Raw genomic sequence first — 49,057 nt, 5'->3', positions numbered from 1 at the left:
TACGCAAACAAGAACTGCCTTTGTTCAACTCCCTTGTACTCTCATTCTCTGGCAACGTGCCTCAGCCTTACTTGGGTGCTGAATAGTTACGGCGAAGCAAAGAAAGGAATTCGGCCGCCGGGCCGAGACCCGGCTTGTATCCACGAAGGGCAATCGTTTTAATAACAACTCAAGCATACAGCAAACGCCACTAGGCTCCAGCCTTCGCTGGAGCGACGTTAATATGATTGCTGTTGATTACCCCAAACCTGGTTTATATCCACGGAGTGAAATTGCTTTAATTAACGACACGGCATACCACGACAGACACTAGGCTCCAGCCTGCGCTGGAGCGACGATAATATGATTGCCGTTAATTGACCGAGATCCGGCTTGTGTCCACGAAGGGCAATCTTGCTGGAGCGACGTTAATATGATTGCTGTTTATTGCAGCTGTTCCGCAAATAATAGAGATCGACATTCCATCCCCTCACCGCACCAAACTCAACCACACCGGCAAAGTCAGCACCGACAACACGGTGCTTGCTGAAATCAGGAAAGCCACAAACGGCCCGTTGCCCCCCATGCGTGCCGCCAGTACATAAGCACTGGAGGCGGTGGGAAGGGCGCAGAAGACGACGGCGATTTGTAGTTGCAACAGAGGCAGTTCCATCCAGCGGCCCAATAGCAGGGCGATGAACGGCAGGGCCAGCAATTTGATGGCCAGGAAATAACTGGCGATGCCTTTGGCTTGTTTCAGGCCAGACACCTGAATGCCGGCACCCACGGCCAGCAAGCCGAGGGCGATGGAGGCGTTGCCCAGGCGTGACAGGGTGGCAGCGATGCCTTCGGGTAGTTGGATTTGCAAGACACTGAACAGGACGCCGCTGGCAGTGCCAACTACCAGGGGATTGCTGGCAATTTCTTTCAGCAGCCTGCCGCTGTTGTGTGCCAGTGCATACACGGCGGCCATATTGCATAGAGGTACCAGGAAGCCGATCAGCAAGGCCATCAATGCCGTGCCCTGTTCACCGGCCAGGCGTGATGCCAGTGCCAGCGCAATATAAGAATTGAAGCGAAAGGCGGTTTGCACCCCGGATTCAAAAATGCGTGGCGCGGTCTTGAACAGAAATTTTGCACACCAGCCCAGAAACATGCCGCAGGCGGTGGTAAAGACGGCGACTTGCAGCAGGTGTCCAGTGGAATGAAAATCAAACTGGGTGCGTGCTGTGGTGTAAAACAGCAGCGCCGGGAACATGATGAAATAAACGATTTTTTCTATACCAGCCCAGAAATGCCCACCCCAGTGTGCATGACGTGCCAGTAAAAAACCAAGCAGTATCAGGGTGAAATCCGGGAAGAGCAGGGTGAAGATGGACATGCCGGGGTATTTTCTATGCTGTCAGAGCAGTTTTTATTTAAGTATGCCAGCCAGTTCGACAGCAGTTTTCACCTGCATCTTGTCAAAAATATGGGCGCGATGCACTTCAACGGTGCGCATGCTGATGCCTAGCTGATCGGCAATGACCTTGTTCATTTTTCCTTGCAGTATCAGGTCCAGCACTTCTTTTTCACGGCCGGAGAGTGTCGCCAGGCGTTCATGGATGACTGCAGCACTGCCAGCCTGGCGCGATTGTGTCAGTGCTTCCTGCACGCGGTCCATGAGTTTGTTGTCGTTGAAAGGTTTTTCAAAGAAATCAAAGGCACCGCGCTTGAGGGTATCGACTGCCATTGGTACGTCGCCATGGCCAGTCAAAAAAATCACCGGCAGGCGTTTGATCAATTGCCGGGACGCCAGCATTTCAAACAGGCTGGTGCCGCTCAGGCCAGGCATGCGAACGTCCAGCAAGATGCAGTCACCCTGGGTGTCGAAGGCCATCGGACGGTCGAGCGCAGTCAGAAATTTTTCTGCACTTTCATAACTGTGGGCAGCAATCTGCCTGGACCTTGCCAGCCAAGACAAAGCGTCGCGTATGACTTCTTCGTCATCAATAATGTGTAACATGCTGCCTCCCTAACGGTAATCGGCGCTTCATTGGTCTGCGCTCTGCTGTTGTTGATGGATCGGTAATGCAAACTGGAAAATAGTACCACCCACGGGGTTATCCCTGTGTGACAGCTTGCCGCCATGGAATTCCACCGCTGTGCGGCAGATATTCAGGCCCATGCCCATACCCGAAGATTTGGTCGTGAAAAAGGGTGAAAACAGTTGTTCTGCCACTTCAGAGGGAATGCCATGCCCACGGTCTATCACTGCGACGATAACTTGCTGCATGGCTTCGTCGTAACTGGTTTCTATACGCAGGATACGATTTTCTGGTGGTGTTTTTTGCATGGATTCAATCGCATTTCTGGTCAGGTTCAATAATACCTGTTCCAGTAAAACGCCATCGGCCAGTATCATCGGCAATCCGGACAGGATTTGCCATTGCAGGGCGACATGGCTGGCTTGTGCCTGCAGTTCGACCAGTGGTGTGACGGTGTGAATCAAATCGGTGATTTGTACTGGCTCACGGGTGGCTTCGCGCTTTTTGACGAATTCATGCACGCTGCGGATGATGTGACCAGCCCGCTGCGCCTGGGCATTGACTTTTTCCAGCGCACTCTGAAACAGGGGGCGGTCTACGATGCCGGATTGCAGCAGGTTGATGGCACCGGTGGTATAGCTGGAGATGGCGGCCAGCGGCTGGTTCAGTTCATGTGCCAGCATTGAGGCAATTTCGCCCATGGTGGCGAGTTTGGCGCTGGTATGCAGTTTTTCTTCCTGCTGGCGTGTCAGGTCTTGTGCCCTTCGCAGTTCAGAAATGTCGAGGATGGAGCTCATCCAGCCAGTCTGCCTGCCATTTTCATTGATCAGGGCGGATTCGTAGATCAGCACCGGAATGCGTTCGCCGCTGGCGTGCTGGTAGATGGTTTCAAAACCTTCTGACGGTACCGTACCTGCCAGCAATTGGGTGAATCTTTGCTGGTATTCTTCTATGGCTTCCGGTGCCCAGTACGGCATGGGTGGCACGCGCCCTATGATTTGTTCTGCCGGGAAACCCACCATGCGACAAAACGCCGGATTGACATAGGTCAGACGGCCTTCCATATCGCGTGCGCGCAAACCGGTGACCAGGGAATTTTCCATTGCAGTGCGAAAGGTGACCTGCTGCCGCAATGCGCCTTCTGCCGCCAGTCGCCGGTTGATATCGCGCCACAGCGCCATCAGGCTCCAGATCAGGCCTGCTGACAGCAGGATGACAGACAGCACCAGCAGATTGGACAGCAGCTTGGGTTCGCTCTTGATGCTATTGGTGCGCAAGATCAGGGTCAGGCTGGGCAGTTCCAGTGCACGGCTGTGGGTATAGACACTCTTGCCACTGCCACCGGCGGCGCGTTCTGAAAGTACGCGGTCATCAATGTCGGTAATGCTGATCTGGTTATCCTGGGCAAACCACCAGGGCACCAGCTCTTCCAGGATGCCGTTCATGCGGTAACTGATCATCATGCTGCCTATGCGATGCTCATCCTTGATCAGGGGTATCTGGCAATGCAGCAGGTAGGCATTTTTTGCATTGATTTCCAGCACCGGCTTAAGGCAGATGGTTTCTTCACTGACATCCAGCGTCCCGAATTCAAATTTGGGCACGGGCAAACGTTCGGCATTGGCCAGCGTGCCTTCACGGGTATCGGCGACAACTTTGTTGTTGGCGTCATACCAGGCAATGCGCTGGACTTCGCGGTTGTTTTTAAGGATGGCGCGAAAGCGGTCCAGCACGGTTTCTTTTTGCAGCTTTGCCGAAATGATTTCACCGCCGATCTGACGCAAGACTTCATCATTGCGGTTTAACTGGAACTGTATGGCCTGTTCTACCCACAGCGAATCGGCGATCAGCTGTTCTTGTCTTTCATTGGCTTCCATACGCTGCGCTTGCCACGGCAGCCAGATCAACGTGGACAGAAACAGCAATAGCAGCAGGATGGGAATAATCCAGCGCCATTTCTGATTTGGCCAGGATTGGGTGCGGTAGAAGCTTTTCATGGGCCTAGTTTACTGCACCCTCGGCATTACGGACAGGGCCAATGCATGGACGTGTGGCAGCCGTGGTAACAACCTGTCATGCAGCCTGTCGTGCAACCACATGGCAAATCTGGACCATCCCGGTGTGGGAATGGTCCAGATTCTCAAAAGCCTTGCTTGTTGCATGCCTTCCTTACATCATGCCCATTGCCCTTGGCAGCCATAGCGACAAACCTGGCCAGTAGGTGACGATGACGAGGAATACCAGCATCGTGCACAGCCACGGCATGACGGCGACGGTCAGTTCGGTAATGCTCATTTTCGAGATGCCGCTGGCAACATACAGGTTCAGGCCCACTGGTGGGTGACACAGGCCGACTTCCATATTGGCATCAATCAAAATACCAAAATGCACGGAATCTATGCCCAGACGAATAGCGGCAGGGTGCAGAATCGGGGCCATCACGAGGATGATGGAAGAGGGTTCCATCACATTACCAGCCAGCAGCAACAGAATATTGGTAAAGAACAGGAAGCCTGCCTGACCGAGTTCTTTTCCTAATATCCAGTCTGCCATCATCTGTGGAATATTCTCATGCGCCATCAGGAAAGAGAACAGTACCGCGTTCGTGATGATGTACAGCAGCATGGCTGACAGTGCTGCCGAATTCACCAGTACCTTGGGGGTATTGGATATTTTCATGTCTTTGTAGACGAAGACAGAAATCAGGAAAGCGTACACCGCGCTCATCGCCGCAGCTTCGGTAGCGGTGAAGATGCCGCTATAAATACCACCGATGATGATGACGACCAGCAGCAAGCCCCAGATACTTTCGCGGAAGGCTTTCCAGCGCTCACCCCAGGTGGCTTTTTTCATGCGTGGATAGCCATTTTTCCTGGCCAGGAACCAGGTGGTGGCGCACAGCATGGCTGTCAACAGCATACCTGGGAACAGGCCGGCAACAAATAGTGCACCGATCGAGGTATTGGTTGAAATGGCGTAAATGACCTTGGGGATCGATGGCAGCATCAATATCCCCAGCGAACCTGCAGTGATGATGACACCCGCACCAAACTGTTTGGGATAACCCTGCTTGACCATGGCTGGCAGAATGATGGAGCCGATAGCGACAACCGTTGCCACGCTGGAGCCACATACCAGGGCAAACATGGCGCAAGAAATAATGCCTGCCAGCGCCAGACCACCATGCCAGTGACCGACCATGCTGGTGGCAAAATTGATCATGCGTTTGGCGACACCGCCATGGGTCAGGAAATTCCCGGCCAGAATAAAGAAGGGGATCGCCATGATCTCGAATTTCTCTATGCCGGTGAACAGTTTCAGAGCAACCGCTTCAATCGGCACCTGGGTCAGCAGGTACATGAACATCAGCACCGTCAGGCCCAGCGCAATGGAGACGGGAATGCCGGTCAGCATCAGCGCGATCAGCAATGCAAAGACGATGCCGACCTTGCCTACCATGCATAAGGCACCAAGTGCCAGACCTATACATAGCAGGACTATGGTGGCACGCTGTTTTGACATCTGTTTGATGCCGAGGGTATCAATGGCGGCGCTCATTACACACCTCCTTTCATGGCAGGGGTGGCGGGTAATTCGACGGCATTTTCTTCATCACTCAGGCCTTCGACGTGGGCGTGGTCATGCTGAGGCAATTCGCCGGTACGGTGAAAGATGAAACCAACTTGCAGGAAACGGAAACACATCAGGTAAGAACCCATCCAGACTGCGGAATAGACTATCCAGGTAGGCCATTCAAGATCCGGTGTGGTAGGGCCTTCGGACATGTCAGCACTGGCCATGCCAAACAGGTTATAAAGGGCGTAGTGCATGCCGTTTTCCCACACGAAAGTCAAACCCAAGGTGCCGATGATGGCGGTAAAAATCGCGCCACATGACAGTGCTGTATACACAGTCGCGTTGCGCCATTCGGCCGGCAGCCGGGTGACCAGCACATCCACGCCGACGTGGACCCCGGCGCGTACGCCATAGGCAGCACCAAATTTGGCCATCCACACAAACATGATGATGCACAGTTCCTGTGCCCAGCTGAACCGCAGCGACAGCAGCCAGTCCTGAACATACGGGATGCTGAAACCGGTACCGTAACGGTGTAGTACCGATATAAAAATGACGAGCGTTGCACCGCCCATAAGGATGGCGATAATCCACTCTTCCAGATGATCGAGGAATTTCATGACAGGGTCCCAGTTGAATAATAAATTGGCGCTATTGTGAGAATAATGGCCAAGTGTCGACAAGCAAGCCATGCAATACGGCAGATTTGCAAGGCAGATTGATACGTGTATCTTCGTTCAGATCAGGCTGTTTCGACAAGCGCCAGCTGTACTTGGATGTGGTATTTCGATGTCACCGGTACTGGTCAGCCTGATTGGCCGGACAGTCGGCAGATTGTTGGCAGTGTGCCTGGCCGTTGCGGGCGGTTGTTTCATACGGTCTCCCATGTTGCAAGAAAATCATTTTTATTATGTTTTATATTTTCCGGTAAGCACGTAACAGGCGGCAACTGTGGTTATCCACATCTTTCTGGAATAAACGACACTTTTCGCATGAATAGTACGCACATCTGCAATTGCCTGCCCCACATGCTGTTTGTTTCACGGGCAAACAGGTTTGTGATCCAGCTTGCCCTAGCTTATCCTAGCTTGTCCTGCATCACATGTTGCTTGCGCCCGGCATGTTAACATCTCATGGATTATGCAGTGGGCTTATCCATGTATGCAATGTGTGCATTGATGTGTGTGGGGGGTGAGTTTTTCATTCATTTCTGCACACTTGTGGTTTTCCACAGTTGCCGGATAATGCCGACATTGAAATAATCCGTGCAACAATCCATAAAAATGTCTGGAGACAAATATGAAACTGAAATCAGTGCTGTTTTCCCTGTTGACCGCTTCCCTTGTGAGTGGTGCCGCATTTGCGCAGGCCCCTATCGTCATTAAATTCAGTCATGTGGTTTCCAGTGATACGCCCAAGGGTAAAGCCGCTGAGCGTTTCAAGGAACTGGCAGAAAAAGCCACCAAGGGACGCGTCAAGGTTGAGGTCTACGCCAACAGCACCCTGTATAAAGATAAGGAAGAGCTGGAAGCCCTGCAATTGGGCGCAGTGCAGATGCTGGCACCGTCGCTGGCCAAATTCGGCCCTTTGGGCGTGAAAGAATTTGAAGTTTTCGATTTGCCTTATATTTTCCCTGCAAAAGACGTGCTGTACGCCGTGACCGAAGGCCAAATCGGCAAGGACCTGATGAAGAAGCTGGAACCCAAAGGTATTACCGGCCTGGGTTTCTGGGACAATGGATTCAAGGTCATGTCGGCCAACAAGCCTTTGCATATGCCTGCTGATATGAAGGGGCAAAAAATGCGCATACAGTCATCCAAGGTATTGGATGCGCAAATGCGTGCACTGGGCGCCAACCCGCAAGTATTGGCTTTCTCTGAGGTCTACCAGGCCTTGCAGACAGGAGTGGTTGACGGCACCGAGAATCCACCATCCAATCTGTACACACAGAAAATGCATGAAGTACAAAAGCATGTGACCATTACTAACCATGGTTACCTTGGCTATGCTGTCATCGTCAACAAAAAGTTCTGGGATGGCTTGCCAGCCGATATCCGTGGTCAGCTTGATGAAGCGATGAAATCTGCCACCAAATATGCGAATGCGATTGCGCAGCAAGAGAATGACAATGCACTGGAAGCCGTCAAGAAATCTGGCAAGACGACGGTGTATGCGCTGACGCCTCAAGAAAAAGCTGAATGGCGCAAAGCACTGTTGCCGGTGCAAAAAGAGATGGAAAGCCGTATCGGCAAGGATTTGATCAGCAATGTCAATAAAGAAGCCGCGAAGCTCGGTTACAAGTAATACGACCTGCACGCACGCATCACACACATCGCCAGAGCATGTAGTGCTTCTGGCGATGTTTGCTTTGGGCGAGCCATTTGCTCTGGTACGCAAGCCCACACCTGATGCATCGATACCAGCATCCCAGTATCTAAGACAATTTCTGCAAGCTCGAATTATCGGCTCACTTCAAAAATCACCAAAATGGGGCGACTGGAGCTGACTGCCACAGTTTTGTCATACCTGATAATGGAAGGTTAGCTTGCTGTTGCTGATTACTTAGGCACTGGTCATCACGATGTCATTATCAAATCTGATATACAAGTAGATAAAAAGGCCAGAGTCACCAAAGTTAAAAAGAAATTGCCGTGTTTTCCGCTAGGAAATACGGCATTTTTTATTTTGGCAAAATAAAAATTGGCATTGCCTAACACATTTTTAGGGTTTATGATCATATTTCACAAATCTGCAACAACGCACCAATTTGTACCATTTTTATTTTGAAAGCCAATTCTGAGCATGCTATATTCTCGTCAGTTCAGATTTCTGCAAGACGAAAAGCAAGTACCAGTTTAAAAGGCGGTAGTGCAAAATAACGGTAACAATACCGTACACACTGAGGAGACGCGCGTTTTTACTACAAGCTGAGCGGATGTGATAAATTAAAAAAAATCATGTACGCTAAACAGCCGAAAACGCGAAAGACGTTTTAAAGGCGCATCAGATGATGCGCCTTTTTTTCTTTTGTCTGAAAGGAAAATCATGCTGGATAAAGAATCGGGTATTTTTTCAGCCATTGTGGAGGCGCCGTTCGGTGCTGTAGGTATTCGCAGTGAAGGCCCTTACATTTCTGAACTGGTCTACCTGCCGGCCCGCTTTAAAGAAAAAGCGCCGGTCGACAAACTGGCTGAACAGGCTGCGAAACAGGTTGATGCCTATCTGAATAACCCGGATTATCAATTCACCTTGCCTTTGAAAGAGGCGGGCACTGCTTTTCAGGGCAGAGTGTGGCAGGCAATTTCATCCATACCGCGTGGTCAGGTATTAACCTATGGGCAGATTGCCAAGCATTTGCGTTCTGCGCCACGTGCAGTGGGGCAGGCTTGTGGTGCTAACTGGTATCCCCTGGTCATTCCCTGTCACCGTGTGACGGCTGCCGGTGGCATAGGCGGTTTTGCCCATAATGATGATGAAACAGGTTTCCATCTGGGTGTGAAACGCTGGTTGCTCGCGCATGAAGGTGTTGCTGGCTATGACCGGACTCAGGATGCATTGTGGAAGTAAAAGGCAAGTCAGCCATCGCGCCAGAACCGGCGATTGAGTTACCCGCCAGCATAACGGCGCAAATTGACCAGTTTTGCGATGCCTTGTGGCTGGAAGACGGGCTGGCCAAGAACACTATCGAAGCCTACCGGCGCGACATGCGCCTGTTTGCCGAGTGGTTGCACCATGGACATGCCAAGCACCTGTATCAGGTCAGCCATGCGGATATCAGCAGTTATATTGCGGCGAAACATGCCAGCTCCAAAGCCAGTTCTGCCAACCGCCGCATGAGCGTACTGAAACGTTTTTATCTGCTGGCATTTCGTCAAAACCTGATCAGTCAGAATCCTTGCAGCAAACTGCGCTCAGCCAGGCAGGCACCACGCCTGCCCAAGACCATGAGCGAAGCCCAGGTGGAATCATTGTTGAAGGCACCGGATGATTCGACCTCGCTTGGCCTGCGTGACAGGACCATGCTGGAGTTGCTGTATGCCTGCGGCTTGCGGGTCAGTGAACTGGTCGGTCTGCGTTCGATTGAAGTTGGGCTGAATGAAGGTGTCTTGCGCATTACCGGCAAGGGTGGCAAGACCCGCCTGGTTCCTTTTGGTGAGATAGCCCGCGCCTGGCTGGAACGTTACTTGAAAGAAGGGCGGCCAGCCATCTTGAATGGCCAGATTGATGATGCCTTGTTCGTCACTGCACGCGGCGCAGCCATGACCCGGCAGATGTTCTGGATACTGATCAAGAAATATGCAGAGCAGGCCCATATTGCCGTGGCACTGTCACCTCACACCTTGCGCCACGCCTTTGCTACCCACTTATTGAATCATGGCGCAGATTTGCGGGTTGTACAGTTATTGCTTGGCCATGCGGATATTTCAACGACACAAATCTATACGCATGTCGCCAGGGAACGCCTGAAGAAACTGCATGCGCAGCATCATCCGCGTGGTTGAAGGCAGTAGCAGTTATTTACTTGTCTGACTGCTGAAAAGAAAAAAATCCACGCATACCACGCGTGGATTTTTTTGTGAATTACCTGCTTACTTGACTGCTGTATTCTCTTCCAGGAACTTCTCTACCCTGGTCCAGAAGTCGACATTATTTTGCGGTTGGCGCCAGCCATGGCCTTCACCAGTATAAGTGATCCATTCTACCTTGGTGCTAGCCGGAAGCGCTTTTTTGAAGCGTTCGCCATGTACCAGTGGAACACGGTAATCTTCGATGCCATAGGCCAGTATCAAAGGTCGGGTCAAGCGACTCGCCTGCTCTACCGGTGACGTGGCTTTTAATTGCGCAGCGTCTTTCTCCTGGTCGCCGATAAGAATTGGCATGCCATAACGTGCCCAGGTAGACCCTGCAGTATCGCTCCAGCTAACGTCATACAGCAGATTGATATCGGTGACACCGACCCAACTGATACCGCAGCGGTACATGTCAGGTTCTTTGATCAGTCCCATCAGGACAGCGTAACCGCCATAACTTGCACCTGCAATACAAATGCGTTTCGGGTCCGCATACCCCTTCTCAATTGCCCATTTGGTGACATCTGTGACGTCATCCTGCATGGCCAGACCCCATTGTTTCCAACCGGCCCTGTTGAGAGTTTTTCCATACCCTTCGCTGCCCCGGAATTCGGGTTCGATTACTACATAACCGCGTGATGCCAGGAATTGTGTCTCGGGATTCCAATCCCAATGCACACCCCGCAAATACGGTCCGCCATGTACCATAACCACCATTGGCAAGTTTTTGCCAGTGCTGTTGCGTGGAATAGTGACATAGGTAGGAATCTCCAGGCCATCGCGAACCTTGATTCTGACAAAGTCCTTATAGGACATTTTTTTCGAGTCGACTTCCGGCTTCCTGTCACCTATGGCCGTAAATTCCTCAGTTTTTGTGTTGTAAATCAAATATGAACCAGGGTGCACGTCTGAAAATGAATGCACAATAATCAAATTATTCTCAGCATTGTTGGCTCCAGCCAGACTGTTGACGGTGTTCGGTAATGCCTTGTCAATTTTTGCCTGATAAGATTTCCATTTATCATCCAGCCACAATATGCCATCTGCATCACTCTCATAGCTGATACCCAGGAGTTTGTTTTGCTTGTTGTTGAAGATAAACCTGCCTGCGAAGTCAAATCCTTTAGTCGATACGATGGGTGTATCGTCTATCTTGTTTTTTTCAAGGTCATAGCGATAAATGGAAGTCGTGTCCTGCCCCTTGTGAGCACGAACATAAAGCTGGCCATCTGGGGCAATAAATGCCGGGGAAAAACCATCTTCCTTGATATTGTCAAACGTAATCAGATTACGCCATTGCTGGGTTTTGGGGTCTTTGTATTCGACGCCCGTCAGGTTGTCCAGACTGGTAGTCGCCACGCGAAGCTGACCAGATTTGTCGAGCATGAAACCTATGGAATTGACTGGAGCAGGAATGTTTTCATTCTGACCTGTCAGCGTATTCAATTTAAACAGTGCTGCACTAGGATTTTTACGGTTACCTGTTTGACGAGTCACATACACGTCATTTTCTTCGTTAGCACTCACAGTGGAATGAAGTGAATGCATACGATTTAGTACCCGTGTTTTTTCGTCACCAACACTAGCTATCAACTGACGGATTTCGGTACCGTCCTTGTTAATGGCAAATGTGCCACTACCACCGCGGCCTTCACCAATCAGAGCGCGAACATCGCCTATGCTGAAAATCAACCTTCGACTATTGACCCAATTAAAAGAAACCACGTCTGTCTTGTCATAACCGGCAATAACTTTGGGAGTCAGGGTTGCCGTATCGAGAACTGACAATACAAATCGATCGTTATTATTCAATGCCAACATGCCGATGGATTTACCATCTGGCGACATCTGTATTTTTTCAATGTGATGAATTTTGAAAAAATTCTCAACCGGAATTTTTTCTTGTACTGGCGTCTGTGCATGGACCGGCACCGCCATACTGAACGCGATAATTGCACAAACAGAAAGTTGTCTGCACATTGTAGTGAGCACCTGTTTCATTCTTTTTCCTATGGGTTTTTTTATTTGAAAATAAGAAGCACTAAAAATAAACGCCCCGGATTACGAGGCGTTTATTCCTTACACTACGTCAACCGATCAACGGAAAACGTATTTTGCAGAGACTGTGAAATAACGGCCGAAGTCGTTATGCAAACTTGAGTTATAACCTTGCTGAACTGTTGCAGCAGTGGTTGTTGGACTGTAAGGTGCTTTGGAATCAGTGATGTTTCTGATGTTGATGCCCAAAGTCAGGTCTTTAAATCCAGTGTAGTTATAACCTAAGTTAAGCGTAGTCCAGCTTGAGATTTGGCAATCTGGGAAATACTTGGTGTAGTTAGGTTGATTCGCAAACGTTGTAGTTGCACCAGCTGGAACACCGGAACCATAGAAGCAATATGGTGTGGCGTAAGTAGTGGCACCATCGTAACGACGATATTGCGAAACGCTGTCGGTAAAGTTGATTGAGCCGTATACAGTATGTGGACCTTTTTCCCAAGTGCTGCTCAATGTTGCACGCAGACGAGGGATATTATCTACCGATGTTGCCCAGTCATTCAAGCCGCCATTCGTACCAACCGCATTTCTTTCGACGTCACCAGGAAATTCAGCACGACGATAAGAAATCAGGTAAGTGGATCTAAATGAAGTGGACAGCTTGCCATTTTCACCCAGGTTGTTGCGCATTTTCAGCTCAACATCCACACCGCTGATTTCAGTAACACCTTGGTTAACCCAAGGTGTTTTTACTGCCAGCAATGGGCCTGTGCCAGGGATAGGATTACCGTTTGCATCTTTCAACTGATTTGCCGGATTTGTATCACGCAGAATAGCATCAGCAGGATATCTGTTTGCATGTTCCAACAAGAAAGTCGCGCTACTCAATGCAACTTCACCTTCTTTACGCAGTTTGTATGTATCTACCAGAATGTCAAAGTTGGCCGTTGGAGAGTAGATCAGACCAAAAGCAAGGCTTTTGGATGTTTCTGGTTTCAGATCAGGATTGGCACCACCAACACCCGAAATGCTCTTTGCACAGTCGGCTTGTTCAGCGCCAGCCACAGGTGTTGCACCATTAGGGCAGCGAACAGGATCAACTGTATTGTTCAGGAAGAATTGCGAACCGCCGGAAGCAACCTGAGACAGAGCTGGAGCACGGAAGCCTTCAGAATATGTACCACGGAATGCCAGACCATCTACGACTGTCCATTTTGCGCCAACTTTAGGTACAAAGTTACCCTTGAAAGTAGGGTATTTATCATACCGGCCAGCGAAATCCATTTCGAAGTTTTTCAGGAATGGTGTGCGGACCTCGAAGAATGCGGAAGAAACGTTACGCTTAGAATCGATTGCTGTTGTTGCCAGGCCCAGAATATCACCACGAGCGTTCGCTGCATCAGGAACAATGGTCAATTTTTCCTGACGGAACTCAACACCAGCCGCAAAGCCGATTGCGCCGCCTCCGAGGTTACCGAATTCTGTCGATGCTTTTGCATCCCATTGAGCGATTTCAGCAGTACCAACGTTGGTCAGATCCGGACTGATTGTTGGGTCTGCTGCGATGGAAGCCAATGAGCGGTTGTCTGTGATCAGCTTGCGCAGGGTAGGCAGGTACAGGAAGCCGTGTGCAACTTCATTGCGTTCGGAACGGTTCCACAATACTGCACTTTCCCAATCCCAGCTAGCAACTGTGCCTTTCAGACCAGCAACCAGACGGGAAGCCTTGTTGTCCAGATCTGTACCAGTTTTGAGGTTTTCAAAACGGTAGGAAACAGCAGTACGGGCATCTTTATTTGGATTGTCTGGATGGCCGATAGGCAGAATTGCCTGGAACGGAGTAGCCAGACCGCCAACCAGGAAGTTGGTAGTTGGAGATGTACCGCTGATGGTACGTGGCGATGCACGATACACACGCTTTGTGTCGTTATAGGCAAATTCACCGAAAGCAGACAGTTTGTCGTTGATTTTCAGATTGCCGACAGTCATAAAATTGATGTCATCGCCTTTAGTCTGTACGTCAGTATCTGCATCTGTATCGTAGTTACAGAATGTACGGCCAAACAATACGCTGGTAGAGCCAATATTGTTGACAGCAGCACCAGTCACTTTACGAGAGTCCGCGCAATTGGTCTGGTTGATGACCGTTGCGCCTGTCGTGAAGAAGGACAGGGAACCAGGAGTGCGTTCTTTGTAGAAGAATGCCTGATTGGATACGCTGCTGCTGTATGGATTCAAACGATAGTTGATGTCAGCATAAGCTTGAGCATTGATATCGTTGGAACCATTTTTCATGGTAGTTGCGTTTTGTTTTCTGTAATCTACAGCAAACAGAACGTTGTAACCCTGGCTGGAGTAGTCACCGAAACCGATCGTGCCGTTAACATTCTGGCGACCGAATTCTCGGTCATCATTGGCAGAGATACTGGTGGAAATTTCACCACCTTGATAATCACGTTTGGTGATGAAGTTGATAACGCCGGCAACCGCATCAGAACCATACACTGCTGACGCGCCGTCTTTGAAAATCTCTACTTTTTCAATGGCAGACAGAGGGATACTGTTCAGATCGTACAGTGTGGACTGGCCGTTGTTTGGATTCGCGTACGCGGAAGGCGTCATGCGGCGACCATTCAACAGGATCAGGGTGGAAGTGGAGCTCAGGCCACGCAGGGATGCCGTTGCAACACCGCGGGAGAAACCATTTTGGTCTGGTGTATCGTTGTAACCACCAGTACCCATGGATGGTACGCCTTTCAACAATTCCAGCACTGTTGTTGCACCACTCTGCTTGATTTCTTTGGCAGTGATGGTTTGAATTGGTGATGTACCTTCTTTATCGACGCGCTTGATGTTCGAGCCGGTAATTTCGATACGTTGCGGTGCTTCAGTCTGAGCGTGGGCATAGCCCCCGATCAGCATGGAGCCAGCAATTACGCTCAGCGCCAGACGTACTGACTGTACGCCAACTTTTTCTTTGAAAATCATTATTATTCCCTCTTTATTGATAGACCAGATGCAATCGGGTGCCGGATCCGTTTGTGGCAGTTTAACTTTGGCACGTCGGAAAATTTTGTGAATTTTCATGTTTGCCTGTACTGCGGTCTGATGAGATATTGCTATGTTTTTTTCCTCTTTAAACTTACATGCGGGAAATGAAAGGCAATTAATCAAACAGAACTTTATTATGTAAATAAAATACCTTTATGGGAAAGCATTTGTTACGCTTTTTTGACTTCTTGTTGTATAGCGGAGACAAGAAATGAAAATTTACTTTCGAAATTTATGAAAAAGCACGATTTTGTGACTTTTTTGAAAATTCATGTAAATGCATATAATTTCAAGTAATAAGCTTATAAAAACAGTGAAAACAGCTTATTTTCTTGTAAATATGGTCAATAAAACGATATTTACTTGTTATATTGCATATGTTTTTGGTCAAAAAAATGCGAAAAAATTTTCAAATTATGAAATTTCTGCAAAAATCAAGCTGTGAAAAGGTTCCTGCAACTTGTAAGAACTTGTAACGAAATATGTGGTCTATGACACAGCCGGGTAGCGCCCAAGTAGGGGTTGACTGCCTGTTTTTAATGTAACCAGGATTGATTATGAAATCGTCAAAAGAAAGCCATTTTAAGAAAAAGACCATGCTGCTTTTGTTATGTGCACTGGGTGGCTCAGCATTTGCGCAAACGCCGCCAGCAACACCTGCTGCCGGTGTTCCTGCAGCGAATGGCGCTGCTGCCCCTGCACCTGGTGCAGCTCCTGCTGCTGCGCCGACGGCATTGCGTCCGTTCAAAGATATCATTAAGGATGCCAAAGAGCTTAAAGGCTTTTTCAATCTGTATCAGAAAGACGACAAGGTCTGGCTGGAAATTCGCCCTGAGCAATTCGACAAGCCTTTCCTGTTTACCTATAACATCCCGAACAGCATCGGTGAGCGCGGTCTGTATGGTAGCCAGATGGGTGGCGGCCACCAGGTGGTTTTCCATAAAATCGGTAACCAGGTGCAATTGCTGGCTAAAAATACAGATTACTACGCAACCCCTGGTACACCACAGGCCCAGGCCGTGGCCCAGGCGTTTTCTGACAGCCTGCTGGGCAGTGCCCCCGTGCTGAGTTCGCCACATGCCGAATCGAAAGGCATCCTGATTGACGCCAGCGCCTTGCTGTTCTCTGATATTCCTGGCTATTCAACCCGTCTGGAATCGGCTTATCGCATGGCCTATGCAATAGACCGCACCAATACCAGCTTCAGCAAGCTTAACGTGGATGAGTCATTGACGGGCTTCCTGGTGAACACTCATTTCTTTGTTCCAAGAATTGCGGCCGCGCCACTGGTGCCTACGCCGGTGCCTATGCCAACGCCGCCAACAACGACACCAGATCCACGCAGTTTCTTTGTCGGTTTCTACTATAACTTCGCGGCCTTGCCGAAAGAAGTAATGCGCCCACGTATGGCAGATGACCGTATCGGCCACTTCGTGACAACCAGCTTTGACTATACCGATGACATCAAACCCAAGACTTCACGTCATTTTGTGAACCGCTGGCGTCTGGAAAAGAAAGACCCAACTGCTGCCCTGTCTGAGCCGGTACAACCCATCGTGTACTGGCTGGATAAAAACGTTCCTGAGAAATACCGCAAATCGATTACCGAGGGCATCCTGGAATGGAACAAGGCGTTCGAGAAAATCGGTTTCAAAAACGCTGTGGTGGCCAAACAGCAGGTAGAAAGTGATACCTTTGACACGATGGATGCGCTCCATGCTTCGGTTCGCTGGTTTGTCGGTGCCGATGTCGGCTTTGCGATTGGACCTTCCCGTGTTGATGAACGCAGTGGCGAAATCCTGGATGCAGACATTGGTATGTCCGACGTATTTGCCCGTGGCGCCCGTCGCATGGTAGGTGAAGACACGGCTGGCCAGGTCGCCAGCCATCAACACAATGGTGATTGCGATTTTGCCCATGAAGCAGCGATGGAAATGGGCTTTGCCATGGAATTGCTGGAAGCACGTGGCGAAGTGGACATGGATAGTCCAAAAGCCGAAGCATTGGCACAAGCCTATGTCAAAGACGTCATCATGCATGAAGTCGGTCATACCTTGGGCTTGCGTCACAACTTCCGTTCTTCCACCATCTATACACTGAAACAATTGCAGGATCCGGTCTTCACCAAGGCCAATGGCCTGGCAGGTTCTGTCATGGATTACATACCCTTCAACCTGTCTACCAAAGGTGAGCCTCAGGGCGAGTATGTCATGTCTTCACTTGGCCCTTATGACTACTGGGCGATTGAATATGCATACAAACCGATAGAAGCTGACAAGGAAAAAGACGAACTGACACGGATTGCGTCACGTTCTACCGAGCCCTTGCTGGCTTATGGTACAGATGAAGATTCCTCTGCTGCCCTGGTGTCAGACCCCGATGTCAATGTCTTCGATCTGGGTTCCGATCCTTTGACGTATATCCAGAAGCGCCTGACGATTTCCCGTGAACTGTGGGACAAATTGCAGACCCGCCAGTTGAAGGCCGGCGACAGTTATGAAAGCCTGCGTCGCAGTTTTGAGTACGGTTTTGGTCAATTTGCCCGTACCGTACCGCTGGCGACCAAATATGTCGGTGGTACCACCTTCCTCAGGGACCATGCCGGAACCGGTCGCGCTACCTTCACACCTGTGCCGGTAGAACGTCAGCGTCAGGCTTTGAAGCTGGTGTCGGACAGTTTGTTCACGGCGAAGAGCTTTGTGTTCACGCCAGAATTACTGAGCCGCCTGGGTGTGGATCACTTCCAGCGCGCTGGCCGTAGCGATATTTCCATCTCGGCCCGCCTGCTCGGTTTGCAAACAGCGGCCCTGGATCAGTTGATGTCGGATGTGGTTGCGCAACGTATGCTCAATACGGCAGAAAAACTGCGTGATCCCAAGAAAGTACTGTCTTTGCATGAACTGTATGGCAATCTGCAGGCCAGCATCTGGAGTGAATTGTCCAATGGTGCAGAAATAACATCTGCCCGTCGCAACCTGCAGCGCGAGCATCTGAAGCGTTTGTCGAACGCCCTGATCAAGCCAACTGCAACCGCACCGGCAGACGCCCGCAGTTTGCAAAGGGAACAGGCTACGCAATTGCTGTCCGCCATTCGTGGCGCTGTCGGCAAGCCGATGAGCCCTGAGTCGCGTGCGCATTTGTCTGAAAGCCTGGCTACGCTTAACGAGGTCTTGAAAGCCTCGCTGGTAAAAACAGGCGTCTAAGCGTTTGTAAGTCTGGGCCTGATTTCTCAGGCTGCCTCTGAAACCCGTGCTTCTGGCACGGGTTTTTTTATTGGGCGTCGCAAACGGAGCTGATGGGCGTTGCTGCCTGGCGGAGATTTTCTGCTAATTCGATAGCAAACATATAAACAATATTTCCATAACAAAATGTTTGACTGACATTACGGAAATGAAATGACTCGAAAATACAACATTCTAAATATATTTAGAATGTTATTTAAAGAATAATTTTTAAAAACTTAATTTTGGCAGAAAAGAAAAATCCATAAAAAACGTTCTTTTTGTTAAAAAATGAAAAACAATATTTCCAAATTTAACAAATTCCGGATTTTCCCTTCTGAAACGCAGCGATAAAAACCCTGCAAGTAACATTCTGTAGCGGCTCATAATCAAATTTCTCTCGATGGTCGTAGTGCTTTTGCAAGTAAAAATGCCAGACGTGTGTGATGCAAACGGTTTTTGAAGGAGGATCGTTTGCTACCGGATGGTATGTCCATGCAGTGGATCGATGCTGAAATCACCGCATGGCGGCAACCACGATACAAAAAAGAGAAACGCGCTTGCATTGAAAAAATTAAAACAGAAAGGTAATTCATGAAGCTGAGTCGTCTCACATTCGCATTATCCAGCATAGGTCTGTTCTCTATCGCCACCGGCGTATTGGCACAGGTAACCACCACGCAAGAGGACGAAAAGAAGGTAGAAAAAGTCCAGAAAGTGGAAGTGACTGGTTCAAAAATCAAACGCATCAATTACGAAACCGCGTCACCGGTGCAAGTGATTACCCGTGACGAAATCGTACGTGGTGGTGCCACCTCTCTGTCGGAAGTGCTAAAAACCATTTCTTCCAACCAGGGTGGTATTGATGAAAACCGTACCAATGGTTTTACCGCTGGTGCATCCGGTTTGAACTTGCGGGGTATTGGTAGCCAGGCAACGCTGGTACTGATCAATGGACGCCGTCTGGCTGCCTATGCGCAACCAGAATATCAAACCACCTTCGTGGATTTGAATTCTGTGCCGGTAGGGGCGGTAGATCGCATCGAAGTCTTGAAAGACGGCGCGTCGGCGATTTATGGTTCTGAAGCGATGGCGGGTGTGGTCAACATCATTTTGCGCGACAATTTTGTCGGCTCGGAAATCAGTGGTTCTGTTTCGCAATCGCAAAGACATGATGGTGAACAAGTCCGCACGACCCTGAGCTATGGTTTTGGTAGCCTGGTCGAAGATCACTACAACGTCTATGCCACGCTGGATATCCGTCAACGCAAGCCCATGTTCATCAGTAAGCGCGATGATTACCTGAGCACTGAAGATCTGCGCCCTTACGGTTATAAAGATAATCGTTCCCTGTACACTTTCCCTGGCAATATTTACTGGACGGACAAGGTTACCGGCAAGTTCGTTTCCCGCAGCCTGGACAAGAATTGTCCTGCCAATAATCTGGTGCCTGCTGATACCTTCTTCGGTGCCGGCACGCTGGGAACTGCCTGTGTATTCGATGATTTGAAAGATGCATCGGTGAACTCTGGTGGCAAGACAGACCGTGTTGGTCTGATCAGCCGTGGTACATGGCAGATCAATGCAGATACGAGTGCATTTGCTGAAATCATGTATAACCAGAATAAAGCGAGCGTTACCGGCCTGCCTCACTGGTTTGCCGGTCAGAATGGCCTGGATACAGGGGCTTTGCCGATTACCCATCCACAATATCCTCAAGAGTTGATTGATCCGGTTACAGGCAAGACGTTGGCGGGCGGTAACGGTACCGTGCGCGTGCGCGCATCCCTGAAAGATTTCCCTGGTCAGGGTCTGCAAAATACTACCGATTTCGGTCGTTATCTGGCAGGCCTGAAGGGCAACTATTCAAACTGGGATTGGGAATCCGCGCTGATGTATAACACCAGCAAAGTCGAATCCAAGGCCACTGCAGGCCTCTTGTCAGTGCCCTTTATTGCCGCCTACAACAGCGGTACTTTCCTGTTTGGCAGCTCGGCACAAAATGCTGATCTGTATAAAAAAATCGTGACTGATTCTTCAGACAATTTTAAATCTGGCATGTATATGTGGGATGCCAAATTGTCGGGCGAATTGATGCAATTGCCGGCCGGACCATTGTCCATCGCCGTTGGTGCAGAGGCACGTCGTGAAACCCTGGAAGTCAATCCTTCGCAATTATCCATCGATGGCGCCTTGTACCACAGGGCACAATCGCAACCAGGTTATACACGTGGCCGCAATATTGCCTCCACCTATGCTGAATTGTCGGTACCTATTTTCAAAACCCTGGAAGGCCAGATCGCTGGACGTTATGATCGCTATTCCGACTATGGTAATTCGACGACACCAAAAGTGGGTTTGAAATGGAATGTCCATCCGACACTGCTGGTACGTGGCACCTATGCAACCGGTTTCCGTGCCCCGACGCTGGTAGAAAACTCCACCCAGATTCTGAAGGCTTTCCTGTCTTATCGTGATCCTGAGCGTTGCAACGACAAATTCAAGAATGGCTGTCAGTGGAGCAGTGCCTATGAAAGCGGTTCCAATCCTAATCTGAAACCCGAAACAGCAGACAGCTTTACCGTGGGGCTGGTATGGGAACCAAGCACCTGGTTGAATGCCAGTCTGGATTTCTGGCAAATCAAACGCAAGGATGAAATCTCTACATTTGATCTGACTACAGTATTGGCAAATCCTGGTCGTTACGCCGGCAATCCGGCAGCAGTCATTACGCGTGATCCTTTGAGCGCAGCTGACAAGGCCGCCGGTGCGACTGCGGGTGAAATCACCAACCTCAGGTTGTTGCTGACTAACGTGGCAACCACCCAGGTGCGTGGTGTGGATATGGACATTAACGCCAATTTCAATCTGGGTGAATATGGCCGTATCTATCCTAACCTCAGGGTCACTTACAATCACTCGTATAAGTCTGCACCTTCTCCAGAAGCAGAGGCCATTGAATATGCCGGTTCCCGTAATCAGCCACGGGTTCAGGCAACGGCGGGCATCGCATGGGAAAAAGCCGCATGGAAGGCATCGCTGGATGCTGTGCATGTCGGCCACATGTCATCGAACGGCGACTTCACTCAGCCATGTGTATTTGAAACTCAGGGTTATGCCAATTTGTGCAAGGACATCCCATCCTTCACCACCTTCAACCTGGGCGGCAGCTATTCTGGTCTGATGAAAAATCTGAAGTTGAGCTTTGCCGTCAGAAACGTGCTGGATCGCATGCCTCCATTTGCACCAAGCGCAACATCTGCACAAGCTGTTGCAGCTATCACCAGCCTGCATGATGTCGTGGGCCGTTACTTCCAGTTCACCGTGGATTATAAATTCAAATAATTTCGTGAGCTGATCAGTGTCGGAATCTCAGGTCAGTACGCCCTGGATTCCGGCATTTTTTTATCCACTGTTTTTCCGATGCATAGTGACATAAAAAAGAGTAACAAGAACAGATTCTTCTGAGGGAGATAAATAGTGAAGAAACAATTTTTCAAGACTGTTATAGCCGGTATGTTATGTGCGGCCGCGACGGTGAGCTTACCAGCCAGTGCCGACAAATCCATACCGGTGGCAGATTTTTTTAAAAAAGCACAATTCAGCGGTCGTCCGGTCTTGTCACCTGATGGCCAGAGCATGGCAGTACTGACGCCGCGCAATGGCCGTTTTGTGCTGGCCATCATCCGCCTCGATTCGCGTCAGCCTAAAGTGATCGCGTCTGACCCTGACTGGGACATTATTGCGCCGAGTTGGGTGAATGACAAGCGCCTGGTATTCAGCCTGAGTCGTGGCAGCGATGTCGTCATGGAAGACAATGATGGTGGCGGTCTGTTCGCCGTCAATAGTGATGGATCGGCTTTCCGCAAACTGGTGCCGACCAGAAAAGAAGCACGTGGTGGCAATATCGCTTACAAACCGCTTTCCGTGTTGGCACGCGTTTTTGATGGCAGCAATGACCTGATCGTTGTCAACAATCAGCGTGGCAGAGATGCCAAACTGGGCGCTTCCGACGTATTGCGCCTGGATACTGTCACCGGCCGGACCAGACTGCTGACTTTTGATAATCCCGGCAAGGTCAGTGACTGGATACTGGACGAGAACAATGTCATACGTGTCGGTGTATCCAATGATGTAGACCCGGAAAACAAGCGTGTCAAACAGGTGGTGTATTACCGCGATACCGAGACATCTCCCTGGAAACTCATTCATCAGGCTTACCTGGATGAAGGCAAGGAAATGCATCCGCTAGGCTTTGACTTCGACAATAAGACCCTGCTGGTGGCGGGGCGCTTTAATGGCCGTGACAAAATGGCCGTGTATATATGGGATTTCGCCAAACAGACCGTGGGTGAGATGGTGGCAGATCATCCCGATGTAGACGTCGCAGATCTGGCAATGGATAGTTTGCGTAAAAAGCTCATTGGTGTGAGCGTAGACGGCATGTTACCCGAAATGATCTTTTTCGATGACGACTATGCCAAACTGGATGCAACTTTGCGGGCAAGTTTCCCCGGGCAAGAGGTTTCCTTTCAGTGGAGTGGGAAAAATGTCGTGGTGGTGGTGCGTGGTGACAATAATGTCGGTTCGGTTTACTTTTATGACACTGAGAAAAAAGTGCTGGAACCTGTATACGTCGCCAAGCCTGAATTTGAAGGCAAGAAATTATCGGCGCAGAAAGTCATCAATTACAAAGCACGCGATGGGCTCAATATTCCGGCTTACCTGACCCTGCCTGAAGGAATGCCAGCGAAAAATCTGCCTCTGGTTGCGTATATTCACGGTGGGCCGCATGCGCGTGACCACCATGGCTATGACCCCATTGCGCAAATGCTGGCATCGCGCGGCTATGCTGTTTTGCAGCCGCAATTCCGCATGTCGACCGGCTTTGGCTGGAAACATCATACCGCTGGCTGGAAGCAATGGGGCCTGTCCATGCAGGATGACGTGACGGATGGTGTGGAAAATCTGGTCAAACAGGGTATCGTTGACAAGAATCGTGTCTGCATCATCGGTGCCAGCTATGGCGGTTATGCCACCATGTACGGTCTGGTGAAAGACCCTGACCTGTATAAGTGCGGTATCAACTGGGTGGGTGTGACCGATGTCAAAATGCTGTTCACGGTTAACTGGTCAGATATGTCCGGCCCTTACATGGACAATATGGGCGCGAAAATGCATGGTGATCCTAAAACAGACGATGCCTATTTCCATAAAGTGTCAGCGATAGAAAATTCCGGCAAGATCAAGGCACCGGTCTTGATGGCCTATGGCAGTGAAGACATCAGGGTTCCGCTGATCCATGGTGAAAAAATGCGCGACAAACTGCTGGCACAGGGTAATACGGTGGAATGGATGGTATTTACCGGTGAAGGCCATGGCTGGGCGAAAGAAAGCAATAATATCAAATGGGGTGAAGCGGTCCTGCGCTTTATAGACAAATATATTGGTGACAATTCCCCCGCAGCCAAAAAATAAAAAGGCCGGTACTAAATTAACAACCGACAGCTTTGTCTGTCGGTTTTTTTTTATTCCTCGGGAATTGGGGCGCAAATTATGCAAGTTGGCCATCGAACGCTATAATTTGCACCGGTATATTTCACCAATCCTGTTTTTGAGAGTGTAATTTTGGCCAAGAAAGAACATGTTTCAGTCACCCAGGCGACTCAGTTTTTGCGCAAGCACAAGGCAGAGTTCTCTGAGCATCCGTATGCGTATGAAGAGCATGGTGGCACAGCGGTGTCTGCGCGTGAACTGGGAGTAGACGAACACGCTGTCGTGAAAACCCTGGTAATGCAGGATGAAGCTGCCAAACCTTTAATCGTACTCATGCACGGCGACAGGAAAGTATCGACCAAAAATCTGGCAAGGCAGATAGGCTGCAAATCGGTGGAGCCCTGCAAGCCGGAAAACGCGCAAAAGCATTCTGGCTATCTGGTTGGTGGTACTTCGCCTTTCGGTACAAAAAAGGCCATGCCTGTGTATGTTGAGCGCAGCATACTGGCTTTGACAAAGATTTATATCAATGGCGGCCAGCGCGGTTATCTGGTCGGTATTGCGCCAGGCTTGCTCGAAAGCCTGTTGCAAGCCCGTCCTGTCGACTGCGCGCTGGAAGAGTAATTAGTCCGGCTGTACCGGTTTTTACCAGATGCACTGACTGCTGGCATATACTTGCGGGGAATTTTTCCCCATGAAGAATAAGGATCAAGATGAATACAATACTGGCAGTCATTGCTGCCTACCTGATCGGTTCACTGTCGTTTGCTGTGGTCGTCAGCAAATTGTTTGGCCTGGCGGACCCGCGCACGTATGGGTCAAAAAACCCCGGTGCGACCAATGTTTTACGCAGCGGTAACAAGGCAGCAGCAGTGCTGACCCTGCTGGGGGATGCTGTCAAGGGATGGCTGGCAGTCTGGTTGGCCAGCACTTACGCCGTACAGTTTGGTCTGGATGATGGTAGCGTTGCACTGGTGGCGGTCGCGGTATTTCTGGGCCATTTATGGCCGGTGTTTTTCAAATTTGTCGGCGGCAAAGGCGTGGCAACTGCTGCCGGTGTTTTGATCGGTATTAATATCTGGTTGGGTGTGGCGACACTGGCTACCTGGATGATTGTGGCATTCGCCTTCCGTTATTCGTCCCTGGCGGCCCTGATTGCGGCCATCTTCGCACCTTTGTATTACGGCTTCCTGTTTGGCCCTGATGTCAAATTACTGGCGGTATTTGTGATGAGCGGCTTGCTGATCTATCGCCATAGCCAGAACATTGCAAATTTGATGAACGGTAAGGAAAGCCGTTTGGGAAGCAAGAAGGCGAATGTTAAAAAATAGGTAGAACTCATTTCACAAATAGGGCTGAGTGCGAGCAAGGCGATTCGGGATGCAGTGCAAGGCCTAAGGTTTGTACCCTGTGCAGCTAAGGCTGGTGCCTTAGCAAGCGCAATGTCACCACCTCGCGCTGCAATGCGCCCAAATCGCCAGCTCCCGGAGGGTTTGCCTCATAACGCGTGCTGGACTGCAAGGTGTGAACAATTCGACTCGTTGTCAATAGACCCGCTATTGACTGCCTCGTCCGCCTTGCCAGCCCACGTTATGAGGCAAACGCATCTCACCCCTATTTATGAAATGAGTTCTAATCTTACAAATAGCGCTAGATTTTTCCCTGTTTGTTAATTATGCTGAATTTAACCATCCAGGGAATTGACTAGCGATTTGACACCAAGGGGCTGGAAATGATTGCGAATTCTTACCGTTTGCGTTTCCTGAACCTTTGTCTGTTCAGCCTGGTACTGGTGTACTTGCCTGCACGTGCCGCCGAACATGGTACTGCCAACGAGGCAAAAGCCATGGTGCAAAAAACGATTGATGCCATGAAAAAGCATGGTGTTGATGCCACCATCGCAGACATCAATAAACGTGATGGTCAGTATCAGGACCGCGATTTATATGTGGTGGTCTACGATCTCAATGGCAAAAATATCGCCCACCTCAACCCAAAGATGGTTGGCAAGGACATGATAGATCTGACCGATGTCGACGGTAAATTTTTTATCCGCGAGCGTTTGGAAATGGTCAAGGCCAAGGGCAAGGGCTGGCAAGATTATAAATTTGTTAATCCGACCACCAAGCAGATAGAACCCAAATCCATGTATGTGGAAAAATACGAGGGTGTGATAGTCGGTTGCGGTATTTATAAGTAAGCCGCCCAGACCGGTGATGATCCGTGTCCGGGCCAGCAGGCCGTCAGGCTTCCAGCAATTCTTGCAAAGGCCAGCGTGGTCGCACATTGAAGCCATAATCCCGTGTTGCCAGCGCGGGATTTTTTTTGAGCCGCATGGCACCGGCAAAGGCAATCATCGCACCATTATCGGTACAAAATTCCAGCTCGGGGTAGTAGACTTGAAAACGGCGTTTCTGCGCGGCGGCATTCAGGGATGCGCGCAATTGCTGATTGGCGCCGACACCACCGGCTATCACCAGACGCTTCAGGCCACTTTCCCGTATCGCCGTTACGCATTTAGCTGTCAGCACATCCACGATGGCATCGACAAAACCACGGGCGATATTGGCTTTGTCCTGTTCGCAAATATTCGCAGGATGGTTTTTGACTACGGTCAGGACGGCCGTTTTCAAACCCGAAAAACTGAAATTCAAATCTTTGGAATGCAGCATCGGGCGCGGGAATTTATAGGCAGCAGGATCACCAAATTCTGCCATGCGTGAAATGGCGGGGCCGCCAGGGTAAGACAGCCCCAGCAATTTGGCAGACTTGTCAAAGGCTTCACCGGCAGCATCGTCCAGCGTTTCCCCCAGCAATTGATAGCGGCCCACACCGTCAACCCGCATCAATTGGGTATGGCCACCTGACACCAGCAAGGCAATGAAAGGAAATTCTGGTGGTTTGCTGGCCAGCAAGGGCGACAGCAAATGGCCTTCCAGGTGATGTACGCCCAATACCGGTTTGTCCAGCGCCAGGCCCAGTCCACAGGCGACAGAGGCACCTACCAGCAAGGCCCCGGCCAGACCAGGGCCCTGGGTGTAGGCAATCGCATCGATCTGCTGTTTTTCCAGGCCGGATTTGCTCAACACTTCGGTCAGCAAGGGCAGGGCGCGCCGGATATGGTCGCGTGACGCCAGTTCTGGCACGACACCGCCGTACTCCTGATGCATGGCGATTTGTGAATGCAGGGCATGGGCAAGCAGGCCCTGTTCAGTGTCGTACAGGGCCAGACCGGTTTCATCGCAGGAAGATTCAACTCCAAGAACTATCATGTTAATTTCTAAATTGCGCAGAGCACAGCCTTGTCCAAACTGCCGGGAGTAGCGTCAGTGAATGACAGGAAATGATGCTTTTACTTAAATAATGTGGCGGATTGGTGCGAATCTTGCTAAAGAACGCATACCGAGATTATATCTGCCATGGCCTATCTATGCGCACCAAACAGAATAGTGTTAATGCGACAATGTCTGTTTCACCCAGCTTGCGTATCGTGGTGGTGAATACGGTCATACAGACCGAGGATGAGTTGCATGAAGACGCGCAGGCGCAACTGGCGCGTTCGCGCGCCCTGCGCATTGGGCTGCTGCAGGCCGGGTATAACATCATTGCCGTGATTCCCGGTGATATGTATATGAGTGAACGGGTAGCGCAATTGCAGCCGGACATGATCATCATTGATGCCGAATCTGATTCGCGTGATGTGCTTGAACATATGGTCATGGTGACCCGTGACGCCCCTCGCCCCATCGTATTATTTACTGAGGACGGTAATCAGTCGAACATGGCCGCCGCCATGGAAGCCGGTGTGTCGGCTTACGTCGTCGCCGGCTTGCAGTCGGACCGTATCAAGCCTGTGCTGGATGTGGCTATGGCCCGCTTTAACGCGGACCAGAAGTTGCGCAGCGAACTGTCAGATACCAAGGCCAAGCTGGTTGAACGCAAGACCATAGAGCGTGCCAAGGGTTTGTTGATGGAAAGGCATCAGTTGTCGGAAAACGAGGCTTATCAAAGAATGCGCAAGCAAGCCATGGAAAAAAATCTGAAGCTGGTTGATCTGGCTCAACGCATGCTGGATGTCGCCGATTTGCTTGGTGGCTAAGAAACGTTTGCTTCATGCGGAATATAGGGCGCAGTGGATTGGAGTCCAAGTTTGTGCGTGTAATTGGTGCGCCGCGTCATTCCGGTGCGAAATAAGTCCTGATCCTTGTCGGCTTTGTATCGCCATAGCATTTTAATGAGACAAATTCACTGAACCAGGTCTGGCACGGCAATTGCTAAAGAAAGAGAAAGTGCCAACGCTGGCGCTAAACAATAAATGAGACTGACTAACGGCGGTCACCTCATTAGACAAAGGTGTCTTTCTACTGGTTTTTACCACGTGGAATGACACCTTTTTTCGTTGCAGAAAAACTTTCTCAGGCTGGAGTGCAGACATGTCGAATCAGGAATCGAACAAGAAATCTCTCATCATTGATGTCAACAAGCAGGAAGATCATGAACCGAATTTCAAACGTCGCAGTTTATTGCAAAGCGCTGCATTGGCAACGGGAGCTGGCATCATGGGTCTGAGTACAGGTGGTGTCTGGGCCGCAGGGTCAGACAAGCCAGAAAAAGAAGAAGTGCATATCGGCTTTATTCCACTGACGGATTGCGCATCGGTGGTGATGGCCTCTGTCCTGGGTTTCGACAAAAAATACGGCATCAAGATTATCCCCACCAAAGAATCTTCCTGGGCCAGCGTGCGCGACAAGCTGGTGAATGGTGAACTTGATGCCGCCCATGTCTTGTATGGTCTGCTGTATGGCGTGCAACTGGGAGTAGGGGGCAACAAGAAAGACATGTCGGTGCTGATGACATTGAATAATAATGGTCAGGCGATCACACTGTCCAAAAAACTGGCTGAAAAGGGTGCGGTAGATGGTGCGGGTCTGGCCAAGCTCATGCAGACCGACAAGCGTGAATATACCTTTGCTCAGACTTTCCCTACCGGCACCCATGCCATGTGGCTGTACTACTGGCTGGCAGCACACGGCATCAACCCGATGAAAGATGCCAAGGTCATTACCGTGCCGCCGCCACAGATGGTCGCCAATATGCGTGTCGGCAATATGGACGGGTATTGCGTAGGTGAGCCCTGGAACCACAGGGCGATTGCAGATGGTATCGGCATCACTGCAGCAACGACGCAGGATATCTGGAAAGACCATCCGGAAAAAGTATTGGGTACCACCTCCGAATTCGTACAGAAATATCCGAACACGGCACGCGCCATGGTTGCTGCGATACTCGAAGCCAGTCGCTGGATTGATGCCTCGCTGTCCAACAAGAGCAAGATGGCCGAAACCATTGCTGACAAATCTTATGTCAATACTTCAGTCGATGTCATCAACCAGCGTATTTTGGGCCGCTATCAAAATGGTCTGGGCAAGACCTGGGATGACCCTAACTACATGAAATTCTTCAATGACGGTGCGGTGAACTTCCCTTATCTGTCTGATGGCATGTGGTTCCTGACGCAACATAAACGCTGGGGTTTGCTGAAAACAGATCCTGATTATCTGGCGGTTGCCAAAGCAGTCAATCGCATTGACGTGTACAAGGATGGCGCGGCCATGGCAAAGGTATCTGTTCCCAAAGACGTCATGCGCAGCAGCAAGTTCATGGATGGTACGGTCTGGGATGGAAAGAATCCGGCTGCCTATGCAGCTTCCTTCAAAATCAGGGCTTAAGGAGTCGCAATGAATACCTTGGTACATGGTGCAATGCAAGAGCCGGCTGTGGAAAAAACCGAATCGGCAGTCGTCGAACTCAAACCGGCAAAGGTGAAACCAGTGAAAAATCCAACTGCAAAGAAGCAGCGTTCATTCCGGCCATTTTTCCTGAGTGTGCTACCGCCGCTGTTTGGCATAGGCATGCTGATCCTGATCTGGGAAATTATCGCGGTCAAGAACAGTGCATTTCCTTCGCCCTGGGTGACCTTGCAGGAAGCCATCAATATATTCTCAGATCCTTTTTATCAAAAAGGACCCAATGACCAGGGCATAGGATGGAATATTTATGCATCCCTGAAACGGGTGGCAGTGGGTTTTGGTCTGGCTGCGGCCGTGGGTATTCCAATGGGTTTTCTGATTGGACGTTTCAAGTTTTTGTCGGGCATGTTCAATCCCATCATCAGCCTGCTGAAGCCGGTATCGCCGCTGGCCTGGTTACCGATCGGTTTGCTGGTATTCAAGTCTGCGCATCCGGCAGCGATCTGGTCAATTTTTATCTGCTCGATCTGGCCGATGATCATCAATACCGCGATCGGTGTGCAGCGTGTACCGCAAGACTATATGAACGTGGCCAGGGTACTCAATCTGTCTGAATGGAAAATCGTCACCAAGATTTTACTGCCTTCCGTATTGCCTTATATGCTGACGGGTGTGCGTCTGGCGATAGGTACGGCCTGGCTGGTCATCGTGGCGGCAGAAATGCTGACTGGTGGTGTCGGTATCGGTTTTTGGGTATGGGATGAATGGAATAACCTGAATGTACCGCACATCATTATCGCCATTGTGGTGATCGGTCTGGTGGGGTTGATACTTGAACAAATTCTGGTGGCAATTGCACGCGCCTTTACTTATGAAGATGTGGGGACATGATCATGAACGAAATCGATAGCAAGTACATCGCAGTCAGCCAGGTTGAAATGGTGTTCAATACCCGCAAAGGTAATTTTCATGCCTTGCGTGATATTAATCTGAATGTCGCCAAGGGTGAATTCATTACCCTTATCGGTCACTCTGGCTGCGGCAAATCAACTTTACTGAATCTGATCGCTGGTTTGACCAATGCCACTTCAGGCACACTGATTTGTGCCAACCGTGAAATTTCAGGTCCGTCGCCGGAACGTGGCGTGGTGTTTCAAAATCATTCCTTGTTGCCATGGCTGACCTGTTATGAAAACGTGTTTTTGGCAGTGGAGCGCGTCTTTGGTGCCACTGAAAACAATACCAAATTGCAAAAACGGACCATGCAGGCCTTGTCGCTGGTTGGGCTGACGCATGCAGAGAAAAAACGTCCGAATGAAATTTCCGGCGGCATGAAACAGCGCGTTGGTATTGCCCGCGCGCTGGCGATAGAGCCGAAAGTCTTGCTCATGGATGAACCCTTCGGTGCACTGGATGCCTTGACCCGTGCCCACCTGCAGGACGAACTCTTGAAGATCGTCGCCAAGACCCAATCGACCGTGGTGATGGTGACACATGATGTGGATGAGGCCGTGCTTCTGTCAGATCGCATTGTCATGTTGACCAATGGTCCGGCAGCGACCATCGGCGAGATTTTGAAAGTGGATCTGGAAAGGCCGCGTGACCGCGTCGCATTGGCACAAAATCCCAAGTACGCAGAATACAGGACAGAAGTGTTGGAATTTTTATATCACCGTCAATCGCACCCCGCGCACGAGGCTGCGTGATCTTCATGCCATCGCAATACAGTATGCCGGATTTGATCTGGCATACTGTAATTGGCAATCAGTGGTTCAGAGCCTGCCTGGTAGCGATAAAAGTAAAGTCAGCAGAGCGTCATAGCGCTTCAGATGTGCACTGGTCGTGAATGGCAAGATGTCAAAAATTGGAAAAGGTTCTTCCGTCCCCCAGCCGATTTCACCTGCATGATCGACCGGCCAATCCTCCAGATGCGTATGTCCGTCGTAAAGTGCTGAACTTTTAAGTACCAGGCCATCATTGATCCCCGGATTTGATGTTTCAAGCACGGTAGCCAGCGGGTAAAAAAGCGAAGGTGCTCCCTTCCTGGCATCGCCGGCGATATTGTAATAACGAACTCCTGGAGCATCAGACGTAGTGTCATTAAATTTTTTTGCAGCAGTAGTCGTCAGGTCTTCCAGTGCCCCTGCTTGGTTTTTGATGAATTCTGGAATGGCCCGTGTCAGAGCGTGAGTGTGATCAAACACGGCGTCTGCTACCGGGGAACCCTTATGCGGCGTTCCTATCGTGACAAGCGCAGTTACCCTGGCTGCCACATCTGGCATGTGGGCAAGGGCAAAGCGCGCATCCAGCCCTCCCATGCTATGCGCTATCACATCAATGCGGCCTGGCGGCTGTTGGCGAATGATGTCGGCGAGTGTTTTTGCACGATCGGCAATGTGGCCGATGGGGGATACTTGCGGTTCTAAAACCTGGTCCACACGTTTCTTCAAATGCCTGGCAACACCATTGAAATAGGCAATAGGAGAATCGATGGGTAGAGGAAGGCCAAAATAATGACCAAATCCAAGAACACCATGAGCAAGAATGATTGTGTGTGTAGGCATGTCCATGTCCTGTCGTTGTTATGAAGTGCTGAAACTACTACTAAGCGGCTACGATAACTGCTACTAAATCGACTACTAAATCGGCTACTAAATGGCTACTAAATGGCTACTAAATGGCTACTAAATGGCTACTAAAGCGCAGGCGAAATGCAGCGCTCTGTTTTTGTGTTTGGGGCAAGCCGGTGACCAGGCAAAAAATTTTCGTTTTTTGTTATCTGCGTTCATTGTGCGTACCGTACTGCATGAGTTGAATTACCCTCGTCTTCAAGCTGATTCAATGAGAACTCAGTATAGAATAAATTGCATAATATGCAATCATGTTTTGTGAGCACAATACAAACTATTCCCAACTTGCTGTCATGCACTGGTATTGATTGATGCGAGCAGGAAACACTTAAAGTGAAAATCTATCGTCATATGGAAATCAGTTAATGAAAACTAATTTTCATTAAAAGGTTTGTAAATTGTCACGGCAAATGCGGAAACGATATAAATCTATGAGAGAATGCACCTTGATTTTGGAAACATTTCCTCACAGTTTTTTCAGGTCATGTTGACAACGAAAGGGATGTGCAATCCGTTCAGCAAGACAGGGTAGTGTTACCGCAAGGTAGTACTGCGTATTTTCTGGTCCTTGTGCCGGCATGTATGCTGGTTTGCATTCATTCTTCGGCAACAGACTTTAGCTTCTTATTCCAATACATGACATGTTTCGCTGGCTTTTTCTTAATGAAAGTGCATTAACGCCTGCCGAGCACACCGCATGGAAATTAAGCGCACTACGTATCATTTTGATGTCCGGCTTCGTGCTGGAAGCAGCCGTGGCGATTCACAGTTCTCTGGATGCAATCGCGGTTGGCGCCTATCAGGTGTTGTGGGTCGTTGGTTTTTTCTATGCCGTGCTGGCCGTGGGTTTGTATTATTCATCCCGGCACTTGCGTGCCGGTGCTGCCATATTGATAGGCACGGTTTATGCGTCTGCATTTTCCATCGTCAGCTTTATCAGCGATTTTGATATAGCCAAGTTTGGCTATATTTTTATTTACACCACGCCCATCATCGCGCGCCTGTTTTTTGGCACCCGGCTGGCGATGGGGCTGATGGTATTCAATTTCCTGCCTTTCCTGTTGCTGTTGATGAACCGGCCTCTATTCACCGTGCCCGGTTTTGACGTGACCCTTCCAGCCAGTAATACGTATATACAGTCGCTGCTATTTTTGTTTTTTAACACCTGTGTACCACTGGCCGTGTTTAGGGTCTTGCATGAGCTGGATGTGTCGGCCAAGCGCTATCGCCAGGCGAGTGATGCACTGGCGGTAAGCCATGCGCAGTATGAAGAAGTATTTCAAAATGCAGGTTCAGCCCTGTTATTGACGGATGCGGGTGGCCAGATATTGCAGGCAAATCAACTCGCCAACAATTTGCTGGGCCGCAATGCCGATAAAGATGAAGAGCTGGCACTGTTTGCCTGGCTGTCGCTGGATAACAGCGTGCGCCTGAAAAGCCCGAACAGCGATGAGTCTGAAAACATGCGCATGTCAGCCTACCGTACGCGTGACGGCAAACTGGTTGCGCTGGAAAATATTTCGCAAACCTCGACCGAACACTATATCGTTGCCCTCAGGGATGTATCCGGCCTGCACTCCATGCATCATGCCCTGCAATTGAGTCTGGAACGCGAAGATTATCTGAGCCGGCATGATGCCCTGACCAATCTGCCCAACCGTGACATGTTGCGCAGCCACCTGCATGACATTCTGGCTGACAATGACGACAGCAAGGTAACTGCTCTGGTTTCCTTTCGTCTAAATAGCATACGACATGCCAACCAGCAGTTTGGTGCTCATACGGGCGACATCCTGTTGCGTCGTTTTGCTGAAGAATTGTCACGCGCACTGCCAAAAAATTGTTTCTGTGCACGTTTGCGCAGCATTGTTTTTTCTTTTGTGGTGGAGCATTCACGCACACCAGGCGAGATCATCAAGTTGGTAGAAAAGGTAAGAAATAATCTGCCCAAAGAGCTGGAAATCAATGGTGAAAATTTGCTGGTGCAGTTTTCTGCCGGTATCGCCTTGGTACGTCCAGACGACAAACTGCCAGATGATTTGATACGCCGCAGCGAAGTCGCACTGGATACTGCCCGTCGCTCCAGTGACCAGAGCGTGACCCTGTTTGATGAAGAAGATGCGCAGCAAATACGGCGCAGTGTCGAGATTGAAGTCGGCATCGTCAATGGTTTGAAGCAAAATGAATTCCGTCTCGTGTACCAGCCCAAAGTGGCGCGCGATGGCAACATCGCCGGTCTTGAAGCCTTGTTGCGCTGGGAATCACCGACATTGGGCAATGTACCCCCGGCTGAATTTATACCAATAGCCGAGCGGGCCGGGTTGATACGTCTGATCAGCAATTTTGTCATGGACCAGGTGTGCAGTCAGATACGTGACTGGCTGAACCGCTTTGGTGATTGTCCCGTGATTGCCTTGAATTTGTCGGTGACAGATATCGCCCGCAGCGATTTGTTACAACTGATCGATGATTGTTGCCATCGCCATGGCGTTGCTTCGTCTTATCTGGAATTCGAGATTACCGAAACCGGCCTCATCGCTAACGAAACATTGACCATACATCACCTGGATGAACTCAAGGCGCGTGGTTTCAGTATCGCGATTGATGATTTCGGCACTGGCTATTCGTCATTGTCCAAGCTCAGTCATTTCCCGGCGCAAAGCGTCAAGATTGATCGCTCATTTGTAGCGCAGATCGGGCACAACAAGAAAAGTGAAATGATCATCAAGGCCATTATTTCACTGGCCGACATCCTGTCTTGTCATACCGTCGCCGAAGGCGTGGAAAATAAAGAACAGGAAATCTTCCTGAAAGAGATAGGCTGCGATTTCTTCCAGGGATATTATTATTATCGTCCGCTGGAAGTCTCTGCTCTGGAATTATTGCTGGCCGAATTGCCGGCAAAAGAGAATCTGCCTCCCTACCAGTTCAAGTTGGCGTAGGAGACATTTCATCTGTCATGGATGAAGTGTTTTCTTGTCACATTCCATAAGTATTTCAATTCTTGATCGCATCTCAATTCTTGATCGCATCTCAGCCCCTAATCCTCCCAGGTTTTATGTGCATGTGCATACCCTGCATTCACATTATTTCACCAATGCCTTGAACCAGCCGGTCAACCTCAGTGCCTGATAGCGCGTTGCATGAGAAAGTAGAACTCATACTGCGTCATTAAGTGAATATGTTTATACCAAAACTTGTTCGTCACGGTTTTACAACAGTGCTTTGATCTGACATTTTGCACAGAGTAACAATTTGCGCTGCACGTTTTGATAATTTCAACTACACTAAAGTCGTAGTGTGCTGGCGGCAATGAATTTTAGGCTGCTGCCAGGCCGGTTCGGAATTTGCTTTTTGCTTATCCATGGAGGTCGGGATGAATATCTTTGACAACTACACCGCACGGTATGAACGAACACGCGAAGAAGAATATTCCATGCAGGAATATCTCGATCTGTGTAAAAAAGACCCGCTAGTCTTTGCCAGTGCGTCTGAAAGAATGCTGGCAGCCATCGGCGAGCCTGAATTGGTGGATACGCGCCATGATTCCCGCCAGTCGCGTATTTTCTCCAACAAGGTCATCAAGATCTATCCAGCCTTCCGTGAATTTTATGGCATGGAAGAAGTCATTGAGCAGGTCGTGGCGTATTTCCGCCATGCTGCGCAGGGACTGGAAGAGCGCAAGCAAATCCTGTACTTGCTTGGGCCAGTCGGAGGTGGTAAATCTTCGATTGCCGAACGCCTCAAATACCTGATGGAAAAAATCCCTTTTTATTGCATCAAGGGTTCCCCCGTCAATGAGTCTCCTCTCGGTTTGTTCAATGAAGAAGAAGACGGCGTCTTGTTGGAAGAAGATTTTGGCATACCACGTCGCTATCTGAAGAGCATACCCAGTCCATGGGCCGTCAAGCGTCTGCATGAATTCAATGGTGACATCAACCAATTCCGCGTGGTGCGCCGCTATCCTTCTGTACTGAAGCAGATTGCCGTGTCGAAAACCGAACCTGGCGACGAAAATAATCAGGATATTTCTTCACTGGTAGGCAAGGTCGATATCCGCAAACTGGAAGAATATGCGCAGGATGATCCGGATGCCTACAGCTATTCCGGTGGTCTGTGCCTGGCTAACCAGGGCTTGATGGAATTTGTTGAAATGTTCAAGGCGCCGATCAAGGTCTTGCATCCTTTGTTGACTGCCACCCAGGAGGGAAACTTCAAAGGTACCGAGGGTTTTGGCGCCATCCCTTTTGAAGGCATCGTGCTGGCGCACTCGAATGAATCAGAATGGAAGGCATTTAAAAACAATAAAAACAATGAGGCTTTTCTTGACCGTATTTATATCGTCAAGGTGCCATATTGCCTTCGTGTGAATGATGAAATAAAAATCTATGAAAAACTGGTGCGCACTTCATCATTGGCGAGTGCACCTTGCGCCCCCAGTACGCTGAAAATGATGGCCCAGTTTGCCGTGCTGTCACGCCTGAAAGAACCAGAAAATTCCAGCATCTTCAGCAAGATGCAGGTATATGACGGTGAAAATCTCAAGGATACCGACCCCAAGGCCAAATCACGTCAGGAATATGCAGATTATGCCGGTGTTGATGAGGGCATGAATGGACTGTCAACCCGCTTTGCATTCAAGATTTTGTCCAAGGTATTTAACTTCGACAATACGGAAGTCGCTGCCAATCCTGTGCATTTGCTCTACGTACTGGAACAACAGATAGAGCGTGAACAATTTGCGCCTGAAATAGAACAAAAGTATGTGTCTTATATCAAGGAATATCTGGCACAGCGTTATGCAGAATTCATAGGCAAGGAAATTCAGACGGCCTACCTGGAAAGTTATTCCGAGTATGGCCAGAACATTTTTGATCGTTATGTGACCTTTGCTGATTTCTGGATACAGGATCAGGAATTCCGTGATCCCGATACCGGTGAAAGTTTTGATCGCGATGCACTCAACAATGAACTGGAAAAAATCGAAAAACCGGCAGGTATTTCCAACCCCAAAGACTTCCGTAATGAAATCGTGAATTTCGTACTGAGGGCCAGGGCGCAGAATGCTGGTAAAAATCCGGCCTGGACCAGTTATGAAAAACTGCGCACGGTCATCGAGAAAAAAATGTTTTCGAATACGGAAGAATTATTGCCCGTTATTTCCTTTAATGCCAAGGCCAGTGCCGACGACTCCAACAAGCATCAGGAATTTGTCGAACGCATGGTGGCCAAAGGCTATACCGCCAAACAGGTTCGCTTGCTGTGTGAATGGTATTTGCGGGTAAGAAAATCGTCTTGATGGCAGGTGACGAATGCTAATCAGGCAAGTGAAAGATTTTGCGGCAAACGGGAGAGCATTTTGGTTCATCTGATCGACCGGCGTGTCCAGGGTAAAAATAAATCTGCACCGAATCGTGAACGCTTTTTGCGGCGCTATAAGGGGCAGATCAAGGATGCTGTTGCACGTGCAGTCAAAGGGCGTTCCATTACTGATATCGAAAGCGGTGAGCGCATATCGATACCGGTCAAGGATGTCAGTGAGCCTAGCTTTGGCCATACGCACGGCGGTGTGTGGGAAGGCGTGCAGCCTGGGAATGAACAATACCAGCGCGGTGACCAGGTTGCCCGGCCCAAGGGCGGCAGTGGCGGTTCTGGCAAAGGGCAGGGTGGCAATAGTGAAGACCCGGCAGAGGATGACTTTGTGTTCCAGTTGTCACGCGAAGAATTCATGAACTATTTCTTCGAAGACCTGGAATTGCCGAATATGGTCAAGACACAACTGACCTCTACCACCGATTTCAAAAGCCAGCGTGCCGGTTACAAGACTTCAGGCACGGCATCGAGCCTGCATGTCTTGCGCTCATTACGTGGTGCCATGGGCAGGCGCATCGCAGTTGGCGGAAAATCTGCACGTCGTTTGAAAGAAGCCGAAGCTGAGATGACCGTCCTGCTGGATTCTGGTGTCGATGCCAAAGATGCGAGGGTTGTCACGCTCAAGCAAGAGATCCATCACCTGCGGACGCGTTTGCTGGCGATACCCTTCCTGGATCCTTTTGACCTGCGCTACAGCAATAGAGTCAAGATACCCAAGCCCGCCAGCCAGTGCGTGATGTTTTGTTTGCTGGATGTATCCGGCTCCATGGATGAGCAGAAAAAAGATACGGCAAAACGCTTCTTCATTTTGTTGTACCTGTTCCTGACCCGTGCCTATGAAAAAATCGAGGTGGTGTTTATCCGCCACCACACGACGGCGATGGAAGTGGATGAGGATGCTTTTTTCCATTCGCGCGAATCGGGCGGCACCATCGTTTCATCCGCACTGAACCTGCTGTCGCAAATTGTGCGTGAACGCTACACTGCCAGCGACTGGAATGTGTATGTGGCCCAGGCGTCGGATGGCGATAACTGGGACAATGATTCGACAACCTGCGGGCAACTGCTGACCAATGTCATCATGCCGCTGGTGCAGTATTATGCCTACGTGGAAATCACTGATGGTCAGCCGCAGAACCTGTGGCTGGAATATGAGAAAGTGGCCGAACATCATGCGCACTTTGCCATACAAAAAATAGAAACACCGGCTGACATTTATCCGGTCTTCAGGGAATTGTTCAAGAAACAGCCGAAATGAGGTCCAACATGGAAGCCAGCCATGCCAGTACCAGAAAAAAACATCCCCGTGCCTTGCCCGAGCAATCGGAATGGACTTTTGAACTCATAGAACAGGCGCATGAAGAAATACGCCGGGTAGCCGAACAGTTCGGGCTGGATACCTATCCCAACCAGTTGGAGGTCATTACAGCCGAACAGATGATGGATGCCTATGCTTCCGTAGGCATGCCGGTATCCTACAATCACTGGTCATTCGGCAAGCATTTTCTGTCTACGGAAAAAAGCTATAAACGCGGGCAGATGGGGCTGGCCTACGAAATCGTCATCAATTCCAATCCCTGCATTTCTTACCTCATGGAAGAAAACAGCCTGACCATGCAGGCACTGGTGATTGCCCATGCCGCGTATGGACATAATTCCTTTTTTAAAGGCAATTACCTGTTCCGCACCTGGACTGATGCTGAAGCGATTATTGACTACATGCTGTTTGCCAAGAATTATATTGCCGACTGCGAGCAGCGCTATGGCATGGAAGCGGTGGAGCTGATCATTGATTCCTGCCATGCCTTGCAAAATTATGGTGTTGACCGCTACAAGCGCCCGGCCAAGATATCGCTGGTCGAAGAACGTCTGCGCCAGGCAGACCGAGAAAAATACATACAGTCACAAGTCAATGACTTGTGGCGTACCGTCCCCAGGCGCAATGAAGTACCAGAAAGCCAGGTGGAACAGCGTGTACCGCCCGAACCGCAAGAAAACCTGTTGTACTTCATAGAAAAGTATTCACCCTTGCTGGAACCATGGCAACGCGAGATTGTGCGCATCATCCGCAAGGTATCGCAATACTTTTATCCGCAACGCCAGACCCAGGTCATGAACGAGGGCTGGGCGACATTCTGGCACTACACCATACTGCAGCAACTGTATGAAGAAGGTGTAGTCGGCGATGGTTTCATGATGGAGTTTTTGCAAAGCCATACCAATGTCGTCTACCAGCCACCAGTCAGCAGCCGATATTTTAGTGGCATTAATCCTTATGCCCTGGGCTTTGCCATGATGCGCGACATACGCCGCATTTGCGAAGCCCCGACGGCAGAAGACCGTGAATGGTTTCCCGACTTTGCTGGTGGCGACTGGCAAAAAACCTTGCAGTTTGCCATGCGTAATTTCAAGGACGAGAGCTTTATTGCCCAGTATCTGTCACCCAAGCTGATGCGCGATTTCCATTTTTTTGCCATCCTTGATGATGACAGCAAGGACAAACTGCTGATTTCTGCGATTCATGATGAACAGGGTTATCGTTATCTGCGCGAGCAACTGGCGGGGCAATATAACCTGGGTAACCGTGAACCGAATATCCAGGTCTGGTCAGTCGATATGCAGGGCGACCGCGCGTTGACCTTGCGTCATACCCAGTATCAGCGTCGCCCCTTGAACATGCAGACCGGGGAGATGTTGAAGCATGTCGCTAGGCTATGGGGGTTTGATGTCTATCTGGAGACTGTGGACCCCGGCAATAAAGTGCTGGCCAGACAGGAATGCAAATGGGAAAAACGCAACAGAGTCTGAGTTTTCCCCATCAGCGGTGCAGGCATGCCAAATGTCGATAGCCGTGGACAGGCTGATGCGATAAAATGAAAAACGACCATCTGAAGACGGAGACTGCACCATGTATCTGGATCACCCGAAAATTTCTGCCACCAATAGTGAAACCGAGCCAGACCGCATAGAACGTCTGAGCCGTGTTTACGGCTATGCGATAGGCCTGGCGGATATTGATGGCAATAAGGATTGTATTACCAAGCTGGCCAAGATCCACGATCACAAGGGTACCCTGATGGTGATCTGGTATGTCGCCCCTACGCAGGTAGAGAAAACTTATTTCAGCCGCGCCTGGAACAGCCGCATCGGCGATGAAACCGAACTGGTTGAACATGCATTGATGCTGCAAGAGACGCTGTAAGTACAGAGTGCCAGGGCGGATAAGCTATCCGCCCGTATCACTTACAGTGACAGTGATGAGTGCCCGCAGCACTTATGCGGGTATGCCATACAAACTGCTTTAGCGCAGTTTCAGGTCACCGACCAGATCAGAAATACCTGCCCAGCCAATTTCTATCCCTATACACAACAAGATAAAGGCTGACAGACGCAGCAACACGGTTGCGCCTACGTCTCCCAGCAATCTTTCCATATTGCGGGCGAAGCGGTAGCACAGGTAAATCACCAGCGTCGTCAGCAATACACCCATGGCAGAAGCGATACTGGTGATGATCCAGTCTACTGGTTTGTTAGGCATCTGCGTACCCAGGGTGACCGATGCTGCAATGGTGCCTGGCCCTACCGTCAGCGGAAAACTGAAGGGATAAAATCCGCGGCTGCGCAGTTCTTCACGGGTCCAGGTACTGCCACCATGCGAGGCAGCCACGGAATTACGCAGCTTGTCTTGCCCCTGATCGTTCAACAGTTTCCAGCCCGCCATGGCGACCACGATACCGCCGGCAACCCGCACGATAGGCAGCGATATGCCAAAAAAATCCAGTACATAGGAACCGATGAAGACGGCACCCATCAAGAGGAAGAAACAGTTCAGGGCGATACGCTTCGCCAGCCGGTTGGCCAGTTGCGGCTCTATTGGGCCGGTCATGGATAGAAAAATCGGAGCAATCGCGATGGGGTTCAGAATAGGTAACAAGGTGATCGGTACCACAATCAGTGCCTTGAAAAAAATGATCATCGTGATACTCATGCGTACTCCTGAAAGATAGGGCTACGATTATGCAACAGAAACGCCTGATTGGCGACTATTGGCGACTGTGAGAATGAGTGAGACCAGGACGGAATGTGTGATTTTGGCATACAAAAAGATACATGGTGCATTATTGCGTCGCTGGAAATACCGTATACAATCAACAACGCCGATAAAAATTGATTTTCCTCTCAAAATAAAGGAAACACATGAAATCCCTGATCAAAGTAGCCGTTGCTTCTGCCTTGAGCGTAGCGTTCCTGGGTGCCTGTACCATGGCACCATTGTCTTATCTGAATGGCAATCCTGACCGCCCATTGCCGAATCATGAATATCCGGTGCAGATTGTTGCGGTGGATCAGCAAGCTAACTTCAAGGGTCCGGTACAAATCGCCCCTGGCAAGCATAATGTCCTTGTTCAGATCAGCCAGTCTCTGGCCGGTGCGCCTTCACAAAAAATGCTGGTGGTGAATGTGCAGCCTTGCACACGCTATTACATTACCGCCAAAAAAGACTCCATCATGGAAAACAACTGGGAGCCTAAAGTATTTGACAGTGAAAATGTAGGCGGTTGTGACGCCAGCGAAGAATTGAAAAAAGCAGGCGCCTCCAGCATAGTGACTGCATCCAGGTAATTTTTATTGCAGTAGTTAGTCCAGAGGTCTTTTTCCCGTGCGCATTCCTGCACACGGTGGAAAAAGGCCTCTTTTCAATGATGTGCCGTGATTTCAGTTCGCCATAGCCGCTGAGTCAGCAAATCAATAGTCTCCCATCGCCTCCTGCTGCCCCCGATATCCTCTACCAGGCTAAGCAATGTTGGCCGCATGTGCTTACAATATCGGCACTCTGGATATTCATTATATTGACCCATGTCCATCACCTTCACCCCGTTGCTTGCCAGACATCAGGATTTGCTCTGGCATTTCCTGCATGTTGCTTTGTGGGATCCGCCACCTGCAGGTCTGCGTCCGCTGGAAACCCTGCAACTGCCAGGCGTACGCATTTATGCGGAAAACTGGGGGCGCCCCACGGATGTCGGCGTCATTGCACAACTGGCTGGCCAGACAGACGCTGCAGGTGCCTGCTGGATGCGCGTGGTACCTGATGGCATGGGCCTGGCGTATGTGGATGAACAGACACCGCAACTGGGCATCGCCTTGCTGCCGGCCTATCAACATCAGGGTTATGGCCGGCAAATGATGCTGGCGGCGCTGGATGCTGCGCGTGATCATGGTTTTCGCCAGGTGTCGCTGACGGTGCATCCGCAAAATCCTGCCATTCGCGTGTACGAGTCCTGTGGCTTTGTCAAAACTGCGATCAGAAACAATTATCACCTGATGCTGGTACAGTTGTAGTAATCATTCATCGACAATCAGCAAAAATCAAAAACTGCCAGACCAAAATCCAGCGAACAGAAACGAACGAAACTACAGGACAGCCATGCCACATCTTACCGTCGAATACTCCGCCAATTTGCCCATACAGACCAGGGAACTACTGCTGGAAATCAATACCGCCCTGGTGGCGACGAATCATTTCAAGGAAATCGATATCAAAAGCCGCGCCATCCGTTTTGATACCTATGTCATCGGTACGGCCAATGCAGAAAGAGCTTTTCTGCATGCCAAACTGGTGATATTGACAGGCCGTACAATCGAAGTGAAGCGTGAACTGTCAGAGCTGGTGCTCGCCATCATCAGCAAGCATGGGCCAAGGCCTGCGGGGCTGGATGTGCAATTTTGTGTAGAGATACAGGAACTGGAACGCGAAACCTATGCCAAAGCGCATTTCAGTGCAGGCAACTAGAATGCATCTCACCCCCTATTGATGAAATGAGTTCTAGCAGTTAGCAACTAACTTGCTACCTGCACATGTCTGATCAGGCATGTGCAGGTCTGCATGTCAGCCTATCGATTTAAAAGTCGAACTTCAATTCACCTACTACAGTGCGTTGTGTGTACGGGTGGAAGGCCCAGTACTTTTTATTGTTCAGGTTATCTATGCCTATCGACGCCGCCCATTGTCTGGCGAGCTGATAACGTACCCGTATATCTGCCACTACAAAACTGGAAAATCCCTGATAGGTAAAGGCATTGGTATCGCTGTTGTCGAGTGAACCATATTGTTTGCCGCTATAGCGCAGGCCCAGGCTGGTGCTGAGTTTTTCATCCGGCTGGTAGCTGATCACCAGGTTGGCCCGCCATGCAGGTACACGTGGCTGCCATTTGCCCACGCTGGCCGGGAATTTGTCGTTCCTGGTGATGGTTGAGTCGGCATACGTCAGGCTGGCAAGCAGATCCAGTCCACGGGTAAATACATCGCTGGCCTGATATGCCAGTTCCAGTCCCGTGGTATGAATTTCATCCACATTCTGGATGTTTGTGATGTTCGGTGTCACCAGCGTGTTGACTTGCGAATACAGTGCGTCGCGGGTTCTTTCATGGAACACTGTTGCGCGCAAAAAGCCTTTGCCTTCATTCAGTACGCGCTCTGCTGTCCATTCCGTGGTCCAGGATTTTTCCGGTTTCAGGGTCGGGTCATTGTTCACGATGGTCGTGGTAGAAATCGTTCCCTGATACAGTTCTGATACCGTCGGCATACGGACAGCACGGCCCAGCGATGCCTTCAGTGTCCAGTCTTCACTGGCCTTGAAGGCAAGCGCTGCCTTGGGTGAAAAATAGCTTTCGTTACGGTCTATGAAGTTCAGGGTAGAGCTGGCATTGGAAATGGCTCCCTTGTCTGCCTGCCACTGTTCGAAGCGGCCACCGATAATGGTTTTCCATTGCTGGTTGATGCGCCAGGCATCTTGCGCATACAGGCTTTGTAACTGGGTATTGCCCTGGAAGGCAGAAAAACGTTTTATTGCGCTGCCGCTGATCCAGTTGTCAGTATCCGATACCAGTGTGCGCAATTGATAGGCTTCACGCTGATAGCCAAATTCCGTCGTGTGCTCTGCATTCGGGCGCCAGATACCTTTCAGAGCCAGGGTATTCCAGCCGGTGCCGTTACCATCTGTAATGCGACCGGCACCGCCGCTATCTGCCTGGGGAATGGCTACTGTTGGTGCACGTACGATGTCCTTGCTGTAGTCATACAGGCTGGCGGCGATTTCCCAGTCAAATTCGGCTTTGGTATTGCTTCTCAGGTTCAGGCCATGGGTGATATGTTCAAGCTGGTTTTTGCTGTTCGACATATCTGTCGCTGCCAGCGTATATTTTTTACCGCCTATATTAATGTCACCGCTATATACAGGGTTGCCAGCGGCATCACGCAGATAATTTTCGACGCCACTGTCCATATTATTGCGCCAGTAACCCAGCGTGTAGCTGGCCCGCAGCGTAGGGCTGAAGTCGTAGGCCAGCTTGATCTTGGCATGGTCCTGGGTGGTATGGTACTGGCCGGTGGCGCCCAATATCCACCAGTCGGCACCTTGTGGGTTCTTGTCGGCAATGGCACCGGTAACGGTTTTGCCTGCACTGCTGTTGACACCTGCGGACAGCAGTTTGTTGGCGAAGGCAATAGGATGGCCATCACTATCAAGCTGGTTCAGATTCAGCCACCAGGAAAATGCACCCTGCTTATTACCAAGGCTGGCACTTAACTGCTTGCCGCTGTAACTTTTGTCCGTGCCATATAACTGGAAGTTTTCACTAAAGCCAACCAGCTTGGCATGGGCTTCAAATCCTTTCGGCATGCGGGTCACGTAATCCACCACGGCACCGGCAGAGTTGCCGGCATAAGCGGCTGAAAATGGACCATACAAGACATCCACGCGTTCTATCTCTTCTGGCGTCACCAGGCCCCAGCGCGGTGTAAAGCTGGCGCCATTGCCCAGCAGGTTGGACAGCAAGATACCATCGGCATAGACCAGCGAGCGTGCACTATTGCCCGTGCCTGATGCACGGGTTGCCAGTACCGCATGATTATAGTCACCGACATAACGCTTGCGCACCAGCAGGCTGGGCAGGTATTTCAGGGCATCTTCGGCATCAATGGCATTGATGGTGCGTTCCATGGTCCTGGCATTGATGCCTTCAATGGTGGTAGGTATTTCTTTTGGCAAGGAAGATGGGCGGTCGCCATTGATGGTGACACGCTCCATTTGTTGTGGATTGTCATTGTTGTCAGTGGCATCTGCGGCAAAAGCTGGCAGCAGGGGAAAAGCAGTTATCAGCGCGGCACTCAGAGTGTGCAGACGCAGTTTGGTCAAGGAATGGGACATAGCTAGTCAAAAAATAGACTGCGCGTAAAAGCGCAAAGCAGTTTGCAGCAATGTAAAAATACGCTGCTACAACTGAACCGTGGTCGATTTTTTCAGGCTACAGGCGGCCCGCGTGCGGGCAGGGGGGCAGAAACAATGGCAGCCAGACGGGCTGCCGGTATAGATCGAGTGGCGTAAGACAGTGCGTGCTGCGGCACATATGCATCGGTTTGAGGCAGCGCCGCGGGCAGGGCAGTTGCCAGGCATAAAGAGCAATCCAGCAAATGCGTCATGCTCTTGCCTGCATTCTTGCCGTCATCAGTGGCCCCAGCCTGACTGACGAATTTATAGCCGGTGCTGGTACAGATCAGATTCATGCTGTCAGATTTCACCAGCGACGATGCCATGGCGACACCCAGCGTCAGTACATATAGCAATAGTACTGTGCGCACGATGTGGCGAAAGCAGGAGCGGGAAATTCTGTAGGCAGACATGGGGCCGCATTGTATCACCGTTCTGCCGGGGTATAAATTCACTTATACAACACGCTAAAAATAAGCGATCTGACATCAAGTCCGACAGATTTACCGCTATGATTGCGATTTTCGGGGCTGGACTGGCATGTTAAATGCTATTCCATGACCAGAACAGCAGCCAATGAGCTGCTGACATGATAAAGACAGGATTGCGGGTCATTTGCCCGGGCAGGCGTGGTGCCGCAGGCGTTGCCCAGGCATGCACATTGTATTGCCGTAACATGACATTGCCGCAGTCCAATTGCGTACAAGAAGAAGGGATTATCTTGAGACAACAAACATTGGGGCAGCAACTGACCCGCACCAAACCGATCGACCACAGCGAACAGGTGACAGACGATCAGGGCCATAGCCTGCATCGTTCACTGGGTTTGTTCGCACTGACCATGATAGGTGTCGGTTCCACCATCGGTACCGGCATCTTTTTCACCATGGTGGAAGCCGTGCCCAAGGCCGGGCCATCTGTGATTCTGTCATTTCTGATTGCCGCAGTCACCGCCGGTTTGACGGCATTGTGTTATTCAGAGTTGTCATCCAGGATCCCGGCATCGGGTTCGTCGTATTCTTACGCCTATGCCACCGTGGGTGAATTCGGTGCATTTATAGTGGCCGCCTGTCTTTTGCTTGAATATGGGCTGGCTGCCAGTGCAACAGCGATAGGCTGGTCAGCCTACCTGAATAATTTCCTAGCAAATGCACTGGGCTGGCACATTCCTGAAATGCTGCGTTCACCGATGATTGTGGCTGGTGCCAACGGCGTGGAAATCCATGCCAGTCAGTTCAATCTGCCGCCCATGATACTGGTTGCCATCTGTTGCTTCCTGCTGTTGCGCGGTGCCAAGGAATCGGCGACGGTGAATGCCGTCATGGTATTGATCAAGCTGGTGATTTTGACTTTCTTCGTCATCATCGCTTTTTCTGGTTTCAATGCCGAACATTTTACGCCCTTCTTTAATACTGACAACAGCAAGGGCCTGGCTGGCATGGCCGGTGTGACTGCTGCTGCCGGTACCGTGTTTTTCTCTTTCATTGGTCTTGATACGGTGGCAACTGCCGGTGCCGAAGTCAAAGATCCCAAGCGCAATGTGCCGCTGGGCATTATGGCGGCGCTGATCGTGGTCACCGTGTTTTATCTGCTGGTGGCAGTGGCAGCCGTAGGTGCCCAGCCAGCCAAAATGTTTGAAGGGCAAGAAGCTGGTCTGGCCGTTATTTTGCAGAATGTGACGGGCAAAGCCTGGCCGGCACTGGTGTTGTCGGCAGGCGCCGTGATTTCAGTATTCAGCGTGACGCTGGTGACTATCTATGGCCAAAGCCGCATCCTGTTTGCGATCAGCAAGGATGGCCTGATACCGGCATCTTTCCAGCGCGTGCATGCCCGCACCCGCACCCCTGTCAGCAATACCATTATTGTTTGTCTGCTGGTGGGTATCGTTGCCGGGCTGGTTGATTCCACCTTCCTGTGGGACATGGTCAGCATGGGCACACTGGTCGCCTTCATGGTGGTATCCGTGGCAGTGCCTGTGATACGACGTCAGGGTCTGGGCGAAGGTGCCAGCGGCTTCCGTGTGCCTTTTGGACCGTATCTGATACCAGGTTTGAGCATTGTTGCCTGCCTGTATATTCTGAAGGATTTGCCACCAACGACCTATCATGTGTTTTTCATCTGGATGGCCGTGGCAATAGCGATTTATTTCTTTTATGGAAAAAATCACTCCCACTTGAATAAAAACCAATAAGCCAGATATCGCTAAGGTGTATGTCATTTTCACCACTTTACTGAAAGAAACGACGATGAAGCTTTCACACCTTAATCATGCTGTTGTTGCAAGCACTCTGGTTTTGCTCACATCTTTAGCATCAGTCGCGCAGGCTGAAACGGTAGGTAGTGTCGACACCGCCTTCAAGCTGATCGGCCCTGACCATAAAGTCGTGGTCGAAGCCTATGATGATCCCCGTGTGAACGGGGTAACCTGTTATGTGTCGCGCGCCAAGACCGGCGGTATCAGTGGTGGTCTGGGCCTGGCAGAAGACAAGGCAGAAGCCTCGATTGCCTGTCGTCAGGTGGGACCCATCAGTTTCCCCGGCCCCATGAAGCAGCAGGAAGAGGTGTTTAACCAGAGCCTGTCTATCCTGTTCAAGAAATTGCGCATCGTGCGCATGGTGGATCAAAAACGCAACGCGCTGGTATACCTGACTTATTCAGACAAGTTGATAGATGGTTCACCCAAGAATAGCGTGACGGCGGTGGCGGTAGACCGCAGCACACCTATTCCGGTGAAATAAAACACTGTGCATAAAATATCCTGGGGAAGGCGGAAAATTAACATGGATTTTCTATCCGGCAATGAATTGCGTTTACAATGCAAGCTGTAAGCGTAATCCTTTCTGACGTATCTATATGACAAGCTCCGCCGCCCAGGCAGCACCCAAGCTGACCACCGAACAATCTGTCGATGCGCTGATCAAGACCATACGCATCCCGCCTCGCCCTAGTCTGTTGGCAGACGTACAGGTGGAGCTGGCTGACGATGATCCTGATCCGCGCAGGCTGACAGCCATCATTGCCAATGATGTTGCCATGTCGGCATCCTTGTTGAAATTGGCCAATTCATCATTTTTCGGCTTGCGCCTGAAAGCCAAATCGGTTGAGCATGCGGTGAGTT

36 protein-coding genes (1 of these 36 only partly in view) are annotated in these 49,057 nt (G+C 50.2%); 24 read left to right on the top strand and 12 right to left on the bottom strand.

Annotation, left to right across the window (positions count from 1 at the left end):
* Positions 1 to 469: 469 nt before the first annotated feature.
* The 5 genes from H8L32_RS15665 to H8L32_RS15645 form a co-directional block, all read right to left on the bottom strand.
* Positions 470 to 1,360: an AEC family transporter gene (locus H8L32_RS15665; RefSeq protein ID WP_186948174.1), complete on the bottom strand. Its 891-nt coding sequence runs from the start codon at positions 1,358 to 1,360 to the stop codon at positions 470 to 472.
* A gap of 33 nt (positions 1,361 to 1,393) precedes the next feature.
* Complete coding sequence (locus H8L32_RS15660) at positions 1,394 to 1,984, bottom strand: response regulator transcription factor (RefSeq protein WP_186948173.1); 591 nt, start codon at positions 1,982 to 1,984, stop codon at positions 1,394 to 1,396.
* A 27-nt stretch (positions 1,985 to 2,011) separates the two neighbouring features.
* Complete coding sequence (locus H8L32_RS15655; RefSeq protein ID WP_186948172.1) at positions 2,012 to 4,003, bottom strand: sensor histidine kinase; 1,992 nt, start codon at positions 4,001 to 4,003, stop codon at positions 2,012 to 2,014.
* Between the two features lie 172 nt (positions 4,004 to 4,175).
* Complete coding sequence (locus tag H8L32_RS15650) at positions 4,176 to 5,465, bottom strand: TRAP transporter large permease (protein ID WP_222619383.1); 1,290 nt, start codon at positions 5,463 to 5,465, stop codon at positions 4,176 to 4,178.
* A 98-nt stretch (positions 5,466 to 5,563) separates the two neighbouring features.
* Positions 5,564 to 6,202 (bottom strand): TRAP transporter small permease, encoded by a 639-nt coding sequence (locus tag H8L32_RS15645; protein ID WP_186948170.1) that lies wholly within the window; start codon positions 6,200 to 6,202, stop codon positions 5,564 to 5,566.
* Between the two features lie 679 nt (positions 6,203 to 6,881).
* On the opposite strand from H8L32_RS15645, the gene H8L32_RS15640 reads away from it, so the two are divergent.
* The 3 genes from H8L32_RS15640 to xerD all read left to right on the top strand — a co-directional run bounded on the left by H8L32_RS15640 (position 6,882) and on the right by xerD (position 10,084).
* Complete coding sequence (locus H8L32_RS15640) at positions 6,882 to 7,886, top strand: TRAP transporter substrate-binding protein (protein ID WP_186948169.1); 1,005 nt, start codon at positions 6,882 to 6,884, stop codon at positions 7,884 to 7,886.
* Between the two features lie 741 nt (positions 7,887 to 8,627).
* Positions 8,628 to 9,149, top strand: a complete 522-nt coding sequence (locus tag H8L32_RS15635) for a methylated-DNA--[protein]-cysteine S-methyltransferase (RefSeq protein ID WP_186948168.1) — start codon at positions 8,628 to 8,630, stop codon at positions 9,147 to 9,149.
* Positions 9,150 to 9,163: 14 nt separating this feature from the next.
* The gene (gene xerD, locus H8L32_RS15630) at positions 9,164 to 10,084 is read left to right on the top strand and encodes a site-specific tyrosine recombinase XerD (RefSeq protein WP_408058907.1); all 921 of its coding nucleotides are present in this window, start codon (positions 9,164 to 9,166) and stop codon (positions 10,082 to 10,084) included.
* An 87-nt stretch (positions 10,085 to 10,171) separates the two neighbouring features.
* Here the strand turns inward: xerD and H8L32_RS15625 are convergent, their stop codons facing one another.
* Positions 10,172 to 12,001 carry a S9 family peptidase gene (locus H8L32_RS15625; RefSeq protein WP_186948167.1) on the bottom strand — a complete coding sequence of 610 codons (1,830 nt, stop codon included), beginning with the start codon at positions 11,999 to 12,001 and terminating at the stop codon, positions 10,172 to 10,174.
* Positions 12,002 to 12,250: 249 nt separating this feature from the next.
* The gene (locus H8L32_RS15620) at positions 12,251 to 15,136 is read right to left on the bottom strand and encodes a TonB-dependent receptor plug domain-containing protein (protein WP_186948166.1); all 2,886 of its coding nucleotides are present in this window, start codon (positions 15,134 to 15,136) and stop codon (positions 12,251 to 12,253) included.
* A 659-nt stretch (positions 15,137 to 15,795) separates the two neighbouring features.
* Here H8L32_RS15620 and H8L32_RS15615 point away from each other — a divergent pair.
* The 6 genes from H8L32_RS15615 to H8L32_RS15590 all read left to right on the top strand — a co-directional run bounded on the left by H8L32_RS15615 (position 15,796) and on the right by H8L32_RS15590 (position 26,116).
* Positions 15,796 to 18,402 carry a zinc-dependent metalloprotease gene (locus tag H8L32_RS15615; RefSeq protein WP_186948165.1) on the top strand — a complete coding sequence of 869 codons (2,607 nt, stop codon included), beginning with the start codon at positions 15,796 to 15,798 and terminating at the stop codon, positions 18,400 to 18,402.
* Between the two features lie 612 nt (positions 18,403 to 19,014).
* A complete protein-coding gene (locus tag H8L32_RS15610; protein ID WP_186948164.1) occupies positions 19,015 to 21,765 on the top strand; it encodes a TonB-dependent receptor in 2,751 nt (916 codons plus the stop codon).
* A 135-nt stretch (positions 21,766 to 21,900) separates the two neighbouring features.
* Positions 21,901 to 23,898: a S9 family peptidase gene (locus H8L32_RS28175; RefSeq protein ID WP_186948163.1), complete on the top strand. Its 1,998-nt coding sequence runs from the start codon at positions 21,901 to 21,903 to the stop codon at positions 23,896 to 23,898.
* A gap of 150 nt (positions 23,899 to 24,048) precedes the next feature.
* Positions 24,049 to 24,540, top strand: coding sequence for a Cys-tRNA(Pro) deacylase (gene ybaK, locus H8L32_RS15600; protein ID WP_186948162.1), 492 nt, complete (start codon positions 24,049 to 24,051; stop codon positions 24,538 to 24,540).
* 89 nt (positions 24,541 to 24,629) lie between these two features.
* Positions 24,630 to 25,247, top strand: coding sequence for a glycerol-3-phosphate 1-O-acyltransferase PlsY (gene plsY / locus H8L32_RS15595; protein ID WP_186948161.1), 618 nt, complete (start codon positions 24,630 to 24,632; stop codon positions 25,245 to 25,247).
* A gap of 401 nt (positions 25,248 to 25,648) precedes the next feature.
* Entirely contained in the window at positions 25,649 to 26,116 is a 468-nt protein-coding gene (locus H8L32_RS15590; RefSeq protein WP_186948160.1) for a cache domain-containing protein, read from the top strand.
* A gap of 43 nt (positions 26,117 to 26,159) precedes the next feature.
* Here H8L32_RS15590 and tsaD read toward each other — a convergent pair whose 3' ends face one another.
* On the bottom strand, positions 26,160 to 27,188 hold the full coding sequence (gene tsaD, locus H8L32_RS15585; RefSeq protein WP_186948159.1) for a tRNA (adenosine(37)-N6)-threonylcarbamoyltransferase complex transferase subunit TsaD: 1,029 nt from the start codon (positions 27,186 to 27,188) through the stop codon (positions 26,160 to 26,162).
* A gap of 191 nt (positions 27,189 to 27,379) precedes the next feature.
* Here tsaD and H8L32_RS15580 point away from each other — a divergent pair, with 191 nt between their 5' ends.
* The 4 genes from H8L32_RS15580 (at position 27,380) to H8L32_RS15565 (ending at position 31,372) form a co-directional block, all read left to right on the top strand.
* Complete coding sequence (locus tag H8L32_RS15580; protein ID WP_230412247.1) at positions 27,380 to 28,015, top strand: ANTAR domain-containing response regulator; 636 nt, start codon at positions 27,380 to 27,382, stop codon at positions 28,013 to 28,015.
* 460 nt (positions 28,016 to 28,475) lie between these two features.
* The gene (locus H8L32_RS15575; protein WP_230412257.1) at positions 28,476 to 29,645 is read left to right on the top strand and encodes a CmpA/NrtA family ABC transporter substrate-binding protein; all 1,170 of its coding nucleotides are present in this window, start codon (positions 28,476 to 28,478) and stop codon (positions 29,643 to 29,645) included.
* A 9-nt stretch (positions 29,646 to 29,654) separates the two neighbouring features.
* Complete coding sequence (gene ntrB, locus H8L32_RS15570) at positions 29,655 to 30,557, top strand: nitrate ABC transporter permease (protein WP_230412246.1); 903 nt, start codon at positions 29,655 to 29,657, stop codon at positions 30,555 to 30,557.
* 2 nt (positions 30,558 to 30,559) lie between these two features.
* Complete coding sequence (locus tag H8L32_RS15565; RefSeq protein ID WP_186948156.1) at positions 30,560 to 31,372, top strand: ABC transporter ATP-binding protein; 813 nt, start codon at positions 30,560 to 30,562, stop codon at positions 31,370 to 31,372.
* A gap of 66 nt (positions 31,373 to 31,438) precedes the next feature.
* Here H8L32_RS15565 and H8L32_RS15560 read toward each other — a convergent pair whose 3' ends face one another.
* On the bottom strand, positions 31,439 to 32,230 hold the full coding sequence (locus H8L32_RS15560) for a PGAP1-like alpha/beta domain-containing protein (RefSeq protein ID WP_186948155.1): 792 nt from the start codon (positions 32,228 to 32,230) through the stop codon (positions 31,439 to 31,441).
* 707 nt (positions 32,231 to 32,937) lie between these two features.
* Here H8L32_RS15560 and H8L32_RS15555 point away from each other — a divergent pair.
* From H8L32_RS15555 to H8L32_RS15535, 5 genes are all read left to right on the top strand, one after another.
* On the top strand, positions 32,938 to 35,238 hold the full coding sequence (locus tag H8L32_RS15555; RefSeq protein WP_186948154.1) for a putative bifunctional diguanylate cyclase/phosphodiesterase: 2,301 nt from the start codon (positions 32,938 to 32,940) through the stop codon (positions 35,236 to 35,238).
* 434 nt (positions 35,239 to 35,672) lie between these two features.
* Positions 35,673 to 37,595, top strand: a complete 1,923-nt coding sequence (locus tag H8L32_RS15550) for a PrkA family serine protein kinase (RefSeq protein ID WP_186948153.1) — start codon at positions 35,673 to 35,675, stop codon at positions 37,593 to 37,595.
* A 60-nt stretch (positions 37,596 to 37,655) separates the two neighbouring features.
* The gene (locus H8L32_RS15545) at positions 37,656 to 38,927 is read left to right on the top strand and encodes a YeaH/YhbH family protein (protein WP_186948152.1); all 1,272 of its coding nucleotides are present in this window, start codon (positions 37,656 to 37,658) and stop codon (positions 38,925 to 38,927) included.
* An 8-nt stretch (positions 38,928 to 38,935) separates the two neighbouring features.
* A complete protein-coding gene (locus H8L32_RS15540) occupies positions 38,936 to 40,477 on the top strand; it encodes a SpoVR family protein (protein ID WP_186948151.1) in 1,542 nt (513 codons plus the stop codon).
* A 100-nt stretch (positions 40,478 to 40,577) separates the two neighbouring features.
* A complete protein-coding gene (locus H8L32_RS15535; protein ID WP_186948150.1) occupies positions 40,578 to 40,871 on the top strand; it encodes a hypothetical protein in 294 nt (97 codons plus the stop codon).
* A gap of 99 nt (positions 40,872 to 40,970) precedes the next feature.
* Here H8L32_RS15535 and H8L32_RS15530 read toward each other — a convergent pair whose 3' ends face one another.
* Positions 40,971 to 41,657 carry a MarC family protein gene (locus H8L32_RS15530; RefSeq protein WP_230412245.1) on the bottom strand — a complete coding sequence of 229 codons (687 nt, stop codon included), beginning with the start codon at positions 41,655 to 41,657 and terminating at the stop codon, positions 40,971 to 40,973.
* 209 nt (positions 41,658 to 41,866) lie between these two features.
* On the opposite strand from H8L32_RS15530, the gene H8L32_RS15525 reads away from it, so the two are divergent.
* The 3 genes from H8L32_RS15525 to H8L32_RS15515 all read left to right on the top strand — a co-directional run bounded on the left by H8L32_RS15525 (position 41,867) and on the right by H8L32_RS15515 (position 43,463).
* A complete protein-coding gene (locus H8L32_RS15525; RefSeq protein WP_186948149.1) occupies positions 41,867 to 42,292 on the top strand; it encodes a hypothetical protein in 426 nt (141 codons plus the stop codon).
* Positions 42,293 to 42,526: 234 nt separating this feature from the next.
* A complete protein-coding gene (locus H8L32_RS15520; protein ID WP_186948148.1) occupies positions 42,527 to 43,012 on the top strand; it encodes a GNAT family N-acetyltransferase in 486 nt (161 codons plus the stop codon).
* An 85-nt stretch (positions 43,013 to 43,097) separates the two neighbouring features.
* Complete coding sequence (locus H8L32_RS15515; protein WP_186948147.1) at positions 43,098 to 43,463, top strand: 5-carboxymethyl-2-hydroxymuconate Delta-isomerase; 366 nt, start codon at positions 43,098 to 43,100, stop codon at positions 43,461 to 43,463.
* A gap of 109 nt (positions 43,464 to 43,572) precedes the next feature.
* On the opposite strand, the gene H8L32_RS15510 is transcribed toward H8L32_RS15515, so the two are convergent.
* A complete protein-coding gene (locus H8L32_RS15510; RefSeq protein ID WP_186948146.1) occupies positions 43,573 to 45,879 on the bottom strand; it encodes a TonB-dependent receptor in 2,307 nt (768 codons plus the stop codon).
* Between the two features lie 92 nt (positions 45,880 to 45,971).
* Entirely contained in the window at positions 45,972 to 46,310 is a 339-nt protein-coding gene (locus tag H8L32_RS15505; RefSeq protein ID WP_186948145.1) for a DUF2946 family protein, read from the bottom strand.
* Positions 46,311 to 46,660: 350 nt separating this feature from the next.
* Here H8L32_RS15505 and H8L32_RS15500 point away from each other — a divergent pair, with 350 nt between their 5' ends.
* From H8L32_RS15500 to H8L32_RS15490, 3 genes are all read left to right on the top strand, one after another.
* Positions 46,661 to 48,130, top strand: a complete 1,470-nt coding sequence (locus tag H8L32_RS15500; protein ID WP_230412244.1) for an APC family permease — start codon at positions 46,661 to 46,663, stop codon at positions 48,128 to 48,130.
* Positions 48,131 to 48,185: 55 nt separating this feature from the next.
* Positions 48,186 to 48,677 carry a CreA family protein gene (locus H8L32_RS15495; protein ID WP_186948144.1) on the top strand — a complete coding sequence of 164 codons (492 nt, stop codon included), beginning with the start codon at positions 48,186 to 48,188 and terminating at the stop codon, positions 48,675 to 48,677.
* Positions 48,678 to 48,792: 115 nt separating this feature from the next.
* Positions 48,793 to 49,057 carry the beginning of an HDOD domain-containing protein gene (locus H8L32_RS15490; RefSeq protein WP_186948143.1) on the top strand. The gene runs 608 nt beyond the window's last position, so 265 of the gene's 873 nt are visible here — the first part of the coding sequence; its start codon is at positions 48,793 to 48,795; the stop codon falls past the right edge of the window.

The organism is Undibacterium hunanense (assembly GCF_014284335.1).
In the GTDB taxonomy this organism is placed as follows: domain Bacteria; phylum Pseudomonadota; class Gammaproteobacteria; order Burkholderiales; family Burkholderiaceae_D; genus Undibacterium; species Undibacterium hunanense.
The sequence above is the reverse complement of the archived record's forward strand: the minus strand, read 5'-3'. Positions and strand labels throughout refer to the sequence as shown.

Excerpts from the sequence above, each read along its gene's own strand:
- H8L32_RS15495 (WP_186948144.1), top strand. The coding sequence starts at position 48,186 with ATGAAGCTTTCACACCTTAATCATGCTGTTGTTGCAAGCACTCTGGTT.
- H8L32_RS15550 (WP_186948153.1), top strand. The coding sequence starts at position 35,673 with ATGAATATCTTTGACAACTACACCGCACGGTATGAACGAACACGCGAA.
- H8L32_RS15535 (WP_186948150.1), top strand. The coding sequence starts at position 40,578 with ATGTATCTGGATCACCCGAAAATTTCTGCCACCAATAGTGAAACCGAG.
- H8L32_RS15555 (WP_186948154.1), top strand. The coding sequence starts at position 32,938 with ATGTTTCGCTGGCTTTTTCTTAATGAAAGTGCATTAACGCCTGCCGAG.
- H8L32_RS15615 (WP_186948165.1), top strand. The coding sequence starts at position 15,796 with ATGCTGCTTTTGTTATGTGCACTGGGTGGCTCAGCATTTGCGCAAACG.
- H8L32_RS15660 (WP_186948173.1), bottom strand. The coding sequence starts at position 1,984 with ATGTTACACATTATTGATGACGAAGAAGTCATACGCGACGCTTTGTCT.
- H8L32_RS15635 (WP_186948168.1), top strand. The coding sequence starts at position 8,628 with ATGCTGGATAAAGAATCGGGTATTTTTTCAGCCATTGTGGAGGCGCCG.
- ntrB (WP_230412246.1), top strand. The coding sequence starts at position 29,655 with ATGAATACCTTGGTACATGGTGCAATGCAAGAGCCGGCTGTGGAAAAA.
- H8L32_RS15650 (WP_222619383.1), bottom strand. The coding sequence starts at position 5,465 with ATGGTAGGCAAGGTCGGCATCGTCTTTGCATTGCTGATCGCGCTGATG.
- H8L32_RS15575 (WP_230412257.1), top strand. The coding sequence starts at position 28,476 with ATGGGTCTGAGTACAGGTGGTGTCTGGGCCGCAGGGTCAGACAAGCCA.
- H8L32_RS15655 (WP_186948172.1), bottom strand. The coding sequence starts at position 4,003 with ATGAAAAGCTTCTACCGCACCCAATCCTGGCCAAATCAGAAATGGCGC.
- H8L32_RS15525 (WP_186948149.1), top strand. The coding sequence starts at position 41,867 with ATGAAATCCCTGATCAAAGTAGCCGTTGCTTCTGCCTTGAGCGTAGCG.
- H8L32_RS15520 (WP_186948148.1), top strand. The coding sequence starts at position 42,527 with ATGTCCATCACCTTCACCCCGTTGCTTGCCAGACATCAGGATTTGCTC.
- plsY (WP_186948161.1), top strand. The coding sequence starts at position 24,630 with ATGAATACAATACTGGCAGTCATTGCTGCCTACCTGATCGGTTCACTG.
- H8L32_RS15610 (WP_186948164.1), top strand. The coding sequence starts at position 19,015 with ATGAAGCTGAGTCGTCTCACATTCGCATTATCCAGCATAGGTCTGTTC.
- H8L32_RS15645 (WP_186948170.1), bottom strand. The coding sequence starts at position 6,202 with ATGAAATTCCTCGATCATCTGGAAGAGTGGATTATCGCCATCCTTATG.
- H8L32_RS15625 (WP_186948167.1), bottom strand. The coding sequence starts at position 12,001 with ATGTCGCCAGATGGTAAATCCATCGGCATGTTGGCATTGAATAATAAC.
- H8L32_RS15560 (WP_186948155.1), bottom strand. The coding sequence starts at position 32,230 with ATGCCTACACACACAATCATTCTTGCTCATGGTGTTCTTGGATTTGGT.
- H8L32_RS15590 (WP_186948160.1), top strand. The coding sequence starts at position 25,649 with ATGATTGCGAATTCTTACCGTTTGCGTTTCCTGAACCTTTGTCTGTTC.
- H8L32_RS15565 (WP_186948156.1), top strand. The coding sequence starts at position 30,560 with ATGAACGAAATCGATAGCAAGTACATCGCAGTCAGCCAGGTTGAAATG.
- H8L32_RS15510 (WP_186948146.1), bottom strand. The coding sequence starts at position 45,879 with ATGTCCCATTCCTTGACCAAACTGCGTCTGCACACTCTGAGTGCCGCG.
- H8L32_RS15580 (WP_230412247.1), top strand. The coding sequence starts at position 27,380 with ATGTCTGTTTCACCCAGCTTGCGTATCGTGGTGGTGAATACGGTCATA.
- H8L32_RS15540 (WP_186948151.1), top strand. The coding sequence starts at position 38,936 with ATGGAAGCCAGCCATGCCAGTACCAGAAAAAAACATCCCCGTGCCTTG.
- H8L32_RS15640 (WP_186948169.1), top strand. The coding sequence starts at position 6,882 with ATGAAACTGAAATCAGTGCTGTTTTCCCTGTTGACCGCTTCCCTTGTG.
- H8L32_RS15515 (WP_186948147.1), top strand. The coding sequence starts at position 43,098 with ATGCCACATCTTACCGTCGAATACTCCGCCAATTTGCCCATACAGACC.
- H8L32_RS15620 (WP_186948166.1), bottom strand. The coding sequence starts at position 15,136 with ATGATTTTCAAAGAAAAAGTTGGCGTACAGTCAGTACGTCTGGCGCTG.
- H8L32_RS15530 (WP_230412245.1), bottom strand. The coding sequence starts at position 41,657 with ATGAGTATCACGATGATCATTTTTTTCAAGGCACTGATTGTGGTACCG.
- H8L32_RS15665 (WP_186948174.1), bottom strand. The coding sequence starts at position 1,360 with ATGTCCATCTTCACCCTGCTCTTCCCGGATTTCACCCTGATACTGCTT.
- tsaD (WP_186948159.1), bottom strand. The coding sequence starts at position 27,188 with ATGATAGTTCTTGGAGTTGAATCTTCCTGCGATGAAACCGGTCTGGCC.